The sequence below is a fragment of the Sulfitobacter geojensis genome (genome assembly GCF_000622325.1).
Classification (GTDB): domain Bacteria; phylum Pseudomonadota; class Alphaproteobacteria; order Rhodobacterales; family Rhodobacteraceae; genus Sulfitobacter; species Sulfitobacter geojensis.
The window spans coordinates 2,177,114-2,234,784 of sequence record NZ_JASE01000005.1 but is presented as its reverse complement, the minus strand read 5'-3'; the positions used below and the strand labels follow the sequence as shown (position 1 = coordinate 2,234,784).

At 58.4% G+C, this 57,671-nt stretch carries 54 protein-coding genes and 1 pseudogene (2 of these 55 running past the window's edge); 28 read left to right on the top strand and 27 right to left on the bottom strand.

Annotated elements, in window-relative coordinates:
* Nucleotides 1–831, top strand: partial view of a radical SAM protein gene (locus tag Z947_RS0112860; RefSeq protein ID WP_025044706.1) — the 3' portion only. Its footprint begins 129 nt before the window's first position; only the last 831 of its 960 coding nucleotides appear in the window; its start codon lies off the left edge, out of view; its stop codon occupies nt 829–831.
* Between the two features lie 4 nt (nt 832–835).
* On the opposite strand, the gene Z947_RS0112855 is transcribed toward Z947_RS0112860, so the two are convergent.
* On the bottom strand, nt 836–1,903 hold the full coding sequence (locus Z947_RS0112855; protein WP_025044705.1) for a DUF2855 family protein: 1,068 nt from the start codon (nt 1,901–1,903) through the stop codon (nt 836–838).
* 83 nt (nt 1,904–1,986) lie between these two features.
* Nucleotides 1,987–2,256, bottom strand: coding sequence for an usg protein (locus tag Z947_RS0112850; RefSeq protein WP_025044704.1), 270 nt, complete (start codon nt 2,254–2,256; stop codon nt 1,987–1,989).
* A gap of 190 nt (nt 2,257–2,446) precedes the next feature.
* Between Z947_RS0112850 and gyrA the strand changes: the two genes are divergently transcribed.
* Nucleotides 2,447–5,197 (top strand): DNA gyrase subunit A, encoded by a 2,751-nt coding sequence (gyrA, locus tag Z947_RS0112845; RefSeq protein ID WP_025044703.1) that lies wholly within the window; start codon nt 2,447–2,449, stop codon nt 5,195–5,197.
* A 217-nt stretch (nt 5,198–5,414) separates the two neighbouring features.
* On the opposite strand, the gene Z947_RS0112840 is transcribed toward gyrA, so the two are convergent.
* The 4 genes from Z947_RS0112840 to Z947_RS0112825 form a co-directional block, all read right to left on the bottom strand.
* Nucleotides 5,415–5,762 (bottom strand): hypothetical protein, encoded by a 348-nt coding sequence (locus Z947_RS0112840; RefSeq protein ID WP_025044702.1) that lies wholly within the window; start codon nt 5,760–5,762, stop codon nt 5,415–5,417.
* A gap of 134 nt (nt 5,763–5,896) precedes the next feature.
* The gene (locus tag Z947_RS0112835) at nt 5,897–7,372 is read right to left on the bottom strand and encodes a carboxypeptidase M32 (protein WP_025044701.1); all 1,476 of its coding nucleotides are present in this window, start codon (nt 7,370–7,372) and stop codon (nt 5,897–5,899) included.
* A 1-nt stretch (nt 7,373) separates the two neighbouring features.
* Nucleotides 7,374–8,522, bottom strand: coding sequence for a heme A synthase (gene ctaA, locus Z947_RS0112830; protein WP_025044700.1), 1,149 nt, complete (start codon nt 8,520–8,522; stop codon nt 7,374–7,376).
* Nucleotides 8,523–8,771: 249 nt separating this feature from the next.
* On the bottom strand, nt 8,772–9,524 hold the full coding sequence (locus Z947_RS0112825; protein ID WP_025044699.1) for an RNA methyltransferase: 753 nt from the start codon (nt 9,522–9,524) through the stop codon (nt 8,772–8,774).
* 120 nt (nt 9,525–9,644) lie between these two features.
* Here Z947_RS0112825 and Z947_RS0112820 point away from each other — a divergent pair, with 120 nt between their 5' ends.
* Nucleotides 9,645–10,265 carry a thiamine phosphate synthase gene (locus Z947_RS0112820; RefSeq protein WP_025044698.1) on the top strand — a complete coding sequence of 207 codons (621 nt, stop codon included), beginning with the start codon at nt 9,645–9,647 and terminating at the stop codon, nt 10,263–10,265.
* Nucleotides 10,266–10,304: 39 nt separating this feature from the next.
* Here Z947_RS0112820 and Z947_RS0112815 read toward each other — a convergent pair whose 3' ends face one another.
* Nucleotides 10,305–11,495, bottom strand: a complete 1,191-nt coding sequence (locus Z947_RS0112815; RefSeq protein ID WP_025044697.1) for a HupE/UreJ family protein — start codon at nt 11,493–11,495, stop codon at nt 10,305–10,307.
* On the opposite strand from Z947_RS0112815, the gene Z947_RS0112810 reads away from it, so the two are divergent.
* The 4 genes from Z947_RS0112810 (at nt 11,479) to Z947_RS0112795 (ending at nt 15,043) form a co-directional block, all read left to right on the top strand.
* Nucleotides 11,479–12,306, top strand: coding sequence for a DUF4198 domain-containing protein (locus tag Z947_RS0112810; RefSeq protein WP_338057824.1), 828 nt, complete (start codon nt 11,479–11,481; stop codon nt 12,304–12,306). The genes Z947_RS0112815 and Z947_RS0112810 overlap by 17 nt on opposite strands.
* A 51-nt stretch (nt 12,307–12,357) precedes the next feature.
* Nucleotides 12,358–13,242 carry a PfkB family carbohydrate kinase gene (locus Z947_RS0112805; protein WP_025044695.1) on the top strand — a complete coding sequence of 295 codons (885 nt, stop codon included), beginning with the start codon at nt 12,358–12,360 and terminating at the stop codon, nt 13,240–13,242.
* Entirely contained in the window at nt 13,239–14,180 is a 942-nt protein-coding gene (locus tag Z947_RS0112800) for a pseudouridine-5'-phosphate glycosidase (RefSeq protein ID WP_025044694.1), read from the top strand. Before Z947_RS0112805 ends, Z947_RS0112800 begins: the two co-directional genes overlap by 4 nt.
* 86 nt (nt 14,181–14,266) lie before the next feature.
* On the top strand, nt 14,267–15,043 hold the full coding sequence (locus Z947_RS0112795; RefSeq protein ID WP_025044693.1) for a DUF502 domain-containing protein: 777 nt from the start codon (nt 14,267–14,269) through the stop codon (nt 15,041–15,043).
* A gap of 53 nt (nt 15,044–15,096) precedes the next feature.
* On the opposite strand, the gene Z947_RS0112790 is transcribed toward Z947_RS0112795, so the two are convergent.
* Nucleotides 15,097–16,140 carry a patatin-like phospholipase family protein gene (locus Z947_RS0112790; RefSeq protein WP_037938913.1) on the bottom strand — a complete coding sequence of 348 codons (1,044 nt, stop codon included), beginning with the start codon at nt 16,138–16,140 and terminating at the stop codon, nt 15,097–15,099.
* A 6-nt stretch (nt 16,141–16,146) separates the two neighbouring features.
* On the bottom strand, nt 16,147–16,932 hold the full coding sequence (locus tag Z947_RS0112785; protein WP_037938911.1) for a 3-hydroxybutyrate dehydrogenase: 786 nt from the start codon (nt 16,930–16,932) through the stop codon (nt 16,147–16,149).
* 330 nt (nt 16,933–17,262) lie between these two features.
* Here Z947_RS0112785 and Z947_RS0112775 point away from each other — a divergent pair, with 330 nt between their 5' ends.
* Nucleotides 17,263–19,077: an extracellular solute-binding protein gene (locus tag Z947_RS0112775; RefSeq protein WP_025044689.1), complete on the top strand. Its 1,815-nt coding sequence runs from the start codon at nt 17,263–17,265 to the stop codon at nt 19,075–19,077.
* Between the two features lie 133 nt (nt 19,078–19,210).
* Here Z947_RS0112775 and Z947_RS0112770 read toward each other — a convergent pair whose 3' ends face one another.
* Nucleotides 19,211–19,834, bottom strand: coding sequence for a helix-turn-helix domain-containing protein (locus tag Z947_RS0112770; RefSeq protein ID WP_025044688.1), 624 nt, complete (start codon nt 19,832–19,834; stop codon nt 19,211–19,213).
* Nucleotides 19,835–19,898: 64 nt separating this feature from the next.
* Here Z947_RS0112770 and Z947_RS0112765 point away from each other — a divergent pair, with 64 nt between their 5' ends.
* The 5 genes from Z947_RS0112765 (at nt 19,899) to Z947_RS0112745 (ending at nt 24,125) form a co-directional block, all read left to right on the top strand.
* Entirely contained in the window at nt 19,899–21,398 is a 1,500-nt protein-coding gene (locus Z947_RS0112765; RefSeq protein WP_025044687.1) for a class I adenylate-forming enzyme family protein, read from the top strand.
* Nucleotides 21,395–22,036 carry a DsbA family oxidoreductase gene (locus tag Z947_RS0112760; protein WP_025044686.1) on the top strand — a complete coding sequence of 214 codons (642 nt, stop codon included), beginning with the start codon at nt 21,395–21,397 and terminating at the stop codon, nt 22,034–22,036. Before Z947_RS0112765 ends, Z947_RS0112760 begins: the two co-directional genes overlap by 4 nt.
* Before the next feature lie 136 nt (nt 22,037–22,172).
* The gene (locus Z947_RS0112755) at nt 22,173–22,367 is read left to right on the top strand and encodes a hypothetical protein (protein WP_025044685.1); all 195 of its coding nucleotides are present in this window, start codon (nt 22,173–22,175) and stop codon (nt 22,365–22,367) included.
* Nucleotides 22,364–22,759, top strand: coding sequence for an FAD synthase family protein (locus Z947_RS0112750; protein WP_037938904.1), 396 nt, complete (start codon nt 22,364–22,366; stop codon nt 22,757–22,759). Before Z947_RS0112755 ends, Z947_RS0112750 begins: the two co-directional genes overlap by 4 nt.
* A gap of 145 nt (nt 22,760–22,904) precedes the next feature.
* The gene (locus tag Z947_RS0112745; RefSeq protein ID WP_025044683.1) at nt 22,905–24,125 is read left to right on the top strand and encodes a multidrug effflux MFS transporter; all 1,221 of its coding nucleotides are present in this window, start codon (nt 22,905–22,907) and stop codon (nt 24,123–24,125) included.
* 6 nt (nt 24,126–24,131) lie between these two features.
* On the opposite strand, the gene mfd is transcribed toward Z947_RS0112745, so the two are convergent.
* Together mfd and Z947_RS0112735 are read right to left on the bottom strand one after the other, a co-directional pair.
* Nucleotides 24,132–27,614, bottom strand: coding sequence for a transcription-repair coupling factor (gene mfd / locus Z947_RS0112740; protein ID WP_025044682.1), 3,483 nt, complete (start codon nt 27,612–27,614; stop codon nt 24,132–24,134).
* Nucleotides 27,615–27,645: 31 nt separating this feature from the next.
* A complete protein-coding gene (locus tag Z947_RS0112735; RefSeq protein WP_025044681.1) occupies nt 27,646–28,173 on the bottom strand; it encodes a hypothetical protein in 528 nt (175 codons plus the stop codon).
* Nucleotides 28,174–28,293: 120 nt separating this feature from the next.
* Here Z947_RS0112735 and hemB point away from each other — a divergent pair, with 120 nt between their 5' ends.
* The 4 genes from hemB to Z947_RS0112715 all read left to right on the top strand — a co-directional run bounded on the left by hemB (nt 28,294) and on the right by Z947_RS0112715 (nt 33,313).
* Complete coding sequence (gene hemB / locus Z947_RS0112730) at nt 28,294–29,292, top strand: porphobilinogen synthase (RefSeq protein ID WP_025044680.1); 999 nt, start codon at nt 28,294–28,296, stop codon at nt 29,290–29,292.
* A 151-nt stretch (nt 29,293–29,443) separates the two neighbouring features.
* A complete protein-coding gene (locus Z947_RS0112725; RefSeq protein ID WP_025044679.1) occupies nt 29,444–30,010 on the top strand; it encodes a lipid-binding SYLF domain-containing protein in 567 nt (188 codons plus the stop codon).
* A 274-nt stretch (nt 30,011–30,284) separates the two neighbouring features.
* Complete coding sequence (locus tag Z947_RS0112720) at nt 30,285–32,753, top strand: penicillin acylase family protein (RefSeq protein ID WP_025044678.1); 2,469 nt, start codon at nt 30,285–30,287, stop codon at nt 32,751–32,753.
* Entirely contained in the window at nt 32,750–33,313 is a 564-nt protein-coding gene (locus tag Z947_RS0112715; protein ID WP_025044677.1) for a pseudouridine synthase, read from the top strand. Before Z947_RS0112720 ends, Z947_RS0112715 begins: the two co-directional genes overlap by 4 nt.
* Here Z947_RS0112715 and Z947_RS0112710 read toward each other — a convergent pair.
* The 5 genes from Z947_RS0112710 to trkA all read right to left on the bottom strand — a co-directional run bounded on the left by Z947_RS0112710 (nt 33,310) and on the right by trkA (nt 38,429).
* On the bottom strand, nt 33,310–33,711 hold the full coding sequence (locus tag Z947_RS0112710; protein WP_025044676.1) for a DUF2177 family protein: 402 nt from the start codon (nt 33,709–33,711) through the stop codon (nt 33,310–33,312). The two genes, Z947_RS0112715 and Z947_RS0112710, sit on opposite strands and share 4 nt — an antisense overlap.
* A gap of 90 nt (nt 33,712–33,801) precedes the next feature.
* On the bottom strand, nt 33,802–35,100 hold the full coding sequence (gene hflX / locus Z947_RS0112705; RefSeq protein ID WP_037938899.1) for a GTPase HflX: 1,299 nt from the start codon (nt 35,098–35,100) through the stop codon (nt 33,802–33,804).
* Nucleotides 35,097–35,336, bottom strand: coding sequence for an RNA chaperone Hfq (hfq, locus tag Z947_RS0112700; RefSeq protein ID WP_007119530.1), 240 nt, complete (start codon nt 35,334–35,336; stop codon nt 35,097–35,099). Before hfq ends, hflX begins: the two co-directional genes overlap by 4 nt.
* 168 nt (nt 35,337–35,504) lie before the next feature.
* A complete protein-coding gene (locus tag Z947_RS0112695; RefSeq protein WP_025044674.1) occupies nt 35,505–37,043 on the bottom strand; it encodes a TrkH family potassium uptake protein in 1,539 nt (512 codons plus the stop codon).
* Between the two features lie 9 nt (nt 37,044–37,052).
* Nucleotides 37,053–38,429 carry a Trk system potassium transporter TrkA gene (gene trkA / locus Z947_RS0112690; protein ID WP_025044673.1) on the bottom strand — a complete coding sequence of 459 codons (1,377 nt, stop codon included), beginning with the start codon at nt 38,427–38,429 and terminating at the stop codon, nt 37,053–37,055.
* 159 nt (nt 38,430–38,588) lie between these two features.
* Between trkA and Z947_RS0112685 the strand changes: the two genes are divergently transcribed.
* Nucleotides 38,589–39,062: a hypothetical protein gene (locus tag Z947_RS0112685; protein WP_025044672.1), complete on the top strand. Its 474-nt coding sequence runs from the start codon at nt 38,589–38,591 to the stop codon at nt 39,060–39,062.
* Between the two features lie 90 nt (nt 39,063–39,152).
* The gene (locus Z947_RS0112680) at nt 39,153–40,157 is read left to right on the top strand and encodes a nuclear transport factor 2 family protein (protein WP_025044671.1); all 1,005 of its coding nucleotides are present in this window, start codon (nt 39,153–39,155) and stop codon (nt 40,155–40,157) included.
* A 12-nt stretch (nt 40,158–40,169) separates the two neighbouring features.
* On the opposite strand, the gene Z947_RS0112675 is transcribed toward Z947_RS0112680, so the two are convergent.
* From Z947_RS0112675 to dusB, 6 genes are all read right to left on the bottom strand, one after another.
* On the bottom strand, nt 40,170–40,865 hold the full coding sequence (locus tag Z947_RS0112675; RefSeq protein WP_025044670.1) for a YoaK family protein: 696 nt from the start codon (nt 40,863–40,865) through the stop codon (nt 40,170–40,172).
* A gap of 45 nt (nt 40,866–40,910) precedes the next feature.
* The gene (gene ntrX, locus Z947_RS0112670) at nt 40,911–42,320 is read right to left on the bottom strand and encodes a nitrogen assimilation response regulator NtrX (RefSeq protein WP_025044669.1); all 1,410 of its coding nucleotides are present in this window, start codon (nt 42,318–42,320) and stop codon (nt 40,911–40,913) included.
* A complete protein-coding gene (locus Z947_RS0112665; protein WP_025044668.1) occupies nt 42,313–44,562 on the bottom strand; it encodes a sensor histidine kinase NtrY-like in 2,250 nt (749 codons plus the stop codon). Before Z947_RS0112665 ends, ntrX begins: the two co-directional genes overlap by 8 nt.
* Before the next feature lie 112 nt (nt 44,563–44,674).
* Complete coding sequence (locus Z947_RS0112660; RefSeq protein ID WP_025044667.1) at nt 44,675–46,042, bottom strand: response regulator; 1,368 nt, start codon at nt 46,040–46,042, stop codon at nt 44,675–44,677.
* Entirely contained in the window at nt 46,043–47,131 is a 1,089-nt protein-coding gene (locus Z947_RS0112655) for a two-component system sensor histidine kinase NtrB (RefSeq protein ID WP_025044666.1), read from the bottom strand.
* A complete protein-coding gene (gene dusB, locus Z947_RS0112650; protein WP_052880666.1) occupies nt 47,128–48,060 on the bottom strand; it encodes a tRNA dihydrouridine synthase DusB in 933 nt (310 codons plus the stop codon). Before dusB ends, Z947_RS0112655 begins: the two co-directional genes overlap by 4 nt.
* Nucleotides 48,061–48,299: 239 nt before the next feature.
* Here dusB and ispF point away from each other — a divergent pair.
* The 4 genes and pseudogenes from ispF to Z947_RS0112630 all read left to right on the top strand — a co-directional run.
* Nucleotides 48,300–48,785: pseudogene (ispF, locus tag Z947_RS0112645) on the top strand (2-C-methyl-D-erythritol 2,4-cyclodiphosphate synthase); the annotation flags it as partial.
* Entirely contained in the window at nt 48,782–49,273 is a 492-nt protein-coding gene (locus Z947_RS0112640) for a phosphatidylglycerophosphatase A family protein (protein WP_025044663.1), read from the top strand. The pseudogene ispF and the gene Z947_RS0112640, both read left to right, overlap by 4 nt.
* On the top strand, nt 49,274–49,750 hold the full coding sequence (locus Z947_RS0112635; protein WP_025044662.1) for a CinA family protein: 477 nt from the start codon (nt 49,274–49,276) through the stop codon (nt 49,748–49,750).
* A gap of 141 nt (nt 49,751–49,891) precedes the next feature.
* A complete protein-coding gene (locus tag Z947_RS0112630) occupies nt 49,892–51,073 on the top strand; it encodes an ammonium transporter (protein WP_025044661.1) in 1,182 nt (393 codons plus the stop codon).
* On the opposite strand, the gene Z947_RS0112625 is transcribed toward Z947_RS0112630, so the two are convergent.
* Both Z947_RS0112625 and Z947_RS0112620 read right to left on the bottom strand, forming a co-directional pair.
* The gene (locus Z947_RS0112625) at nt 51,055–52,332 is read right to left on the bottom strand and encodes an MmgE/PrpD family protein (RefSeq protein ID WP_025044660.1); all 1,278 of its coding nucleotides are present in this window, start codon (nt 52,330–52,332) and stop codon (nt 51,055–51,057) included. The two genes, Z947_RS0112630 and Z947_RS0112625, sit on opposite strands and share 19 nt — an antisense overlap.
* A complete protein-coding gene (locus Z947_RS0112620; RefSeq protein ID WP_025044659.1) occupies nt 52,329–52,781 on the bottom strand; it encodes a type II toxin-antitoxin system RatA family toxin in 453 nt (150 codons plus the stop codon). Before Z947_RS0112620 ends, Z947_RS0112625 begins: the two co-directional genes overlap by 4 nt.
* A gap of 80 nt (nt 52,782–52,861) precedes the next feature.
* Between Z947_RS0112620 and hpt the strand changes: the two genes are divergently transcribed.
* The 4 genes from hpt (at nt 52,862) to Z947_RS0112600 (ending at nt 55,048) form a co-directional block, all read left to right on the top strand.
* A complete protein-coding gene (gene hpt, locus Z947_RS0112615) occupies nt 52,862–53,398 on the top strand; it encodes a hypoxanthine phosphoribosyltransferase (protein ID WP_025044658.1) in 537 nt (178 codons plus the stop codon).
* Nucleotides 53,395–53,568 carry a hypothetical protein gene (locus tag Z947_RS22230; protein ID WP_037938897.1) on the top strand — a complete coding sequence of 58 codons (174 nt, stop codon included), beginning with the start codon at nt 53,395–53,397 and terminating at the stop codon, nt 53,566–53,568. The genes hpt and Z947_RS22230 overlap by 4 nt, the downstream gene beginning before the upstream one ends.
* Nucleotides 53,569–53,680: 112 nt before the next feature.
* Nucleotides 53,681–54,157 carry a c-type cytochrome gene (locus tag Z947_RS0112605; RefSeq protein WP_025044657.1) on the top strand — a complete coding sequence of 159 codons (477 nt, stop codon included), beginning with the start codon at nt 53,681–53,683 and terminating at the stop codon, nt 54,155–54,157.
* A 3-nt stretch (nt 54,158–54,160) separates the two neighbouring features.
* Nucleotides 54,161–55,048, top strand: coding sequence for a cytochrome c (locus Z947_RS0112600; RefSeq protein ID WP_025044656.1), 888 nt, complete (start codon nt 54,161–54,163; stop codon nt 55,046–55,048).
* Here Z947_RS0112600 and lipA read toward each other — a convergent pair.
* Nucleotides 55,045–55,998, bottom strand: a complete 954-nt coding sequence (gene lipA / locus Z947_RS0112595; RefSeq protein ID WP_025044655.1) for a lipoyl synthase — start codon at nt 55,996–55,998, stop codon at nt 55,045–55,047. The genes Z947_RS0112600 and lipA overlap by 4 nt on opposite strands.
* Before the next feature lie 105 nt (nt 55,999–56,103).
* A complete protein-coding gene (locus tag Z947_RS0112590; protein WP_025044654.1) occupies nt 56,104–57,243 on the bottom strand; it encodes a DUF6456 domain-containing protein in 1,140 nt (379 codons plus the stop codon).
* Nucleotides 57,244–57,501: 258 nt separating this feature from the next.
* Here Z947_RS0112590 and Z947_RS0112585 point away from each other — a divergent pair, with 258 nt between their 5' ends.
* Nucleotides 57,502–57,671: the 5' portion of a DUF6477 family protein gene (locus tag Z947_RS0112585; protein ID WP_025044653.1), read on the top strand. Its footprint extends 160 nt past the window's final position; the window shows 170 of its 330 coding nt (coding positions 1–170); it begins with the start codon at nt 57,502–57,504; its stop codon lies off the right edge, out of view.

Genomic DNA, 57,671 nt, shown 5'->3' with positions numbered 1-57,671 from the left:
GGCACCCTGTGCAATATCGAATGTGTGAACTGCTATATCGCGTCCAGCCCCAGCAATGATGCGCTTGTCTATATTACGGCTGACGAGGTGCGCGACTATCTTGACCAGATCGAAACGCGGAGCTGGCCCGTCCGCGAAATCGCGTTCACCGGCGGCGAGCCCTTTATGAATCCGCAGATGATCGACATCACCGAAGCGTCGCTGGCACGTGGTTATGACGTGTTGATCCTGACAAACGCCATGCGCCCGATGATGCGAAAATCCATGCAGGCCGGGCTGTTGCGGCTGAATGCGGCCTATCCGGGCAAGTTAACGTTGCGTATTTCTGTCGATCACCATCGCGCCGATCTGCATGATGCGGAACGTGGTGAGGGGGCGTTTGACAAGACCCTGACCGGCATGAAATGGCTGCGCGATAACGGGTTTACGATGGCTGTGGCGGGGCGATCTGTCTTTGGCGACAGTGACGCCGAAAGCCGCGCCGGCTACGCCGCTTTTTACGGCGAACACGGGTTGGATATTGACGCGAATGACCCGGCGATGACGGTACTTTTCCCCGAAATGGACGAATCCGTCGAAGTGCCCGAAATTACCACCGCGTGTTGGGGCATTCTGGATAAATCCCCCGATGCAGTGATGTGTGCGTCTTCGCGTATGGTCGTGAAACGCAAAGGCGCGGAGAAACCGGCGGTTCTGGCCTGCACGCTGTTGCCCTATTCGGCGGAATTCGAACTGGGCAACAGCTTGCAAGAGGCGGAACAGGACGTCGCGCTGAACCACCCCCATTGCGCCAAGTTCTGCGTTTTGGGCGGCGCGAGCTGTTCGGCCTGACCGCTTAAAGCAATCGGATCACATGCCCCTCGCGCGGATCGGCTTTGCCTGTCGCGAGGGCCGTGTACACCTCCGGGGCGGCGTCCATCCCGTTGTGCACCTTGACGCTTAGCCAGTCAGAGGCCTCATTGGCCAAGCGCAGGAATGCCTCCGTGATGCGGCGGTCGATTTCACCGGCGCCCCATTCCTTGCGACGTTTGGCGATCTGGGCGGGGGCGAAAAAGAACTCCGGTTTCACGCCCTCCAGCGCGACTGTCGGATTAAACGCATCCCAGTGGCTGATCCCGACGGCCGCTGAATGCTTTAATTCCGCCGCCAGATGTTTGTGCAACGCGGCCTTAACCGCGGCATTGCCCGACATATCAACATAGACCGACGGTTGATGCGCCAGTTGGTCGATTTCATCATAGCTCAACACCTGATCACAGGCACCCAGTCCTTGAACAAAGCTGCGATTACGCGCGGAGGTCAGCCCCACGATGGTGAAATCACGATCCTTATGCTCGGCCAGATATTTGCACAGTCCCAGACCGGTTTTGGAGGAGGCGCTGCCCACAATCACTTGTTTTGCGCCGAAATATGCGTTGTCCTCCAGCCAATCGGACAACAAGTACGATGTCGCCAGCAAGGGTTGCAGCAGGGCGCGGATATGGTCCTGATCTGGGGTTGTCTCGCCCACAGGGACATAGTTGTTGTAGACGGCAGGCAGGTCAACGCGATGCGCGGCGACATCGGTAACATTGCCGCGCGCTGACACTTCAGGGGTGATCACCAGCGATTCAGCCATGGGATAGAAACCGTAAAGCCGCGTGCCTTCTGCCAACATCTCGTTGCGGCTTTCGACGACCTTTCCGATGCCCCAAACCGGCACGATCCCCTGCCCCGGCACGCCACTGGGGAAGAACTGCCAATATCCAATCGCGAAACCGGACGCCGCATAGGTGACGTTATTGGCCGTCAGCGCATAGCTTTCCAGCGCGATGCGCACTTCGTTCGGTTGCAGGTCGGCGGGTGCGCTTTCGTCCTGCGTGACGGCGGTGATCTTTTGTTGGTCGACCAGTATACGCTGCATGTTTTTTCCTCCCATGGATTTGGCATCAGCCTAACCAACGGAATTTCCAAACGCTTGCGTAAAAACATTCGACGTTGCGGCATTTAGTGCAGGGTGAATTCGCCAACCTGATTTTGCCACTCCCCCGCGCCAATCAGTTTGCGATGGGTAAAACGCACCGAATGCAACGGTCCGTCCAGTTTGCTTTGCCAGAATTCGACAAATTCAAACAGTTTCGGATGGTCCGGTGCCAGATCATAGTCCTGCCAGATATAGCTGTTCAGCACATGGGTATAATCGGGCATGTGATAAAAAAACTCTGCCGTGGTCAGCCCGTAGCCCTTAAGCATCAACTCGGTTTCTGATGGGGTCATTTTGACCTCCCTTTCTTGCTGCTGCACGATCAGCCTTGCACAAAAGATTTACTTTTCAATGAAAACAATCCCTTGCGGCTGCGGCGCGGGATAAACCGGTGCAGCGGGGCCACAGGGATTGCACCTTATCTGCGCTCTCTGCTATATCTGAACGCTATATGTAGACCTGATCAAAAGTCGAGCTTTCAACGTGAACGACACGCCAGAAACACCTGATAACAATGATGAAAACCTGCCTGCTCCCTACGTCTATGACGGGCCGCAGGTTACCATCGAGCACGAGATGCGTACGTCCTATCTGGATTATGCCATGTCGGTCATTGTGAGCCGTGCCATTCCCGACCTGCGCGACGGTCTGAAACCGGTTCACCGGCGCATTCTGTATGCCATGTACGAAACCGGAAACACCCACGACAAAAGCTATCGCAAGTCGGCGCGTCCCGTCGGAGATGTGATGGGTCAGTATCACCCGCATGGTGACAGCGCGATCTATGACGCACTTGTGCGTATGGCGCAGGATTTCTCGATGTCTCTGCCGTTGCTCGACGGGCAAGGCAACTTTGGCTCCATGGACGGCGATAACGCGGCCGCCATGCGCTATACCGAAGTGCGTATGGACAAGCCTGCGTCATACTTGCTGGCCGATATCGACAAAGATACAGTCGATTTTCAGGACAACTACGACGGCAAGCAGCAGGAACCGACGGTCCTCCCTGCCCGTTTCCCGAACATGCTGGTCAACGGTGCTGGCGGTATCGCGGTTGGTATGGCGACGAACATTCCGCCGCATAACCTTGGCGAAGTCATTGACGCCTGCCTTGCGCTGATCGAAGAGCCTGATCTGACTTCCGAGCAGTTGATCGACTATATTCCCGGCCCCGATTTCCCCACCGGCGGCATCATGCTGGGCCGTTCCGGTGCGCGCAAAGCCTACCTTGAAGGACGCGGCAGCGTCGTCATCCGCTCCAAAACGCGGGTCGAGGAAATTCGCAAGGACCGCTGGGCGATTGTCATCGACGAGATCCCCTATCAGGTGAACAAAGCCACAATGATCGAACGCATTGCCGAAGCGGCACGCGACAAGAAGATCGAAGGCATCGCGCATGTTCAGGATGAATCCGACCGTAGCGGCGTGCGGGTCGTCGTTGAGCTGAAGCGCGACGCGACTGCCGAAGTCGTGATGAACCAGCTGTTCAGGTTCACACCGATGCAAACCTATTTCGGCTGTAACATGCTGGCGTTGAATGGTGGCCGCCCCGAGACGCTGACACTGCGCCGTTTCCTGACCTGTTTCCTCGACTTCCGCGAAGAAGTTGTTGCGCGCCGCACTGCATATCTGTTGCGCAAAGCACGCGATCGCAGCCACATCCTGTGTGGTCTTGCTGTGGCGGTCACGAATATCGACGAAGTTGTCGCGACCATCCGCTCCTCTGCTGATGCGGCTGAGGCGCGTGAAAAGTTGATGACCCGACGCTGGCCCGCACAGGACATCCTGCCCTATATCGCGCTGATCGACGATCCGACCCATACCGCGAATGAAGACGGCACCTATAACCTGTCCGAAATTCAGGCCCGCGCCATTCTGGAACTGCGCTTGCAGCGCTTGACACAGATCGGCGTCAAGGAAGTCACCGACGAGCTGGAAGAACTGGCCGGTAAGATCAAGGAATACCTTGAGATTTTGGGCAGCCGCGAGCGGATCATGGGGATCATCTCGGACGAGTTGCAGGAATGCAAAGACCTTTTCGCCGTGCCGCGCCGTACCGAGATCGTCGACTGGTCCGGCGACATGGACGACGAAGACCTGATTGCCCGCGAGGACATGGTCGTGACCGTGACTTCAGGTGGGTACATCAAACGCACGCCGCTCATCGACTTCCGCAGCCAGCGTCGTGGCGGCAAAGGTGTGTCCGGCATGGCGACAAAAGAAGAGGATGTCGTCACGACCCTTTTCGTGGCGAACACCCACACGCAGCTGTTGTTCTTCACCACCGATGGCATGGTCTACAAGCTCAAGACGTGGCGTTTGCCTGCGGGGGGGCGCACGTCCAAAGGTAAGGCGATTGTGAATATCCTTCCGATTCCGACAGGTGTTTCGATTGCCGCCATCATGCCGGTGGACCGCGACGAAAAAGAATGGGACGACCTGCAAGTGGTATTCGCCACCTCGGCAGGCACGGTACGTCGCAACAAACTGTCCGATTTCACCAACGTTATGCGCAACGGCAAGATCGCGATGAAGTTTGAGGACGAGCATGCCGAGACAACGCTGATTAACGCACGCATCGCCTCGAATGAGGATGATGTGATGCTGGTCACCGATTCAGGTCGTGCAATCCGCTTCCCTGCAACCGATGTGCGCGTGTTCAACAGCCGCGCCTCTGTCGGGGTGCGCGGGATCAAGTTGAACGGGGACGACAAGGTTGTGTCCATGTCAATCATCCGCCACTTCGACGCCACAAGCGACGAACGTGCAGCATATCTCAAAATGCGCCGCGCGATGGCGGGCATTGCTGATGATGCGGACACCGGCACTGACGAAGAAGTTGATCCAAATGCGACCATTGATCAGGCGCGCTATGCGGAAATGTCAGCGGCGGAAAACCTGTTGCTGACGATCACCGCGCAAGGGTCGGGCAAGTTGAGTTCAAGCCACGACTACCCTGTGCGGGGACGTGGTGGTTTGGGTGTCACCGCCATGGACAAGGCGATGCGCGGCGGGCAGATCGTTGCGAGCTTCCCTGTAGAACTGGATGACCAGATCATGCTGGCCACGTCCAAAGGCCAATCCATCCGCGTGCCGATCGAGGGGATTTCCTTCCGTTCGCGCAGCGCCGGCGGGGTCAAGGTGTTTGATACGGGCAAGGGCGAAGTTGTGGTCAGCGTCGCGTGGATCGCAGATCAGGGTGACGAAGAGGGCACAGCCACCGACGCAGAGTAATCTGTGTCGGGCCCCCCTCTTGCGGGGCATTCAGACATTCCATGCCGCTCACCTAGAAATTTGAAAATGCGCAAAATCCGGCCGGTCACGGCCGGATTTTTTTACGCTCTTCGACATCTGTCGCTCTGGTATGACGCCGGATCTCTCAGCATGGATGACACAAAAAAGGCCCCCGAAACCGGAGGCCTTTTCCATCAATCGCCAATTGGCGAAATGTTTAGTTGGTGCCGTTTGTAGAGTTGCCGCCGCCGCTGCTGGCGATGGCTGCAACTGCACCGGCTGCAAGAACAACCAGGAATACGGAGCCTGCACCCAGACCACCCGCGAACAGGCTGCTGCCGGCAGGGATATCATTGGCTGCAACACAACGGCGTACTTCGGTGCCGTTCTTTGCTACGATATCAATGCTGCAGTTGTATGTGTTGCCATCGGCACCAATCACTTCAACAGGGAAGTCGGCGTTGCCGGTCGCGTTACCAGTCGCCTGACCTTCTACTTTTACTTGAGCAAAAGCAGTTGTGGAAACCAATGCGAGTGTCGCGGCGAGTGTCAGAACGGATTTCATGGGGCTACCCTTTAAGCAAAAAATTCTTCGTCACAATTGCATAATTCGTCGGCCTTAGGAACCAAAGAAACACCGATCGCGTGAGATATCTCGTGTATTTGCGGGGAATTGCGGCATTTAGACCGCATATTGCCTTATAATCCGTAAAGATCGCCAAATTTCTGTGAAAGGTATCGAATCAACGGGGCTTCATTCGGGGGCATCCCGCTCGCCTTTTCGATCACCTCGCGTGGTTCGAATAGCCCGCCGTGTTGCTGTACCGATTGTTGCAACCACCCTGTCGCCACGGCGGTATTGCCCTGCGCAAGATCTGCATCCAGCTCTGGCAGGTCAGCGCGCATCGCCTCGTTCAGGCACCCGGCATAGACATTGCCCAGCGTATAGGTCGGGAAATACCCGATCAGGCCGACGGACCAATGCACGTCCTGCAACACGCCGTTGGATGCCTTATCAACTGCATAGCCGAAATCCGCCTCGAAACGGTCATTCCAAGCGGCTTCAAGATCGGCGACCTGCAAATCATGGCTGATCAACGCCCGCTCCAGATCAAAGCGCATCAACACATGTAGATTGTACTGTAATTCGTCCGCTTCGGTGCGGATAAACCCGTCAGAAACGCGGTTGACGATCTTATAAAAGGTCTCCGCATCTGCCACGCCGAAATCGCCAAAGGCTTCCTTCATCTGTGCAAAAAGAAAGCCGGTGAAGGCGCGGCTGCGGCCAATCTGGTTTTCGTAAATCCGGCTCTGGCTTTCATGCACCCCCATCGAGGCACCCTGCCCCAAAGGCGTCAGCAAATAATCACGGCTGATGTTCTGCTCATACGCGCCGTGGCCGACTTCATGTATGGTGGAATAAAAGCAGTTAAACGGATCCGTCGGGTTGGTGCGTGTGGTGACACGCACATCCAGCCCCGAACCGGAAGAAAACGGATGCACCGCCTTGTCGACACGTCCGTGGCTCATGTCATAGCCAAAGGTACGCGCCAGTTGACGCGTCAGCTTCATCTGCGCGCCTTCATCAAAGGTGCCGGTCAGCTGTGGTGGCGCTTTGGCCTCACGCACCGCAGCGCGCAGTTTGCTCAACTCCGGGCGCAAAGCCCCGAACATCGCCTCAAGCTCGGCGCCGGTCGTGCCCGGTTCGTAATCCTGCAACATCGCATCATAAACGTTGCCGCTGGCGGCCAGCGCCTGCCCTTCCTCGCGCTTCAACGCCAAAACTTCGGTCAACGTTGGTGCAAAGGCGGCAAAGTCATCTTCTGCCCGCGCCTCTGCCCATGTGCCTTGAGCCTCTGAGGTGACACGCGCAATCCGCGCGGCCAATGCAGCGGGCACTTTGCTGGCGCGTTCGTAGGCACGGCGAATATGGCGGATCTGCGCACGGCCGACCTCGTCCAGCCCGGCCGCATCTATGCTCTCGAGCCATTCTGCAACCTTCGGATCGGTCCGCCGGCTGTGCAACACCCCTTCAAGGGCGGCCATTTCCTCGGCCCGCTGCGCCGCGGCCCCACGCGGCATCATGGTTTCCTGATCCCAACCCAACCGGCCCATGACCTGTGAAAGGGCCTGCGTCTCGCGCTGGTGCGCCATTAAATCGGCATAGGCTGTCATGTCAGTTTCCTTGAATACGAGAAGCAATGGGATAGGCGCTGAGATAACGTGCGCGCAGGATCAACACCCAAAGAACCACGGCAAGCGCCTGATGAACAAGGGCAATATGGACAGGTGCTGCATAAAGAACGGTGGTAATGCCCCAGAGGATCTGCAAAGCCAGCACCGCCATCACCGCGTTGAAAGCAAAGCGTGTCGTGGCGTGGGCCGATTTGCGTCCGCGCAGCCAGACGACAATACCAAAGACCGCCGAAAGATAACCGCTGATCCGGTGCATAAACTGTACAAGACCGGGGTTCTCGAAGAAATTGCGCCACGCCGGTGTCTCGCTAAAGGCATCCGGCGGGAAAAACTGGCCCTGCATCAACGGCCAGTCGATAAAGTACCGACCCGCATCAATGCCCGCGACCAGAGCCCCCAGCAGGATTTGCAGAAATGTAAAATGCATCAACCCTGTGGCCAATGAAAACTGCTTCGCCTCTTTGGCCCGCCGCGCTTGCATCAGATCACGCTCGGACCTGCCCAGCAGCAGCACATACCATGTGATAAAGCCGAGGATCACAAAAGCCAGCCCCAGATGGGTCGCCAACCGATAGCTTTTGACATCCAGAACGCCCTCGCCCGTGGTCACGCCAGAGGCAACCATCCACCATCCAATCGCCCCCTGCGCGCCGCCCAGAACGCCCAGCAATAACAACCGGCCGGTCCAACCGGCAGGGATCTGGCGGCGCAACAGGAACCAGAAAAACCCGATCGCCCAGACCAGCCCGATCACACGTCCCAACTGGCGATGGCCCCATTCCCACCAATAGATCAGCTTGAAATCTGCCAACGTCATCCAGGCATTCTGTAGCTGGAACTCGTCAATTTGCTGGTATTTTTCAAATTCCGATGCCCAATCCGCCGCATTCAACGGCGGCACGGCACCTGTAAAAGGGCGCCATTCAGTGATCGACAAACCGGAATCCGTCAGCCGGGTCATCCCACCCACGGCAATCATCAAAAAGACCAGCGCAAACAGCACCATCAACCACACCCGCATGGCTTTGCGCCCCGCGCCGCGTCCGCGATCAATCACACCCGTTTGCACCACTGGCTCGTGCCCTTGGGCACTATCGACATCTTCAAATAGCTTGCGTTTTCCAGCCATGTTCCGCCTCTAAATCGCTGTTGAAAGAGTGGTATTGCAACTGACGGCCAAGGTCTAGGGCCACACCCCGCCGCGAACAATTTGCCGCAACTTCGCTGTGACAGCGCGCCGCCCGCCCATCAGCCCCCCCTCTTTTTGGCTTTAAATCCTGCAGAGCGCGAGACAGCGTCTCGCCCTGATTTTCCTTGGAAAATTAATAAAATCGCGTGCGGACCTGCCCGCACCTTTGCACCGCTTCAACCGAATGCCTCAGTCGCGTTCTTTCCAACGCACCATCTGCCGCATCATACCGTGCAACATCTGCACATCCGCCCGCGTCAGGGGCATGCGCGACCACATGTTGCGCAGGTTTACCTTCATCGAGGTTTCCTTATGCGCTGGATAAAAGAATCCCGCATCCTCCATCCGCTCCTCGTAATGGGTGGCCAGATGCTCGACTTCCTGACCGCTTGCCCATTGCGTGCCGGCCAAACCGTCTTCATGTGCGACGACGCCATCGCCGCCGCGCATCCATTCATAGCCCATCAGCAAAACACATTGCGCAAGGTTCAGCGATGCAAACGCCGGATTTACCGGCACCGAAACAATCGCATTGGCGCGGGCTATGTCGTCGTTCTCCAGCCCTGCGCGTTCGGGTCCGAACAGCACTGCCACGCGCTGGCCCGACGCAATGCGTTTGCGCGCCTCGTTCATGGCGGCTTCGGGGCTGTAGACCGGTTTGGTCAAATCCCGGTCCCGCGCCGTGGTGGCAAAAACGAAATCGCAATCCGCCAGCGCATCGGGCAGATCCGCGCAAAGCTTGGCCTCGTCCAGCAACCGCCCCGCGCCCGAGGCCATGGCGACCGCCGCCGGATTTGGCCAGCCGTCACGCGGTGCGACGATGCGCATGTGATCAAGGCCGAAGTTCCACATCGCACGGGACGCAGCCCCGATGTTTTCACCCATCTGCGGGCGGACCAGAACAAAAGCAGGAATGGCGGGAGGGATCACTATATCTGACATAAACCGCGTCATACGCGCGGGTGTATGCGCCTGCAAGGCCACCCGCCGCATGCAAACCCCCGTTTTCTTTTCCGCAGCCTTGGGCTAGTGCTGCATGAGTTACCGCAAAAGGACGCCCCGATGGACACGCCCGACCAGCCGCAAATCTACCTGATCACCCCGACCGAGATCGACCTCGCCGTATTTACACCGCAACTGGCAAGCGTTCTGGATGCGCATCCAGTCGCCTGCGTGCGTCTCGCCCTGTCCACCAAGGATGAAGTCGACCTGTCACGCGCCGCCGATGCGCTGCGCGAGGTGACCCATGCACGCGATGTGGCTTTGGTGGTCACAGATCATTTGCTGATGGTCGAACGTCTTGGCCTTGACGGTGTGCACCTTTCTGATGCGGCGCGCTCCGTGCGGTATGCGCGCAAGGAGCTGGGCGAAGATGCAATCGTTGGCAGCTTTTGTGGCCCGTCCAAACATGACGGCATGGCCGCTGGTGAAGCGGGTGCGGATTACATCAGCTTTGGACCGGTGCAGGCCAGCGCTTTGGGCGACGGATCCTTTGCAGAGCGCGAGATCTTTGAATGGTGGTCAGAAGTGATTGAAGTGCCAGTCGTTGCAGAGGGCGGCGTAAGCGAAGACATGGTCCGCGCGCTGGCCCCTTACACCGATTTCTTCGGCATCGGCGATGAAATCTGGTCGCAGGATGCCCCTGCTGCAGCGCTTGGCTCCCTGATCAAAGCCATGGGTTAGGGTGGGCGCAAACCCACCCTAATTGTTTGCGACGCGCGTTTACAGGAACACCCGTTCGATCACCCACCACGCTCCGATGATCGCGATCAGCAAGGATCCGGTCACGGAAACGGCGCGGAACATCACCGGATAGCTGCGCACGGCCCCCTCTTCGCCGTCGATCTTGGCGGCTTCAGCGGCACGCACGCTCAGCCATATCAACAAGGCGACCAGGGCAATCACGGTCAACTGTCCCAGTTCCACGCCGACGTTAAAGCCGATCAGCGCCGGAATAAACTGACCATCCGGCAATCCGAATTCGCCCAGCACAGAGGCAAAGCCAAGCCCGTGCAACAATCCGAAACCAAAGACAATCAACGGGCGCCACTTGCTGAGCCCGCGCATAAAGATGTTTTCAACCGCGACATAGACAATTGATGCGGCAATCAGCGGTTCGACGATGGATCCGGGAATACTGACCCAGCCCGTCGCACCCAATGCCAGCGTGACGGTATGCGCCAGCGTAAAGGCGGTGACCTGCCACAGCAGCGGCCCCCAACGGGTGGACAGCAGGAACAGCCCCAAAACAAACAGGATATGGTCCAACCCCTGAGGCAGGATATGGTCAAAGCCGACCGGAATATAGCTGATCAGCGCTTGTGAGGCCGACATGGCATCGCCACCGGCGAGTGAGATTTCGCTGCTGGTTTCGCCGCCTGCGAGATATCCGGTAAAGGGTGCCTCCACCCCTTGTTGGCGCAGCACCATCGCGCCGCCGCCGTCGGGCCATGAGACAGTGACGTTCTGTGCGTCCTGTGCAACCGCGCCGCTCAGGACCCATTCGGACACCCGTGACAATTCGATGTCCACATCATCGGGTACGCGGATCGACTGGCTTTCGAGTTCAACCGGCTCCCCGTCAACCGAGACGAGCGGCAGATCATTCCACATGTCCAGCAGCGCCGGTGTACGTGCGCGAATGTCCTCACCCGACATGGCCCGCAGGGCATCATAGCCCGCCGCGTTTTCCGCGTCATTGGTGTCGCTCACCGCATCCAGATCAATGCCCGCGATAAAGGCTTCCAGATTGATCCGCAGGACCAGTTCGGCCTGCCCCTGCGCGACAGTTAGATCGCCAATGGTCGGTTCAACCTCATGGGCACGCGCGTCTGCTGAAAACAGAAAGCCAAGCATTGACAAACCTGTCAGTACCACCAGCTTGTACGCTGTCTTAATGAAAGTTGTTGTCATGTTTCCTCACCGCCTCTTTTCCCTTTTGCTTTGTGCTCTACCACTTGGTGCGCAAGCGCATGAATACTGGATAGAGCCCTTGTCTTATCAACTAGATGCAGGTGATCGAATTCAAGCGCATTTTAAGAATGGCGAAGATTTCAAAGGCAATTCACAGTCATTCTTTGACCGCAGCTCGACCCGTTTCGACATCCTGATTGATGGCACGCCCTTTCCCGTCACCCCCAGATCCGGTGATTCTCCGGCGCTGGATATTGCCCTGCCTGTCGAGGACAAGTTGCTTAGTGTGGTGCATGAAACAACCACTTCAACAGTGACGTATCGGGAATGGGCAAAGTTTCAAAAATTTGCAGCGCACAAGGATTTTCCCAATGCCGAAGCAGATCACATCGCCGCAGGCTGGTCACAGGTAAAGTTCCGCGAAATCTATTCGCGCCATATCAAAGCGTTGATTGCCGTGGGCAACGGGGCGGGAAACGACAGCGGTGCTGGCCTGAAAACCGAGTTTGTCGCGTTGAGTAACCCATACGCAGACGGTTTTGACGGAACCATGGAAGTGATGCTGTACCTCAACGGCGCCCCCCGCCCGGATGCGCAGGTCGAAGTTTTCGCACGCGCGCCTGACGACAGCGTCGACATCACCCTGCACCGCACCGATGCCGATGGCAAAGCGGTGATCCCCGTGTCCGCAGGCCACGAATACCTTTTCGATGCAGTTGTTTTGCACCCTGCGGCGGATGCCAATGCTGAGGAAAACGCCATCGTCTGGCAGACCTACTGGGCTGCGCTGACCTTTGCGGTACCGGAGTAAATCGCAGTATCCTGCTTGCGTCCGGCGGCCCCGCGCGGGTAAACCGCAGCTATGAATGCAACACCTGATATATTGTGCATCGGTTCCGTCCTTTGGGATGTGATTGGCCGGTCGGAAAACACCATGCGCCAAGGGTCTGACATGCCCGGGCGCATCACGCAATTGCCGGGCGGTGTGGCCCTGAACATCGGCATGGCGCTGGCCCGTTTCGGGTTACGTCCGGCCCTGTTAAGTGCCGTCGGGCGCGACACCGACGGTGATGCCCTGATCGAGGCGTGCAAGGTGCGCGGCCTGTTGACCGAATTCATCTACCGCTCGGACGATTTGCCAACAGATAAGTACATGGCCGTCGAAGGAGCAAACGGGTTGATTGCGGCCATTGCAGACGCCCATTCGCTAGAATCCGCGGGCGATAAAATACTGCGCCCCCTGACCGACGGCAGCCTGCCCGCGCCATATACCGGTGCCATCGCTCTGGATGGCAACCTGACCGTCGATCTGCTTGGCCAAATGGCGCAAAGCCCGCTGCTCGCCGCGGCTGATCTGCGCGTCGCACCTGCCTCTCCTGGCAAGGCACTGCGCCTCAGCCCCTTTATTCAGGCGAAACGCGGCACGCTTTACGTGAATCTCGAAGAGGCGGGGCTGTTGTGCCAGACCGCCTTTGCCAATTCGTCCGAAGCCGCCCGCGCCCTGCTGGCGCGCGGCGCGGTGCGTGCGGTCGTCACGGACGGCAGCAATCCGGCCACTGTCGGCGGTGCCGCAGGCATCGTGACCCAAGAACCGCCACAGGTTCATGTGACCCGTGTGACAGGGGCCGGTGACACCTTTATGGCAGCACATATCGCAGCCGAACTAAACGGGCATGATGCCCCCAAAGCATTGGCCCAAGCCCTTGAAGCGGCGGCCCTTTATGTCTCAGGAGAGACCACCATATGACAGATTTCCCCCTGACCTTCAGCACCGAAGTGGCCACGGCCCGTGACGGTAGACGCCCGATTGTGGCGCTTGAAAGCACGATCATCACGCACGGCATGCCCTATCCGCAAAACCTTGAGGTTGCTCGACAGGTCGAAGCGGATGTGCGCGCCGCCGGTGCCACGCCCGCCACCATCGCGGTGATTGACGGGCAGTTGCACATCGGCCTTGAGGCGGAGCAGTTGATTGCACTGGCGCAGGCCAAGAACGTGTCGAAACTCAGCCGTGCGGATATGGCGGTTTGTATCGCCACAGGTGGCACCGGTGCTACGACTGTCGCCGCCACGATGATTGCGGCACATTTGGCGGGCATCGCGGTTTTTGCAACCGGCGGCATTGGCGGCGTGCATAAAGGTGCGGAAGAGACATTTGACATTTCGGCCGATCTTCTGGAGCTGGCGCAGACGCCGGTCACGGTTGTTGCCGCGGGTGCAAAGGCTATTTTGGATGTACCCAAGACCCTTGAAGTGCTTGAAACCCAAGGGGTTCCTGTCATTGCGTACGGACAGGACAGCTTTCCGGCGTTCTGGTCGGCGACCTCTGATTTGGCTGCGCCCTTGCGACTGGATTCAGCGGCAGAGATCGCAGCGGCGCATCTGACACGCGCGGCCATGGGCCTGCCGGGAGGACAATTGATCGGCAACCCGATCCCAGCTGAGGATGAGATTCCCGCCGCGACACTGGCCCCGGTGATTGCCCAGGCCCAGCAGGACGCGGAAACCCATAACATCACCGGCAAGGGCGTCACCCCCTACCTGTTGCAGCGAATTTTTGAACTGACCGAAGGGCGCTCGCTCACCGCGAATATCGCACTAGTGCGCAATAATGCGCGGCTGGCGGCAGAGATCGCGGCAGTCCTGATCCCTGCGGATGCCCGAATACGCAGCACCACACGATGAAATTAGGCGTATGCGCTGTGCAACCCATTGTAGCAGCCGCATAAAGCACTTAACTGAAACGGGTCTAGACCGGATCAGAAACAAACATGAACACGCCTTTTGACCTAGAAACACCCCCCAGAAAACGGGGCAGTATCGTTGGATCGCTGCGCGCATCGTTTTTGACGGGGCTTGTGGTGATCGCCCCTGTCGGGCTGACGATCTGGCTGATCTGGTCGGTTGTCGGCTGGATCGACGGGTTTGTGCTGCCCTTGGTCCCGTCGTCCTATCACCCGGACCGGATGTTGCAGGACATGCTGGGGCTGGACCCTTCCGTGCAGATCAATGTGCGCGGACTTGGCGTTGTCATCTTTCTGATTTTCACGATTTTTGTCGGGTGGTTGGCCAAGGGTTATATTGGCCGCTCGATGATCCGATTTGCCGAAAGCCTTGTCCAGCGCACACCCGTGGTGCGCACAATCTATTCGGGTATCAAGCAGATCTCGGAAACGATTTTCGCCCAATCCGAACGCAGTTTCGAAAAGGCGTGTCTAATCGAATATCCCCGCCGTGGCATTTGGGCCTTGGGGTTCATTTCGACCGCCGCAAAAGGTGAAGTCGCCCTGAAAACCGGTGAGAAAGACGAAGCGATGGTTTCCGTCTTTTTGCCTACAACGCCCAACCCCACATCGGGGTTCTTGTTGATCTTCCCCAAATCCGATGTGATCGAACTGGACATGACTGTAGAAGATGCCGCCAAGCTGGTGATTTCGGCCGGGCTGGCATATCCGCCGGATCGTCCACAGGTCGCAGACGGTAAGGATGTGCTTGATCTGGCGGACAAAATTGCCGAAGTCGAAGCCGCGCGCACCGATAAGACCTGAGCTAGGCTATCGGCCCCACGCTGTTCAATCCGCCGACCGATCGCAACAACAGGTCATGCAAACATCTCGCGTAGATTGACACTGCTTTCCTTGCCGATCTTGGCCTTGTGATCCACCAGAAACTGCTGTGCAGCCTGCTGCCCTGCTAGCTTCAGCTTGGCGATCACGGCCGCATTGGGTACGGTTTTTGTCGCCACCGACAATTGCTCCATTAGGGCGTCATCCGCGATCATGTGCACGCGCACACGGTGCATGCGTTCTTCGGGGATCGTGCCCTCGTCAAGCAGGCGTTGCACAAAATCAATCGCCCTTAGTTCACGCAACAGGCTGGAATTAAAGCTGATTTCGTTGATCCGGTTCTGGATCTGCTTTGGGGTCAAAGGCAGGTCTTCGCGTTCAAGCGGGTTGATGTTGATGATAACGATATCCGCCGGCAGCGCGTCATCAAACAAGGGAAACAGCGCCGGATTACCGGTATAACCGCCGTCCCAGAACCCTTCGACCCGGTCGGTTTGAGGATCGAAAATCTCCACCGCCTGAAACAGGGTTGGCAAACAGGCCGACGCCATGATTGCATCCGCACTGATTTCATCGCCCGAGAACACTTTGATTTTGCCATTGCGCACCCGCGTGGCGCAGATGTGCAAAAGCGGCAACACATCGTTGCAGACCTTGTCATAATCGAACTTCGCGACGATATCGGTCAGCGGATTACGGTAGAACGGCCCGTAGCTGTAAGGCGAGGTTACATTGTTGATCGCATCTGCCATCGCCACCGGCCAGCTATACTCGAGCGCTGTGCTAAGCGCGCCGACGCCAAGCGGTGCCATCCAGCCGGTTTTCTCAAGATCATCAACACCGGCCACTTGCATCCACAGCCAGTCCAGATTGTCGCGGGCACCCTGTGCGCCGTTCTTGACCCACCCTGCCTTGAGTGCTGCGCCATTCAGCGCCCCCGCAGAGGTGCCGGAAATGGCACCGATTTCGATGTCGTCTTCCTGAAGCAGCCGGTCCAGCACGCCCCAGGTGAATGCCCCATGGGCACCGCCCCCCTGAAGCGCCAGATTAATCCGCAGTTTACCCGATGTCTTTGCCATGATCTTTTACAGCGCCGTCCAGCCGCCATCGACGCTAATGGTCGTGCCGGTGATCTGCGCCGCTGCATCCGAACACAGGAAGGTTGCGGTGCCGCCCAATTGCTCGACCGTTGCGAACTCCTTGGAGGGTTGGCGGGTTAACATGACATTTTCGATGACCTCATCGCGGGTCATGTCGTATTCTTTCATAGTATCGGGGATCTGTTTTTCCACAATCGGTGTCAGCACATAGCCCGGACAGATGGCGTTGCAGGTGATCGCTTCCTTGGCGGTCTCAAGGGCGGTAACTTTGGTCAATCCCACAACCCCGTGTTTCGCGGTGACATAGGCCGATTTAAACGGTGACGCTGTCAGGCCGTGCGCCGAGGCGACATTGATCACCCTGCCCCAACCGAACTGGCGCATCTTGGGCAAGGCTGCCGCGGTGGTGTGAAAGGCCGACGACATATTGATGGCGATGATCGCGTCCCATTTGTCCTCCGGAAAGTCAGGGATCGGCGCGACATGCTGAATGCCTGCGTTATTCACCAGAATATCACAACGTCCTGCTTGCGTAATGAGGTTGCGGCACTGCGCGCCTTTGGACATGTCCGCCTGAATATAACGGGCGGTTACGCCGGTTTCATCCGCGATCTTTTGCGCCAGCGCATGGTCGTCCTCGTCATCCGTGTACGAGTTCAACACCACATCCGCCCCTGCACGGGCAAATTCCCACGCAATACCCAGACCGATGCCAGAGTTTGATCCGGTGATGACGGCAGTTTTGCCGGACAAGTCGATGGTGAAAGCCATGGGGTGCTCCTTAAGAGTGAATGCTGCATGCGCACAATGACCTGCGCAGGTCGGGAAGGAAACGCACAATTGCGCGAAAGGTTGCATGAACCGCAGCAACGGGCCGAAAATCGCGGCTGTTGAAAAAAGGGGCAGCGCCAAAAAAAAACGCCAGCACGAAGCTGGCGTTAAGTTATTGAGGCAGGTTTCATACAGGCAAGAAACCTATCGAGCAGTGACCCCTTTATACGAGAAGTCGGGCTTTGCGCCAAGGATAAAGTTTGAGCTGGACGCAGGGCCGTATTAACCATAGGCCCAACAAAACAAGGGCGGTGGGAGATTGTTGCCAAAATGGAGATCGATATTTTCCAGAAGCTGCGGGGCGTTGCGGCGATTTCTTCACTGATTCTCTGGGGGGTTTCAGCCCATGCAGAATCGGCTCACGGGCTTGCTATGTATGGCGATCCGGCCCTGCCTGCTGATTTCACTTCCCTGCCCTATGCGAACCCGAATGCGCCCAAGGGCGGAAAGATCACATTGGGCAATACGGGCGGTTTTGATAGCCTCAATCCCTTTGTGCGCAAGGGCAATGTGCCATGGCAGCTGCACCAGTTTACTCACGAAAGTTTGATGGGCCGGTCGTGGGATGAACCTTTCAGTCTTTATGGTTTGTTGGCCGAATCGATCGAAGTGCCCGATTCTCGCGCATGGGTTGAATTCACCCTGCGCCCGGAGGCCGCTTTTTCCGATGGCACCCCTGTCACCGTGGACGACGTGATCTTTTCTTACGAATTGTTGGGGACGAACGGGCATCCGCGCTATCATGGGCTGTACCGCCAGATCGACACCATCGCGGCAACCGGCCCGCGGTCCGTCCGGTTCACCTTCAAAGGGGACAACCGCGAGCTGGCGCTTTTGGCCGGCATGCGCCCGATTCTCTCCAAAGCGCAATGGGAAGGCCGTGATTTCGCGAATGCCCCCTTGGCGGACATTCCCCTGGGCACCGGTCCTTATACTGTGTCGGATTATGATGCCGGTCGACAGGTTACCCTGACGCGCAACCCCGCTTATTGGGGCGCGGATGTGCCGTTTCGGCAAGGAACCCATAATTTCGACCAGATCAAAATCGACTTTTACGGCGATGCCAATGTGCTGCAAGAGGCGTTCAAGGCAGGTGAGATTTCGGCTGTGCGCGAATTCAATGCCGAAACATGGGCGACGCAGTATGACTTTCCCGCGATCACCCGTGGCGACGTGGTGAAATCCACCTTTCCCCATCAAAAGCCCTCAGGCATGACGGGGTTTGTGATGAACACGCGGCGGGCGCCGTTTGATGACTGGCGGGTGCGCGATGCCCTGATACAGGCGTTCAACTTTGAATTCATCAACGAGACCCTGACCGGCGGCGCGCTGCCGCGCATCACTTCTTATTTTTCCGGCTCGACACTTGCGATGCAGTCAGGCGCGGCCCCCGACGCGGTTGCACAATTGCTTGCGCCGTTCAAAGACACTCTGCCTCAAGACACCATCGAAGGCTACGCCCTGCCCGTCTCGGACGGATCGGTGCGCAACCGTGCTGGCATTCGTGCCGCGATGAAGCAATTGCAGGCGGCCGGCTATTCGGCAGAAGGCGGCACGATGCGCGGCCCCGACGGGGCGGCGCTTGAATTTGAAATCCTGCTGTCCAAAGGCAATGCGGAACATTCAAAAATTGCCGAGCTTTATGTTCAGGCCTTAACCCGTCTGGGCATCAAAGCGGTGGTAGAATCCGTAGATGCCGCACAGTTGACCCAGCGCAGCAACGCCTTTGATTTCGACATGGTCCATTTTCGCCGCGCCCTTTCCCTGTCTCCGGGTAACGAGCAGCGGTTTTATTGGGGGTCAACCGCAGCGACCCAAGAAGGATCACGCAATCTGATGGGGGTACAGGATCCGGCCGTCGATGCGATGATTGATACGATGCTGGCGGCAAAGACATCTGACGCCTTTACCAATGCCACGCGTGCCTTGGACCGCGTGTTGACGGCGGGCCGTTATGTCATTCCGTTCTGGCAGTTTGACGAAGGGCTGATCGCGCATCGCGCCGAAATGAAATACCCGGACGTGATCCCGATTTACGGCGATGGCCCCAATTACATGCCCGAAGTTTGGTGGTGGCAGGATTAAAACCAAGAAACACCAAGGGGCCTAATCGCGCAAATATCGTGCAGAGCAGAAACCTCAAGAAATATCGGACACGCTACCAAACCTCAGTCTGATCCATAATCGTGCGACCCGCTTGGGCAGAGAGGTAGCCGCGTTAGATCAGCGAAGTGACCCAAAGAATTGTCGCATCCTCGGCACTGGTGGACACCACGTTGTGCCCCATCGTCCCGTCGTAATAGGCGCTGTCGCCGCGACGCAATTCAACCGGCTCGTAAAACTCTGTGAACAGCTGAACCACACCGGTCAACACATAGAGAAATTCCTCGCCGTCGTGGCGCACCCACCCGTCAAATTCCTCCATCGAGCGGGCTCTGATCCGCGCGCGATAGGGCAACATCTGCTTTTTGCGCAGCGTGTCGGCCAGAAGTTCGTGTTCATACGTGACAGTCGCCTTGGCGGCCCCTTCGCCTGATTTGGTCACCGCCATCCTGCCGTTAATTTTTTCGGCAGCGGGCGGGGTAAACAACTGTGGGACAGAGATTTCCAAACCCACAGCGAGCTTTTTCAAGGCGTCGTAAGTGGGCGACATCTGACCGTTTTCGATCTTGCTCAGAGTGGAACGCGCCAGACCGGCCTGCCCTGCGGCCTGCTCCAGTGTCCAGCCGCGCGCTTTGCGTAATTCACGCACGCGGACGCCTAAATCGACGGGTGGTGCGGTATCGCTTTCGCCGCTTTCGCGGGCAATGCGGATCAGGGAGGGCGTGGTGTCTTCACTCATCCCCTCCCTATATCGTGCGGCCCTGTGCCTTGCAACGGATCGCGTGTTGGGCTAGCGCGTCTTTATGACAAAAGCCGCTGATCCCGCGACCTCTTTTAACCTTGCCGCCTATGTTTTGGCAGCAGGCGCTGCCCTGCCCGACAAGGTGGCCCTGTCGCTGCTGTCTGGCGAGGCGCGCGAAGACTGGACTTATGCCCAGCTGATTGCCGCTGTGCGCGGCACCGCAACGGGTTTGCTGGACGCGGGGCTCACGGCCGGTGACATCGTGCTGATGCGCCTTGGCAATACGCCTGATTTCCCGATTGCCTATCTTGGCGCGCTTGCAGCGGGTCTGGTGCCTGTGCCGACGGCGGCGGCCCTGACCGCAGGCGAAGTGGCCAAGATCATCCCGACCCTGAAACCCGCCGCAATCCTGCACGATATTGACGTGCCCTGCCCCGATCACGCGCGGATCATCGATCTTGCGGCCCTACGTGCCATGCGTGCGTTGCCGCCCGCTGCGTTTCACATGGGCGATCCCGAGCGGCTTGGCTATATCATCTATACCTCTGGCACATCGGGCAAACCCACAGCGGTGATGCATGCCCATCGCGCCATTCTGGCCAGACGGATGATGTTTGAGGGCTGGTACGGGCTGACGCCGGATGACCGTCTGCTGCATGCGGGGGCGTTTAACTGGACCTACACGCTGGGCACAGGGTTGATGGACCCTTGGACGGTTGGGGCGACGGCGCTGATCCCTGCTGCGGGTACGTCGCCCACAGCGCTGCCGGATCTGATCGCCACACACGAGGCTACAATTTTTGCAGCCGCCCCCGGTGTTTATCGCCAGATGATGCGTGATCTGTCGCCGCTCTATCTGCCCCATCTGCGTCACGGATTAAGTGCTGGTGAAAAGATGACAGCGGCTGTGCGCGAGGCTTGGGAAGAAAACACCGATACGCCGGTTTATGAAGCCTTTGGTATGTCGGAATGTTCCACCTTTATCTCCGGCAGCCCGAGCACACCGGCCAAAGACGGGGCCATTGGCACGGCGCAACCGGGGCGGAAGGTTGCGATCCTTGGCCCGAAAGGGCCTGCGCGCACCAACACCCCGGGCACCATTGCCATTCACCGTACCGATGCGGGGCTGATGCTGGGCTATCTGAACGACAAAAAGCTGACCAAGTCCAAATTCGACGGCGACTGGTTTTTGACCGGTGATCAGGGGATGATGGATGAGGACGGTCAGATCACCTATCTGGGGCGCACCGACGACATGATGAATGCCGGCGGCTTTCGTGTATCGCCTTTGGAGGTTGAAGAAACCCTGCTTGCCATCCCCGGCGTTACGGGCATCGGTGTCACAGAGGTCGAGATCAAAAAGAACACCCGCGTGATTGCCGCCTTTTACACCGCCGCCGCGCCGATCAAGGAATACACCCTGACCGATTTTGCCACCGCAAATCTGGCGCGCTATAAACAGCCACGTCTATACGTTCATGTCGACGCCCTGCCCACCAGCGGCAACGGCAAAATCCTGCGCCGCCAGTTGCGCGACAGCTTCGAGGCCCAAAAGAAATGACCCAGACCATCAAACTCGACATCATGTCCGACCCGATTTGCCCTTGGTGTTATATCGGCAAGGCGCATCTGGATGTGGCCCTTGCAGACCATCCCAACCACCCCTTTGTCATCGAATGGCATCCATTTCAGCTGAACCCTGATATGCCAGCGCAAGGCATGGACCGTCGCGCCTATCTGGAAGGCAAATTCGGCGGCAAGGAAGGGGCCGTGCGCGCCTATGCGCCCGTGGTCGAACATGCAGAAAAAGCCGGCCTCAAGATCAACTTTGAAGCGATGCAGCGCACGCCCAACACATTGAACGCGCACCGTTTGATCCATTGGGCGGGGATCGAGGGGCGCCAGACCGCCGCGGTCGCGGCCCTGTTCCAAGCCTATTTCGTCGATGCCCGTGATATCGGGGATGCCGAAGTGCTGGCCGACATCGCTGATGGGATCGAAATGGACGCCGCTGTGGTGACCCGCCTGCTGGACACCGACGAAGACGTCCAAGCCATACGCGATCGCGATGCGCATAGCCGCAAGATGGGGATCTCGTCGGTGCCGACCTTTATCGTGGGAAATCAACACGCCGTGCCGGGCGCGCAGCCGCCAGAACTTTGGGCCAATGTCATTGCCGAACTGACAGGCGCGCAATAACCCGCCCTTTTGCCAGTATGGCAAACACGCCACAGCTTGGAGGTTATGTCGGGGTATTCCTTTGCCAAGCGGGCCGCACTGGCCTACGATTCCAATATAAGGGGCAAAAGACCCCGACAATTGGGCGAATGGGCAAATGGCAGAACAACACACGGCACCGTTTCCGGTGGCTTCTATACGGGTATCTCAAATCTCATGTGACTGGCGCTCCGGCCCGCTGCGCTGTATTGCGCAACTGGCGGTACAGGCCACAGCAGGCGGCGTAAAAGCGATCTGGCGCAACGAAGTTGGCGGTGCTTATGTCACCCCTGCCCGGAAACCGGCGCTATGAGGGGGCGACCCGCCCGCGTGATGCTGACCTATGGGCGGTTTGACATGCTCCATCAGGATCATCTGCGGTTTTTACGTCAGATCAGCGCAATGGGGCATGAATTGATTGTCGGCTGCGCCTCTGACGCGTTGGCGGCGCAAAGTGGCTATCCCTGCGCGCGCAGTTTCGAAGAGCGTCGCGCCATGTTGGAAAGCTGCCGGTTTGTGTCTCGCGTCATTGCAGAAACCGACCCCAATCAAAAACGGACAGACATTGTAAACTACAACGTGTCGGCGATTGTGTTGGGTAAATATCAATACGGACAGCTTGATCATTTGCAGGATATTGCACAAATCGTGTACTTGCCGCGCCTCGCACCCCGGAAAATTCGTGAATTTGTCAAGTTTTCGTGATTTTTTTGCCCTGAGGGGCGGTTTTTGGTCTATGGGCATTGTTAACACTTCAACCATCGGTTACCCCTGACGCCAAGTCGCGTCACCGTTGCTGTGACAGTCGCAGCGGAGCCGAGTTTTGCCACCCACATCCCAACCGTTCGCCTTGAGCCGAACAGAATTTGTAGCTTTGATCGCGATGATGTTCGCGACCATCGCATTCTCGATAGATGCGATGTTGCCGGCCCTGCCGGCCATCGGTGCAGAGCTGTCGCCGGACATGCCCCACCGCGCGGCATTGATCCTGACCTTTTTTGTTTTTGGCATGGGGGTTGGCACATTTATCGCGGGTCCCTTGTCCGACAGTTTTGGCCGAAAACGGGTGATCTACGCCGGTGCCACGCTTTATGTGGTTTCGGCTGGCGTCGCTTGGGCCAGTTCCTCGGTGGAGGTCATGTTGATCGCACGCCTGTTTCAGGGGTTTGGCGCTGCCGGACCACGGATTGTATCAGTGGCCATTGTGCGTGACCTCTATTCCGGTCGCGATATGGCCAAGATCGTTTCCATTGTAATGATGATATTCACGTTGATACCGGCCGTTGCCCCCTTGTTAGGCTCGTTCATCATCACCGGCTTTGGCTGGCGCGGAATCTTCATTGCCTTTATTCTTTTCTCATTGTTTTCAGTAAGCTGGATGGGCCTGAGGATGCCCGAAACCCTTGCCGTCGAAAACCGCCGTCCCTTGCGCGTCTCCTTGCTGACTGCCGCGCTAAAGGAGCTGTTTTCCTACCCTTCCGTACGCATTTCGATCCTTGTTCAATCGCTGGCCATGGCGATGTTGTTTTCGATGCTGATGCTGGTTCAGCCGATCTATTACGAAGTCTATGACCGCGCGGAAAGCTTTCCCTATTGGTTCTGCGTCGTTGCGTTGATTGCTGGCAGCGCAAGCCTGCTAAATGCGGTCTTGGTGGGGCGCTTCGGTATGCGCCGCTTGGTCACGGTAACACTTGCTGTCCAGATTTTATTGTCTTTGTCGATGTTGGCTTTTGGCCTCGGCGACCTGCCGGAACCCTACGGTTTTGCGGCGTTCCTTATGTTCCAGACCTGTCTGTTCTTTCAGGCGGGATTGACGCTTGGAAATCTGAACGCCATCGCGATGGAGCCTGTCGGCCATATCGCAGGGATCGCAGCCTCGGCTATCGCGGCCATTTCGACCGTGATCGGTGCGGCGCTGGCCTCTCCGGTCGGCTTGATGTTCAATGGGACGATACAGCCACTGGTTGCGTCCATGCTGGTAATGGCGACGGTCGGTTTCGTGTTGATGCGCTATCTTGATCGAGTGGAAAACCCGTCGCGCGCCGCCGAAGTGCCCAAAACCGATCCGTAATCACACTTAGGCGCCCGCGGACTTCTTGCCCTTGCTCGCTTTTTCCTTGGCAATCACATGTTCTGCCAGATCGCGGGCAATCGCGAAGGCACCTTTGATCTTGTCGGCGTCGGTTTTCCAATCCCGTTTCACCACGATCTTATTGTCGCGCACCTTGGCCAGACCGCGCTGGTCCTGAATAAACGCGACCAGCCCCTCGGGAGAGGCAAATTTGTCGTTGTGAAACTGGATCGTCGCCCCTTTCGGGCCACCATCCAACTTGGCAATGCCAGCGCGTTTGCACATGGCCTTGATCCGAACCACCAACATCAGGGTGTTCACTTCCTTGGGCAACTTCCCGAAACGGTCAATGAGCTCTGCGGCATAGCCTTCCAATTCGACCTTGGTACTCAGACCCGACAGACGCCGGTACAACCCCAATCGCACGTCGAGGTCAGGCACATAGGTTTCCGGGATTAGCACAGGCACGCCAAGATTGATTTGCGGTGCCCATTGGTCGTCCGCTTCGGACAGCCCTTCCATCTGGCCCGACCGGATCTTGGCAATCGCCTCCTCCAGCATGGATTGGTACATTTCAAAACCGACATCGCGCATCTGGCCGGACTGTTCCTCGCCCAGAAGATTGCCGGCACCGCGAATGTCCATGTCCTGTGAGGCCAGCGTAAATCCCGCGCCCAATGTGTCGAGCGACCCCAACACCCGCAGCCGTTTTTCGGCGAGTGGCGTCAGTTTCTCACGTGGTTTGGTTGTCAGATAGGCATAAGCACGGGTCTTTGAGCGGCCCACGCGACCCCTGATTTGATAAAGCTGCGCCAGCCCGAACATATCGGCGCGGTGCACGATCATGGTGTTGGCTGTGGGAATATCCAGACCGGATTCAACAATCGTTGTCGCCAGCAGAATATCGAACTTCCCGTCATAAAAGGCGTTCATCCGGTCATCGAGCTCGCCAGCGGCCATTTGGCCGTGGGCCACAACATATGTCAGCTCCGGCAACTGGTCTTTCAGGAATGCTTCGATTTCGGGCAGGTCACTGATGCGCGGCACAACATAAAAGCTCTGCCCGCCACGATAGTGTTCCCGCAGCAAGGCTTCGCGCAGGGTGACGGCGTCGAATTCGCTGACGTAGGTCCGGATCGCCAGGCGGTCGACCGGCGGCGTCCCGATGATGCTGAGGTCACGCACACCGGTCAACGACAGCTGCAAGGTCCGGGGGATCGGTGTGGCGGTCAGGGTGAGCACATGGATATCTGTACGCAGGGATTTCAACCGCTCCTTATGCTGTACGCCGAAATGCTGTTCCTCGTCGATCACCAGCAGACCAAGGTTCATAAACTTGATGCCCTTGGCCAGCAGCGCATGGGTGCCGATGACAATATCAACGGTACCTTTAGCCATGCCCTCTTTCGTTGCCGCGGCCTCTTTCGCGGGGACGAACCGGCTTAGCTGGCGGACTTCGATCGGGAACCCGCGAAAGCGCTCGGCAAAGCTTTTGAAATGTTGGCGCGCCAGCAATGTCGTAGGCGCAATTACCGCGACCTGCACACCCGACATCGCCGCAACAAAGGCGGCGCGCATCGCCACTTCGGTTTTGCCGAAACCCACGTCACCGCACACCAGCCGGTCCATCGGATTCCCGCTGGTCAGATCCTCAATCACATCGGAAATGGCGCGCAGCTGGTCGTCGGTCTCCTGATACGGAAAACGCGCCGAAAACGCGTCCCACATGCCCGGAGGAGGATCGAGCACCGGCGCACGGCGCAGCGCGCGCTCGGCGGCGATGCGGATCAACTTGTCCGCCATCTCGCGAATGCGCTCTTTCAGTTTGGCCTTTTTCGACTGCCACGCGCCGCCGCCGAGTTTGTCCAGCAGCCCCTCTTCGTGACCGTATTTTGACAGCAGCTCGATGTTTTCTACCGGCAGATACAGCTTTGAATTCTCGGCATATTCCAGCAGCAGACATTCATGCGCGGCACCTGCTGCTGTGATCACCTCCATGCCCAGATAGCGGCCAATACCATGATCGACATGCACTACCAGATCGCCCGGTGTCAGGCTTTGGGTTTCGGTCAGGAAATTCGCCGCACGTTTCTTGCGTTTGGGCGCACGGATCAACCGGTCGCCCAGCACGTCCTGTTCGGAAATGACCGTCAGTGTGCCGTCTTCCCAAGGGGCCTCGAACCCGTGTTCAAGCGCCCAGACGGCAAGATGCAGCCCGCGTTTGCCCAGCCTCTTGGCGGAAGGGATCGGAATTGCTTCGGCCAGTCCTTCATCTTCGATCAAGCCGGTCAAGCGTTCGCGCGCACCTTCAGAGTAGCTGGCGATCAACACCGGACCCTCTTGAAGCTTTGCTTTAAGGTGGTCTGCCAAAGCCCCGAAAAGGCTGATAGATTCCTGTTGACGTTCAGGCGCAAAATCACGCCCTATCCGTGCACCCGCATCCAATACATTTGGACCCGTTGGTTGCGGCAACGGGTTCATCTGCACCAAGCGGTGGTCTGCCGTTGCCAGCAACCATGCCTCGTCGGTCAGATACAGCCCCTGGGGCGGCGCAGGCTTGTAAACGCTGTCCATCTTGGAACGGTTCGCCATCGCGATTTTGCGGGTTTCATATTGATCTTCAATGCTTTCCCAACGCGCCAGTCGGCTGGCTGTGACCTGATCATCCAGCGTGATCGTCGCGTCGGGCAGATAGTCGAAAAGGGTTTCCATTTCAGCATGGAAAAACGCGAGCCAATGTTCGGCCCCCTGATGTTTGCGTCCCGCCGAGATCGCCTCGTAGAGCGGATCATCAGTGCCTGCCGCGCCAAATTCGATCCGGTAGTTCTGGCGAAACCGCGTGATGGCGGCCTCGTCAAGGATCACTTCGGACACAGGGGCCAGTTCGACCAGTTCAAGTTTTTCGGTGGTGCGTTGGGTCGCCGGATCAAACCGGCGCGCCCCGTCCAGCACATCGCCGAACAGATCAAGACGTACGGGCCCCAGATCGCCGGGGGGGTAGATGTCGATGATCCCGCCGCGCACCGCATAATCGCCGGGCTCCATCACGGTCGGGCTTTGCACAAACCCCATGCGTACCAGAAATTCGCGCAGCGCCTTTTCGTCAATCCGCGCCCCGACCTGCGCTGAAAACGCGGCATCGCGCAGAACGGACCGTGCGGGCACGCGCTGGGTTGCGGCGTTAAGCGTGGTCAGCAGAACAAATTTGGGCGGCATCCCGTGAACAAGCCCCGCCAGTGTCGCCATGCGCTGCGCGGAAATATCCGCGTTGGGCGACACGCGGTCATAGGGCAGACAGTCCCACCCCGGAAAGGTGACAACCGGCACATCGGGGGCAAAGAACCCCAATGCCGCCTGCATCGCCGCCATGCGTTTGTCGTCGCGCGCGACGTGAACCACCACTTGGCTGCGGTCCACTTCGTTAAGGATTGCGCGGGCGTCAAAGCCTTCGGGCACGCCGGACAGGGTGATTTTGCTTGGACTGGTCATGGGGTCTCAATTGGTGTTTGAAACCGCAGTGTCAACCGCCCAAAGGTCCAAGGTTCATATTCTGATACATCCCCCAAAGGGCGGTCACGAAAATCGCCACCATCCCGATGATCTGGGTGTAAAGCCGGTGCCGGTTCATCCGCTTGAACAAGATGTCGCCGGTCGAATTCTCGGCCTCGATGATGCGCGCGGTGGACAGGCTCAGCATGCCGACCATCGACAGGGGCAATGCGAGCAAAAACACGGCCTGCGCGAATTCATTCTGATAAACGAACCCCAAAAGCACCAGCATGGTCAGAAAAAAGCAGGCCAATCCCGCCAGCCAAAGCCCCGACACACGCCCGATATATAGCAAACGGTTCACATTGATGCGCACCATGTCTTCAAGGTCTACCTGCGCGTCTTCGCCATAACGTTTCGCCCGCAGCACCATGTCATAAGGCACGCCCAGCACCCAGTGGCTGGCCGTGGACCAGACAACGGCCAGCACGATCCAGAACCACAGGTTCGAGAACGAGCGCATGTCGATGATTTCGAAAAGCGTCTGGTACCAGTCCAACGTCGCGCCTCAGCAGGTTAAAGTCATCGGGTGATACCCAAGGTCGCGGGCAATTCCTACCCTTGAGTGCACAGATTTTTCGTGGAAAGACTGCGAAGCGCATTTGTGAGGTATTTTTGCATGACCCCTGTCCAAGCCCCCTTTCCCGCCACCCGCCTGCGGCGCACCCGCGCAACGCCTGCTTTGCGTGCTTTGGTGCGGGAAAACGCGCTGGAGGTCGGGGATCTGATCTGGCCGGTATTTGTCCGTGCAGGCGAAGGCATCGAGGAACCGGTCCCTTCAATGCCCGGTGTCATGCGCCGATCCGTCGACAAGATCGTGGAGGCAGCCGCAGAGGCCGACGCGCTTGGCATTGGGGCGATGTGCATTTTTCCCTATACTGGGATTGAAGAGCGCACCGAAGATTGCGCCGGCGCATGGGATCCGCAGAACCACGCCAACCGCGCGATCGCCGCGATCAAGGCGCGTTTTCCAAACATGGCCGTGATGAGTGACGTCGCGCTTGATACCTATAACATCAATGGCCACGACGGCTTTGTCGAAGACGGCATTATCGTAAATGATCGCACGGTCGAGGCATTGGTCAAAATGTCCCTCGCCCAAGCCGAAGCAGGCGTTGATATCATCGGCCCCTCCGACATGATGGATGGCCGCATCGCCGCCATTCGCACGGCGCTTGAAGAGACCGGTCATCAGGACGTCACCATTCTGAGCTACGCCGCCAAATACGCCAGTGCCTTTTACGGCCCGTTTCGCGATGCGGTCGGTGCTTCGGGTGCTTTGACGGGGGACAAGAAAACCTATCAGATGGATCCTGCCAATTCCGACGAAGCCTTGCGTCTGGTCGCGCGCGATCTCGCTGAAGGCGCGGATATGGTGATGGTGAAACCGGGTCTGCCCTATCTCGACATTTGCCGCCGTGTAAAAGACGCCTTTGGTGCGCCGACCTTTGCCTATCAGGTGTCCGGTGAATACAGCATGATCAAAGCCGCGGCGCAAAACGGCTGGATCGACGAGGAACGTGTGATGATGGAAAGCTTGATGGCCTTCAAGCGGGCGGGCTGTGACGGGGTGCTGAGTTATTTCGCACCGGCGGCGGCGCGGCTCTTGAACGGGTGATCTCATCGGGCATTCCGGGCACCGCGCGGACCCCTGTCACAGCACCAATCCGCCCAAACCACCTTCCCCCATGACAAGCCGCAAAAAACCGCCTATAGTTATGCTCAAGCCGGAACAAACCGGCATCAGGCAACAATTACAGGCAAACAAGATGAGCAATCCGATTTATGCGCGGCGCGCCTTTACCTTTGGCGCATTGGCGGCTGGTGCTGCACTGGCTGCATGCGGCAACGGTGTGGGCGGATATGGTTCGCAAACCATCGACGCACGTGTCAGCGCCACGCTGGACGAAATGTACCGCAGCTACCCCAACACTTTGCAACTGGCGCAGAAAGCCAACGGCATGCTGGTTATGCCATTGGTCACCGAAGCGGGCCTTGGTCTGGGCGGTGCTTACGGGCGCGGTGCCTTGCTGATCAATGACACAACGGTAGATTACTATTCCGTCGCCAAAGCCTCCGGTGGTTTGCAAATCGGCGCACAGCAATATGCCCATGTGCTGTTCTTCATGACCGAGGACGCGCTGATGGGCTTTCGCCGTTCGCCGGGTTGGGCGGCAGGCGCCGACCTTGAATATGTGATCTCCGATCGCGGTGACTCGGTCGAGGCGGCGACAACAACCGCACTCGCCCCCGTGCTCGCCGCGGTCTTCGGGCGCGCCGGCCTGCGGGTTGGCGCGACGCTGGAAGGCACAAAATACACCCGCATCATCCCCTGAACGCACGAAAAGACGCGCCGTGCATCCGCAATCTGCGGCGCGTCCCTCTCTACCCCAATAATCTCGGCACCGCACTCACGACCAGACCGGCGCCCCCTCCTCTTTTTGGCCTTATATACTGTCCGCACTCTCGCCAAACGCCCCCCGTTTGCGCGTGCACAGCGGCGTTAGATCCTTCGAAATTCCCCGCTGTCCGCGCGTCCCTCAAGGGATGTACTTTTACATGCCCCCAAGTTGCGGTATCGACAGGCGACCAAAACACCCGGAGCGCCCTATGGCCCTGATCTTTCGCTGGCTTATCCGCCTTGCCGCCACCCTCGTGGTGCTTTGCGTGCTGACCATCGCTACGGTCTACTGGCTCGCTTCGCGATCCCTGCCAGATTACACCGATGATGTGACGGTGCGCGGTTTGGAGGCACCTGTCGAAATCGTGCGCGACAACGCCAATGTGCCCCATATCTTTGGCGAGTCGGATGCGGATGTGTTCTTTGGTCTTGGCTTTGCCCATGCGCAGGACCGCATGTGGCAGATGATCATGCTGCGCCGCACGGCGCAGGGGCGGCTAAGCGAAGTTTTCGGATCCTCCACGCTGGACATCGACAAGCTGATGCGCCGCTTGGACCTTTATCCGCTGTCAGTGCAATCCGCCGCCACGCTGGACGCGAAAACCCGCGCCGCCCTCGAAGCTTATTCTGCAGGTGTGAACGCGCGCCTGAACCAGATCAACTCCGAAGCCTTGGGGCGCGGTGCCCCTGAAATGCTGCTGTTTAATGCGCCGATGGCCCCCTGGCGTCCGGCAGATTCGGTTGCGATCACAAAACTGCTAGGGGTGCAGCTGTCGGGCCACCTTCAGGCCGAAGTCATCCGTGCCCGCACCTCTTTGGCCCTGCCGGATGAAAAGCGGGTGCGCGACATTCTGCCCGACTTTCCCGGATCGGGTGTGGCCGCCTTGCCCGAATACGCCAGCCTGTTTCCTGATGTGAGCCGGCATGCAGCCAATATGCCGCTCGATCCCCACCCGTTGTCCCCGTTCAAGGATTTGGCCTTTGCCGGTGCGTCCAATGCTTGGGCGGCCGCACCTTCGCGTTCCGCGTCCGGTGGCACCTTGCTGGCCAATGATCCGCATCTGGGCTTTACCGCCCCGTCGGTTTGGTATCTGGCGCGGCTTGAGTTGCAATCCGGTGGTGTGATTGGGGGCACAATTCCGGGCATGCCGGTTGTCTTGACAGGGCGCAGTGGCGCTTTGGGCTGGGGGCTGACCTCCGCTTATCTTGATGATCAGGATGTTTATATCGAAGAAATAAACCCCGATAATCGCGAACAATACCGCACACCGGAGGGGTTCAAGGAGTTTACCACCCGCGCATCGATCATCACCATTAAAGACGAAGATCCTGTAACGCTGACGCTGCGCTGGACGGAAAACGGGCCGGTGCTGCCCGGAACGCACTACAACCTCGCCAGCATCACCCCGCCGGGTCACGTTACATCTGTCAACTGGACGGTACTAACCCCGCGCGACACGTCGCTGGCAGCGGCAATGGCCCTGATGGATGCGAAATCCGTAGAAGACGGGATCAAGGCCGCGCAAACCTATATCGCACCGGCGCAGAACCTGACGCTGGTGGACCGCGAAAATATCGCAATGAAGATGATCGGTGCGATGCCGCGACGCGACGCAGGTCACCAAAGTCAGGGGCGCATGCCCTCGCAAGGTTGGGTCGCGGCGAACCGCTGGCAGGGCACCCTGCCCTATACGGCCAATCCGGAATTTATCGCACCAGTCGGCGGCATTCTGGGCAATACCAACAACAAAACCGTGGATCGCCCGTTTCCCAACCATGTCTCGTTTGTTTGGGGCGACACGCAGCGGGTGCAGCGCTGGCAACGGTTGATGCAAACGCGGCAGGTCCACACCCGCGACAGCTTTATCGAAGCACAGCTTGATACGGTCAGCTTTACCGCACGCTCGCTCCTGCCTCTGATTGGCGCAGAATTGTGGTTCACCGGTGAAGCCGCCGCTGACGGTACAGCCGAACGCCAGCGTCAGCGGGCCTTGATCCTGCTGGCGGGCTGGTCGGGTGAGATGAACGAACATATGCCCGAACCGCTGATCTATGCCGCGTGGCTGCGCAGCCTTCAGGAACGGTTGATACAGGACGAACTTGGCCCGCTGGCCGCTGAATTCGATCATGTGCAACCGCTGTTCATCGAACGTGTATTTCGCGATGTGAACGGCGCGAGCGTCTGGTGTGACGTATTGCAATCGGCCCGCGTCGAAGATTGCGCTGAGATGGCGCGGCTGGCGCTCGATGATGCGCTGCTTTGGATCAACGAGACGTGGGGCCCGGAACTGGAAAGCCTGCGCTGGGGAGATGCGCATCAGGCGACCCATGACCATCAGGTTTTGGGAACAGTGCCGGTGCTGCGCTATTTTGTGAACATCCGCCAATCGACATCGGGTGGGGATCATACTTTGCAACGCGGGTTGACCAAAGGCAGCGATCCTGACCCTTTCAACAACGTTCACGGCGCAGGCTACCGTGGAGTTTACGATTTTGCCGATCCGGATTCGTCGGTTTTTGTCAGCTCAACCGGCCAATCCGGCCATTTTCTGTCGCGCCATTATGATGATCTGGCGCAACTGTGGCGGCGCGGCGAATATATCCCGATGTCGCTGGATGCGGACCTTGCACGGGCAGCATCGGTGGGGGTGACAACACTGACCCCCGTATCACCATGAACCGCGTCATCCTGTTGAATAAACCCTTCGGCGTCCTGTCACAATTCACCGACAAGGGCACCGAAGGATCAAAGCGCCCGACCCTGTCCGCCTATATCAACGAGCCCGGATTTTACCCCGCAGGCCGGCTGGACCGCGACAGTGAAGGGTTGATGGTATTGACGGACAACGGGGCCTTGCAGGCACGTATTGCCCATCCGAAATACAAACGTCCGAAAACCTATCTGGTTCAGGTCGAGGGCACGCCGGATGCGGCTGGTCTGGACGCGCTACGAAAGGGGGTGATCCTGAAAGATGGCAAAACCGCCCCTGCAGAGATCACCCAGATTGATACACCCGAAGGCTTGTGGCAACGGGACCCGCCTGTGCGGTTTCGAAAAACTGTGCCGGATGCATGGTTGCGCATCACGATCCGCGAAGGGCGCAACCGGCAGGTGCGACGGATGACCGCCCATGTCGGCCTGCCGACCCTGCGATTGATCCGCTGGCAAATCGGCGATTGGGCCTTGAACGATCTGCAACCGGGCGCTTGGCGATGGGCGTCGGAAACGGGTGCCTAAAGCAAGGCGCGTGTTATATAGACGCCGCCGGTTGCAGACACTGCGGTCAGCGCTGTGCCCCAGGTCAAATCCGTTACCACCATGTCCCACGTCCAGTCTTTCATCACCGCCAGATTGGTGAATTCATAGGTGCCATACCCCATCGCACCGATCAACGCAGCATTGCCCAGCACCCAAAACAGCGACTTATCCTGTGTCACGGCGGGCCACGACACGAACCACAACAAGACCCCAACATAAAAGGCGTAGAAAGCGAACGCCGGCATGATGCGGAAGTTTTCCAACAATAACGCGCTGATATGGCGGTCAAAAACAGGTTTTACGATATTGGTCAGGCCAAGGTAATCAAGCCCGAGGAATATCACGAAGGTTGAAATATATAGCAGGATGAGGGTCATTTGGCTGTCTCCGGTCAGGTTCAGCTACATCTGAGGCGGGGGTCGGAAAATTCAAATTTTCCGGTCAAAAGTCTTGAAAGACTTTTGGCCTCAAAGCCGTTGAAACTGTGCCTCTTGCGCGGCGGACCAGCGGACGGTGATGTCAAATCCTTCATCCGTCTGGGCTTCTTTCACCACAATATCCTGCGCAAACAGCCACGCGCGTTTCTTGCCTTCGGCAAAGCCTAGGGACAGGTCGGCCTCGCGCACCGCCCCTTGCAAGGCTTCGGCCACATAGGCCTGTAGTTCTTCCAGCCCTTCGCCTGTGATGGCTGAAATCGCCAGAACGGCCGCATCACGCTCGGCGCGTGCACGCATTGCGTCAGCGCTTTCGGGCGGCAAAAGGTCGACCTTATTCCAGATTTCAAAGGTCGGCGTATCCTTGGAAACGCCCAAAGTGGTCATGATCTCGCGCACGTCGCTGGCTTGTTCTTCGGTTTCGGCGTGACTGATATCGCGCACATGCAGGATGATATCTGCGGCGAGCACTTCCTCCAGAGTGGCACGGAAGGCTGCGACGAGTTCGGTGGGCAGATCAGAGATGAAACCAACTGTATCCGACAGGATAATTTCCGGTCCGTCGGGCAGCACAAGACTGCGCATCGTGGGGTCAAGCGTGGCAAACAACATGTCCTTGGCCATCACATCGGCACCGGTCAACCGGTTGAATAACGTCGATTTCCCCGCGTTGGTATAACCGACCAATGCAACAATCGGATAGGGTACCTTGGCGCGGGCAGCACGGTGCAAGGCACGGGTTTTCACCACCTTTTCCAGCTGTCGGCGCAGGCGCACCAGTTGGTCGTCAATGGCACGGCGGTCGGCCTCGATCTGGGTTTCGCCCGGTCCCCCGACAAACCCCAACCCGCCACGCTGGCGCTCAAGGTGGGTCCATGCCCGAACAAGGCGGGTGCGCTGATAGTTCAAGGCGGCCATTTCGACCTGCAACACCCCTTCACGGGTGGCGGCACGGTCGCTGAAAATTTCCAGGATCAGGCCGGTGCGGTCAAGCAGTTTGACGCCCCAGGCCTTTTCGAGATTGCGCTGTTGGACGGGGCTGACATGGCCGTCTACCAATACCAGCTCAACGTCGTTTTCCTCTAGCAGATCATGGACTTCCTTGATCTTGCCCTTGCCGAACAGTTTGCCTGCATCGACTTTGCGCAGCGGCACAATGTCCGCCCCTGCAACTTCAAGCGCCGGCAGCGCGCGCGCCAGCGAAACCGCTTCGGCCAAAGCGGGTACAGGGTCGCGCCTGTCGGCATTGCTGCGGATGTCAGGATGCAGGACCCATGCACGCGTTACGCGGGGACCGTCGCTGTCATCAATCTGGAAGGGCGCTTTGCTCAAGAAGCGTCTTCGCCCTCATACAGGCTGATCGGCTGGCTGGGCATGATCGTCGAGATGGCGTGTTTATACACCAGCTGTGATTGCCCATCGCGGCGCAGCAGCACACAGAAGTTGTCAAACCACGTGATGACACCTTGCAGCTTTACGCCGTTGATCAGGAAAATGGTGACCGGTACCTTGGTCTTGCGCACGTGGTTCAGGAACGCATCCTGAAGGTTCTGTCTGTCAGACGCCATTATTATTCTCGATTCATTTATTCTTGCTGGGCTCCGCATCGAGCCCTCCCCATCGTCAACCGACTATGGCCTTGCGAGAACGGAGTTTCCAGCCCAAATTTCCATGCGCTTTGTACTTTTGACGCCAATCAGTGTCAGCGCTGCAACATCGACGGGCGTTGGTACGCCTCATGCCCGCCACAGATCGGGGGTTAAAAGTGCGATAATGGCCAGCGTTTCCAGCCGTCCCAATACCATTGCCCCACATAGGATCGCTTTGGCGACAGGGGTCAATTCGATCAGCTTGATCGGCACATCCGCAGCATATTGCGTGAGCGGCCCGGTGGTGGACAGGCTGGCCACAGAAAGCACCAGCGCCTGTTCGAAATTACTGCCCGTCAAGGTCAACAGAAGCATGATCGCGGCCAGCGAAATCGCAAAAAGCATAAAGAAGATCCACGCGATGAACGCGCCATTCGATTGCAAGCGCCGACCCGCAGCCCCTGCCCCGCTGACCGAACTAGGGTGCACCAAGCGTTCCATTTCCCGCGTGCCATTCACGTAAAGCGCAAACACCCGCAGCAGCTTGACGCCGCCCGCTGTTGTCGCAACACCGCCGCCCGTCAGGGCCAGCCCCATCAGGACAAGTCCCGGTGTATTCAAACCCGACCAGTTTTGCGCATCAATCCAGTGTTCGGACACGAAACCTGTGGTGGTCAAAAAGGACATGACCGTAAATACCGCGCCCCAAAGGGCATAAGCCGCTTCCGACAGGCTTTGCATGGAGGCGACGTCATAGGCCCCCAGAAAGTGGCGCAAAAAGATCAGCAGCGGTACAGCCAGCACAATAAACACGCCGATGCGGAATTCGGGATCGGTGCGCAGACCACCTTGGGTGGCCGTGATGGTGTCTTTGGAAAAGGTCAGCCGCGACAGGGCAAACAGCATAAACAACAACATCACCGCTTCGCCGGTCACGCCGATATCGGCGTTTTCAACCCCGCCGACCGGTGAGATGCCGGACGTCGCCATAACCGACATCGCATGGCACAAAGCCGTCAGCGGCCTGTCCCCGCCGGCCAGCAGCAACAACCATAGCAACATGGTCAGCCCCGCATAGATCGGCAGCAGGGCTTTCATCGCGCGGGTCACCCGCTTGCGCGGATCGATCGGCGTCATGCGGTTCGCCTCACCGGTGTCACGCCGTCCGGGTTCGGCCTGTGCCGTGACTTCAAACCCGCCAAGGTGCAGCGGTGCCAGGATCGCGGAGGCCGCAACCCACATCAGCAACCCGCCCATCCAGCCCACCTGCGCGCGCCACAGATGCAGCGTGCCGCTCAGACGTCCAGGGTCTTGAAACAGCTTGGCACCGGTGGTGGTCAGGGCACTGACCATTTCGAAATAGGCATTGATGAAACGAGTGGTTGGCAAGGCCTCGACAAAGGGAATCGCGAAATAGACCGGCAGAAAGACAAACGCAGAAAACAGTGCCAGTAAGGGGCCAAGTGCGGATTGCGGCACCCGCCGGCCGTTCAGCACCACGGCAAGCATCATAAACAGGATCAATCCCAACAGGGCCGCATAAAAGAACGCGCGCGATCCGTCGTGGTCACGGATCACAAGACCGTAAACCGCGGGCACCAGCATCGATGCGGCACAGATCCCGAACAGCTGCAAAAATAGCGGCAGATGGTGCAATTCGCGGCGTATGTTCCTTTGACGGTTCACATGCGCGGCCTAGAAAAAGTCGATGGAGACTTGCAGCAGCAGTTCGACCTGCGGCACGTCCTCGGCCAGCGCAAAAACCGCGATCACGTCACCTTCGTCGATCCGTGTCTTGCCCAAGGGCCGCACCACCTTGCCGCCCTTGCGCAGCATCCCGATCAGCACACCTTCGGGGAAATCAATCTCTGCCACCATCTTGCCCGCGATGGGCGAGGTCGAAAGCACTTCGGCCTCGATCACCTCTGCCTCGGCATCGCCGATAGAATAGACCGCGCGCACTCGGCCATGGCGGATGTGGCGCAGGATCGAGGACACGGTGGTGGCGCGCGGGTTAATGTACGCATCAATGCCCAAGGGGGTCATCAGCGGGACCAAAGTCGGATCATTGATCAGCGCGATCACATAGGGGCAACCCTCGGCCTTGGCACGTACACAGGCCAGCATGTTGGTTTTGTCATCATCGGTAATCGCAAGCATCGCATCGGCCCGCGCAATCCCTGCTTCGGCCAGCAGCGCGGCATCCAGACCGTCGCCGTTTAACACAATCGTCCGCTCCAGCCCTTCGGCTGCGCGCTCCGCGCATTTGCGGTTCTTCTCGATCACTTTGGTGCGTATGCGGCGCGGATCATTTTCCAATGCTTGCGCCACGGTCAAACCGACATTGCCACCGCCCACCAGCACCACACGTTCCTGTTTCGACGTCTTCTTGCCGAAAATCTCCATCGTGCGGGCGATGTCGTCGCGATGGGTGAAGATATAGCAATCATCGCCCACAAACAGCTGGTCCTTGGCTTCGGGGGCAAACAAAGTACCGTCACGGCGCACGCCTACGACAACAGCCCGCAGCGTGGAAAACAGATCCGTCAGCTGGCGCAGCGGCGTGTGGATGATCGGGCAGTCTTCCTCGATTGTGATGCCCAACAGATGGGCCATGCCGTCCATAAAAACTTCGGTATCAAAAGACGCCGGTGCCGACAGACGCTGCAAGGCGGCGGCGGCGACTTCTTTTTCGGGGCTGATCACCACGTCAATCGGCATGTGGTCGCGGCGGTAGAGATCGGAATAGATTGCGTCCAGATAGGACTGGCTGCGCAGCCGCGCGATCTTGCGGTTGATGCCGAAAACCGAATGCGCGACCTGACAGGTGACCATGTTCACCTCGTCCGAATGGGTCGCGGCGATGATCATCTCGGCGTCGCGCGCCCCTGCCCGGTCCAGCACATCGGGGTAGCTCGCAAAACCTGCAATCCCCTGAACGTCCAGCGTATCCGTAGCGCGGCGCACCAGATCGGCGTTGCTGTCGACCACGGTGACATCGTTGCGTTCGCCACTCAAATGGCGGGCAATCTGCCAGCCGACCTGTCCTGCGCCACAAATAATTACTTTCATGCGCGGTCCCTTACGTTGTTTGGCACGCTGTTTTACGGCGGTACGCAGCGGTGTGATCCTGCCGGTCCTGCGTGAATTTCATTCTAGAGGGTATGTAGGCCCGCGAGGCAAGGGTCAACTGCGTTGCCTTATCACAGGTTCGCGGGCACAATCACCGCTATGAAACAGCGAACTTTCAGCCTTGTCCTTTGTGGTGCTGCCCTGCTGGCCTGCGCACCCCTTGAAACCTATTACAAACCCGGTGCCAGTGTGACGGATCTGAACCGGGATACGACCGCCTGCGAAGTGGCGGCCCTGCGTGATGTGCCTGTATCGTTCCAGATCAGGCGCAACCCCCCGGTCTTTATCCCCGGCAACCGCAGCTGTGACGCCGAAGGCAACTGCACCGGTCATCGCGGATATTACATCGACGGTGGCGTCGAAAGTTATGATCCGAACGTGGACCTGCGCGGTCAGGTCGAGCTGCAATGTATGGCCGACAAGGGCTATACGCCGGTGTCCATTCCCCCCTGTCCCGACAGGATCGCCAAAGCAACACCGGCGGCAGCCACAACTCGCCTGCCCGCATTGACAGAAAACTCCTGCGTCATCCGCAACAAAAGCGGCAGCTTCCAGATCGTGAATAGAGGCTAGAAAAAACCGCGGGAAAGGCATTGGTTTTGACTGGTGCACACGTGTGCAGGCGCATAACGTAAGGCCAAATCCCTGTTGCAGAGTTTGCCGATGACCGAACCGATCCAGACCGCCAAAGCCGTCACACAAGCACATTTCACCGCCCTTGCCGGTGCCACCGCCGATACGGTTGCCGATGTGCTTGGCGCAGGTATGTCGCCTGACGCGATCTGGCGTGGTGTGCATCCCTTCAACGTTCAAACCGGACCGCAGGGGGCGGCCCGTGCGTTTTGGCAACCGCTTTTGACGGCCTTCTCTGGCTTGCAACGGCGCGAGGACATCTTTTTCGGCGCGACAAACAGTATTGCGGATCAATCCGGCGTCTGGACCTGTTCCATGGGCCATCTCATGGGGTTATTCGACGCGCCGTTTCTTAACATCCCGCCGACCCGCAAAATCGCCATGCTGCGCTACGCCGAATTCAACCGTGTCGCGGACGGTAAAATCGTGGAAACCGCCCTGTTTTGCGACCTGTTACACCTGATGACGCAGGCCGGTGTCGGACGTTTTCCCCAGCAAACCGCCGCCCATCTGGTGCAACCGGGACCGCGTGGGAATGACGGTCTGCTTTACAGTCCGCAAGACGCTGGTGAAGGCGCGAAAACGCTGGCCTTGATCAACCGGATGATCGGCGCAATTGATGCCGCCAATGCAGACCCACGGGCCCTGACCCCGCGCGAGGAACTGCAGCGCGACTGGCACGACGATATGATCTGGTGGGGACCGGAGGGCATCGGCGCAACCTATACGATTGACCGCTATATCGAACAGCACCAAGGACCGTTTCGCCGCCACCTGTCCGACCGCAGCTTCAACGGTCATCTGGCGCGGTTTAGCGAGGGCAACTACGGCGGCTTTTTCGGTTGGCCCAACCTGTCGCTGACCAATTCAAACGGGTTTATGGGAATCGCCGCAAACGACACCCGCGCCGATATGCGGGTGGTCGATATCTACCGGCGTGACGGCGACAAACTGGCCGAGAACTGGGTATTCATCGACATGCTGCATTTTCTCAAAATGCAGGGGGTGGATGTCTTGGCCGAGTTGTCGGGATAACGCGCGTACGGATCAGCGTCGCCGCCCGCGCCGCGCTTCTGGTACCGCAATCAGCAGCAGAATAAGACCCGCAAGGACAAACAACCAGCTTCCGATGGTCTGGAACAACAAGGCCCCGCCAACACCGCCAATGGCAAAACACGCAAGCGTCAGGATGTGAAGTTTCAATTTGGGCAGTGCGGTGCTGCGCGTTGAGCTGTCGCCGGTCAGTGCCGCCAGTTCGATGCCGATGTCTGTCGCCATGCCCGAGACATGGGTGGTGCGGACCCTGGCGCGCGAGATCATAGTGGTGACCGCGTTTTGCAGCCCCATCACAAAGCTAAGAACGATGACCAGAAAGGTCTCCGGTAGGATTTGCGAAGAGTAAATCAGCCCCAGACCCAGCGCCAGAAGCACCACCGCCTCACCAACAATCGCGAGGGCGTATACTGACCGGACGCCCCTTGCTTCGCCAGTCTGGATGGCAAAAGCTGCTACGGCTGCTCCTGTAACAAAGGCGATCACCAACCCGATAAATGACAGCGACATCACAACCGCACCATTCGCCAGATGATCCGCAGAAGCCGAGATATTGCCCGTCATATTTGCCGTAAACGTCCCGGCAATCAAAAAACCGACGGCGTTCAGCGCGCCCGCCATGGAGGACAACAAACCGGCCAAGACCAAATCAACGCTCGTGCTCCGGTCATCGCCTACTTTGATCAGCATATCAGCCCCGCTCTAGTGCGCCCGCCGGATGTCGGCGGCGCGGCATCATCCTGCGTCGCTTTCCTCGTCCACATGCGCGACCCTTACGCCGGCCTTCGCACTTGTGACCACGCCCAGTGATTTCAACTTGCGGTGCAGCGCCGACCGCTCCATCCCGACAAAATTCGCCGTACGCGAGATGTTGCCGCCGAACCGGTTGATCTGGGTCAGCAGGTATTCGCGTTCAAAGGCTTCGCGCGCCTCGCGCAGCGGCAGGGTCGCCAAGGCGGACGACAACACCACGCGGCCCTCTTCCTCGCCACTTGGCTCCTCGCCGGGCAATTCGCGTGCCTCGATCGGGCCGGTACCATCGCCCAGGATCAACACCCGTTCCACCAGGTTCTTCAACTGACGCACGTTGCCTGGCCAGACCATCGTTTGCATCAATGCAACCGAATCCTCGCTCAACGAACGCTGGGGCAAGCCCTGCGACTTATTGAATTCGCTGATGAAATGCTCGGCCAGCAAAGGGATATCCTCGCGCCGTTCTTCCAACGATGGCACCGCAATAGGCACCACGTTCAACCGATGAAACAGCTCTTGGCGAAAGGTGTCAGCTGCAATCGCGGCCTCAAGATCCCGGTTTGTGGACGATATCACGCGCAAATCGACACGCACCTTGTCATTGCCGCCCACGCGGGTGAATTGTTGATCCACCAAAACCCGCAGGATCTTGGACTGGGTGCCCAGCGGCATATCTGCCACTTCGTCAAAAAACACGACACCGCCGTGGGCCTGTTCCAGCAAGCCGGGCTCGACACCGCGGTCGGCGGTTTCGCGGCCAAACAACATTTCTTCCATATTTTCAGGTTCTACGCCCGCGCAATTCACGGTCACAAAGGGCGCATCCGCACGGCCCGAATTGGCGTGAATGTAACGCGCGGCGACTTCTTTACCTGCTCCCGCCGGACCGGTCAGCATGACGCGGCCATTGGATTTGGTGACCTTATCCAATTGGCTGATCAAGGCGCGGAAGGCCGCCGATTGCCCGATCATTTCCGAAGATGACGTGTCGCGCCGCTTGAGGCTCTGGTTCTCGCGGCGCAGGCGCGAAGTTTCCATCGCGCGCCGGATCACCACCATCAACTGGTCGATATTAAACGGCTTTTCGATAAAATCATACGCCCCCTGTCGGATCGCCGCGACCGCAATCTCGATATTGCCATGGCCAGAAATAATCACCACCGGCACGTCGGGGTTGTCGCGTTTGACTGATTTGAGGATATCGATCCCGTCCATCCGGCTGTCCTTGAGCCAGATATCAAGGATCATCAGCGCCGGTGGTTCAGTGTTGATCGCGGCCATCGCATCGTCGGAATTTCCGGCCAGACGGGTCGCGAACCCCTCGTCCTCCAGAATGTCGGAAATCAATTCGCGAATATCGCGCTCATCATCGACAATTAGAATATCACTCATCTGCTGTCTCCACTCGGTTTGCCGGTTGGGGGGACGGTACAAGGGGCAATGAAATCACCGCCATCGCACCGAAATGGTCTTGGCCCTCAAAGACGGGCGCATTGTCGAGGGTCAGCGTGCCGCCGTGTTCCTCGATGATCTTTTTCACGATAGGCAGGCCAAGGCCAGTGCCTTCGCTGCGGGTCGTAACATATGGTTCAAACAGACGCGCGCGGTCTTCGGGCAAGCCGATGCCGTTGTCTGCGATGGTTAATGTGGCGCTGGCGGCGCTATGTTGCAGCGTGACCCGGATCTGTGGTTTCAGGTTTTCAGGTGTGCCATTTTTTCGCAAAGATTCAATCGCTTCTCCGGCGTTCTTAATCAGATTGTTCAAGGCCTGAGAAATCATTGTCGCATCGATATCGGCCATTACGACGCCCTCGCCAAGGTCGGATATGATTTTGACTTCGGGCTGTCCTGATTGCTGCAAGAACACCGCGTCCTTGACCAGTTGCGTCAGATTGTGTTCAGAAGTTTCGGGTTCCGGCATCCGCGCAAATTTGGAGAATTCATCAACGATCCGGCGCAAATCACCGGTCTGTCGGATGATCACACCGGTCATCTGTTCAAGGCTGTCACTGTCGTCGCCCAGTTTCGGGGCGAACTTGCGTCTGATCCGCTCGGCAGAAAGCTGGATCGGCGTGAGCGGGTTCTTGATTTCATGAGCAATCCGCTGGGCCACATCACCCCATGCGGCCATCCGCTGTGCGCTGACCAGATCGGTCACATCGTCAAAGGCGACAACGTACCCTTCAAGCCGTCCGTCGCCCGTGCGCCGTGTGGCCATGCGCACCAGCAAGTTTTCCATCGCGCCTTGACGCGACACTTTGATCTCTTCCTGTGCAGTATCGCCCTGCTTGGCCGATATCGTTTCAAACAGCGGACCGAATTCCGGCACTGCCACACTAAGAGCGACAGATTGCTGTTCCTCGTCCCAATCCAACAGGCGCATCGCGGAGCGGTTCACAAAGGTCACCCGCCCCTCGGGATCAAGTCCAACCACGCCGGATGTGACCGAACTGAGCACGGAATCAAACAGGCGGCGGCGGCGCTCAATCTGGCGGGTGTTATCAAGCAGTGTCTCGCGCTGGCCCTGCAATTGCTTGGTCATCTGGTTAAAGTAGCGGCCCAGCATCGCGATTTCATCGTCGCCGTCCTCTTCACGCACCTGCACATTCAGATTGCCCGCCCCCACCTGCTGCGCCGCACCGGTCAACCGCCCGACCGGACCGGACAGGCGTTCAGCAAACCACAGGCCCAGCCATACGGCAGCAAGGATCAGGATCACCGCAAAACCAAGGTACAGCAGGCCGAATTCAAACAGCAAACGACCGCGATCTGATTCCAACTGTTGATATAACCGCACGGTTTCGGTTGTTTCATCCAGCAAGGACAGAATTTTGCCATCCACATCGCGGCTGACATAAAGATAGCGGTCAAGAAAGGACTGCATCGGCACCAAGGCGCGGAACTCGTTATTGGGCCAGTCCTCGATCACCAACAATCCCTGATCAGTGGCCGCCGCTAACTGAGCACCAGTCGGTTTTTCATAATCAAACAGATAGGAGCGGTCGCCGCGTGCGCGAATTTCCGCTGTGCTGTCAATCAGATAGGCCTCGCGCAGACCGCGCTGGATTTGCCGCTGCCCTTCGCCCAACAGCTGGCTGTCGCTCAGGTTAATGCCCTGATTTCGGGCGTTGTCGATGTTGCGTGCAAGGGCGCGGGCGTCTTCGATGAGATCCTGACGCTGTTCTGCCTCATACGCTTGCGCGGCCGCCAGTGATGACCCGACAACCCCGCGCACACGATCCGAAAACCAACCCTCAAGCCCCACATTCACCGTCAGCCCGGCGAAAACGGCAACCGTCACTGTCGGGATCAGGGCCATCAGCGCGAACACCCCCGTCAGTCGCAAATGCAGACGGGAACCGGCGGATTTCGCGCGCCGCGCAGCAATCAGGCGGGCCACTTGCGACAACACAAGGGCCGCCACCAACAGGACGTAAACCAGATCCGTCAGCAAGACCAACCGCAGCGAAAGCGTATTGGCACCCTGCCCCAATGGACCCAAGGCAAGGTAGGTCGCCATGGCCAGCACCGGCCCCAGCACGACAAGCCCCAACGTTGACAAGTTGCGCACACGTTTCAGGCGCCGCAAACGGCCTAAACGCTCCAAGCTGAATTTATGTGACCGGGTTGCCACCCGCTCTCCTCACCGATGTAGTGATGCCCGCACGCATCAGCCGCCATATTCAGTGGTCCTAACCAGTCTCAGCGCTTGGCTGATACCGGATGGCCACGGTTATGTGGCGCTTTTACATCATCTTGCGACCCCTTGTCACCTCTATATCAAGATCGGTGATCTTTTTGCGCAAGGTATTGCGGTTAATGCCTAACAGATCAGCACATTTAGCCTGATTCCCGGAGGTCGCCGCGAGGGCAATTTCAATCAGAGGGGCCTCAATCTCGCGCAGGATCCGCGCATAAAGCCCCGGTGGCGGCAGCATCGCGCCGTGCTGGTCAAAGTAACGGCGCAAGTGACGCTCCACGCTTGCCCCCAGCCGTTCGGTGTTGACCTGCGCATAGACCGGTTCCGTGGTCGGTTGCGCGCCCAATACCTGACGCGCCTCTTCCAGAGAGATTTCAGGCGCATGGCTGGTCAGTGCCAGCTGGCGCATCGCGTGCTCCAACTGGCGCACATTTCCCGGCCAGGAATAATTCGCAAAAACCTTCATCGCTCCTTCGGACAGGGTGCGCCCTGCGCTGTTGCCAGGATCAGCGCGTTCGAGGAAATGCGCGGCCAAAAGATCGATATCCTCCACACGGTCGCGCAGCGCAGGCACATGAACGGTAGCGCCGGACAGGCGATAATACAGATCGCGGCGCAGGCTGCCCTGTTTCATTGCTTCGGCAAGGTCGGATTGGCTGGTCGCCAGAAACCGCGGGCTGTAATCGCCGGGCACATCCATCATCCGCGCAATGCGGGCTTGGGATTCAAGCGAGATGTCCGCGATTTCGTCAATCAACAAGGTGCCACCGCGCACACGGGCCAACACACGCGCCGGCCCTTCGATGTCCTGCAAATCGGCAGCGGTGACCGTAACGAAGGGCAAGGTGCGCCGGTCCGAAAAGTCGTGGATTGCCTTGCCGATAAGGGATTTCCCCGACCCGCTTTCCCCCCAGATCAGCACGGGCAAATCGGTGTTCATCACCCGCGCGACCAGACGGTAAAGCGCTTGCATCACCGGCGTGCGCCCGACCAGCGGCAAATCATCTCGATCGCCGTCGGTTGGCGCCTCAACAGGTTTGCTAATGCTGCTTTTGCGATCAAGTGCCCGCGCGGTGCGTTTCATCAGGTCCGGCAGGTCGAATGGTTTAGGCAGGTAATCAAAGGCTTCGGCCTCGGCTGCCTTGATTGCCGTCATGATCGTATTTTGCGCCGAGATCACGATCACCGGCAAATCGGGGCGGTCCGCCGAAATCTTGGGCAGCATTTCCAATCCATTACCGTCCGGCATTGCCACATCGGTGATCACCGCATCGCCGCGCCCTTCGGCCACCCAGCGCATCAGCGTCGTCAGGCTTGAGGTCGCATGAACCTTGCAACCGGCACGGGTCAGTGCCTGCGTCAGGACAGTGCGGATTGTGCGGTCGTCATCTGCGACCAGAACGGTGCCATCCATTTAGGAGCTCTCCTCTGGGGGGGTAAAATCTGTAGCATGGGCGCGGGGCAGCGATATGCGAAACACTGTCTGGCCGGGCACAGAGTCGACCGAGATCCAGCCGCCATGTTCCGACACAATCTTGCTGACAAGCGCGAGTCCGAGGCCCGTGCCGTTTTCGCGCCCCGATACAAACGGATCAAAGATGTCGCCCTTGATGTGTTCAGGCAGGCCCGGCCCGTCGTCGATCACTTCGATCTGCAAGGGCAGCAAATGGCCGGTCCCATCGGCGCGGCGCATCCGAAAGGAATGTTCGAAATAACTGTGCAGCCGGATGGTCCCGCCCGCCTCTCCAGCCGCTTCGGAGGCATTTTTCAGCAGGTTCAGCACCACCTGCACCAGTTGATCCTTGTCACCAAGGGCCATCGGCAGTGAAGGATCGTAATCCTCGATGATCTTCATCTGCGACCCAAATCCCAACAGCGCCGACCGTCGCGCACGGTCCAGCACATCATGCAGGTTCACAGGTTTGCGCACGGGCGCTGTCAAATTGCCGAATTGCTCGACCTGTCCCAACAACTTCACAATCCGGCGCGATTCCGCGACGATCAGGTCGGTCAACTCAAGCTCGTCAGCGTCAAGGTTCATCGACAGCAATTGTGCCGCGCCGGTGATCCCTGCAAGCGGGTTCTTTATCTCATGGGCGAGCATTTCTGCCATGCCAATCGCCGATTTGGCCGCCGATTTCACCGAATGGTTCTGGGTCATCCGACCCGAAAGCTCACGCGGCGAGATCATCATCAGCATATGCCCCGACAGCCCTTGCAACGGTGCCACTTGCAGCGCGGATTTTTGCGGCGCACGCTGTCCGCTGCCCACATCCACGTCGTTGACAAACAAGGCGGTGCTGCTGGCGCGGGCCCGCTCAAAGGCGTCTTCCAACGGATAATCCACTGCCACCAGATCCCAAACCGGCACGCCAATGACGGCCTTGGCAGAGGCGTTAAAGAAACCTTCTGCCGCAGGATTGATGTCTGCGATCATATCATCGGGCGCAATCAGCAGCGCCGGTATCGGCAGGGAGGCCCAGATTTGCATGTCCATACTCATGCTGCCACCTGCGCAGGTGTATAAAACATCGCCTGAGCGATCAGATTGCGAACTTCCGCAGGGTCTGAACAGGTCAGCAGGGCGCGGCGCAGATCGGGTGGGGTTTCACAGGTGTCCATGTACCAGCCCAGATGTTTGCGCGCGACCCGTGGCCCCAGTTTCGGATCATAGAACCGCTGAATCTCGTCATAGTGATCTTGCACCATAGCGCCAAAGGCTGCGCCTTGGGGAATGACCGGTGCGGGTGTGCCGTAAAGGGCATGGGCGACCTCGGCCAGCAACCACGGTTTGCCCTGCGCACCACGCCCGATCATCACGCCATCAGCCTTCGAGTGCGCAAGCGCCATCCGCGCCGCTGCGGTCGATGTAATGTCACCATTGGCGATCACCGGAACATGCACCGCCTCTTTGACCCGCGCGATGGCCCGCCAGTTGGCGTGTCCTTTGTAAAACTGGCAGCGGGTGCGGCCATGGATCGTGATCATCTGAATGCCGGCGGCTTCGGCGCGTTTGGCAATGATCGGCGCATTCAACATCTCGTCGTCCCATCCCAGTCGGGTTTTCAGCGTTACCGGCACGTCGACGGCATTCACCACCGCTTCGATCAGGCGCAGCGCGTGATCGGGCGTTTTCATCAGCGCCGAACCGGACAATCCCTGCGTTACCTTTTTAGCGGGGCACCCCATATTGATATCGATGATCCGCGCGCCCTGATCCGCAATCATCCGCGCCGCTTCGGCCATCGGGGCGGCTTCACGCCCCGCGATCTGGACCGAGGTGCCTTCAACTCCGATGCCAAGTTCGGCCTTTTCACGGGTGCCCGGGCTTTTACTCAGCAGTTCGTGACTGGCGATCATTTCCGACACCACCAACCCTGCCCCGAACCGCGCCACCAATGTGCGCGTCGGCAGGTCGGTGATTCCGGCCATCGGGGCAAGCAATACCGGGGGTGTCAGACCTAGGGGCAGAGCCAATGTGCTCACGTGCTTAATCCTTGTGCAGTTGGGTTTGGTGTAGTCATATCGTGGGGAAGTCACAATAATTTCGCGTTGATTTATCCCCGAGTGACGCGAGGTTGCTTAAAAAATAGGCAGAGCGCACCGGTGATTGCGCGCCCCTGCCCCTTTGCATAGACAGAGGACAGGAAATGCAATTGTCAGATCAAGGAACGCCCATGGATATCCGAACCGGCAACGGGTTTGACGTACATGCGTTTGATGCGGGCGACCATGTCGTTCTGTGCGGCGTGAAGATTCCACATGAACAAGGGCTTAAGGGGCACTCGGATGCGGACGTGGGAATGCATGCGGTGACTGACGCGATTTATGGCGGTTTGGCGCGCGGCGATATCGGCCAGCACTTCCCACCCTCCGACCCGCAGTGGAAAGGTGCCGAGAGCCACATCTTTTTACGTCACGCCGTTCAACTGGCCACCGAAACGGGTTTCACCATTACCCACGTCGATTGCACATTGATCTGCGAACACCCCAAGATCGGTCCACATGCGCTGGCAATGCGCGAAACGATGGCGCAAATTATGGGGATGGATCTGGACCGTGTGTCGGTCAAGGCGACGACCTCGGAGCGGCTGGGCTTTACCGGACGGGGCGAAGGGATTGCCGCCCTGGCGACAGCAACATTGGTGAAGTTATGAAACTTGCGCAGATGATCGGTACCATTATGGGGGTGGGATATATCCGCCCTGCACCGGGCACTTGGGGATCGCTGGTCGCCCTGCCCTGGGCGTGGTTGTTGCATGTGATTGGCGGGCTGCCCTTGTTGGTGCTGGCGATTGTTGTCGGATTTTTCAAAGGCTGGTGGGCCACGGCCCGAATGACCGCCGGTCAGGACGATCACGACCCGTCAGAGATTGTCGTGGATGAGGTCATCGGCCAGTGGATCGCACTTTTGCCGCTGAGCTACGCGGCATGGTCGATGGAGATTTCCATCCTCGCCATGTGGCCGGGCTGGATTGCTGCGTTTGCGCTGTTCCGCTTGTTTGACATCACCAAATTGGGACCCATCGGGTGGGCTGACCGGATGAATACGCCACTTGGCGTGATGCTGGATGATGTAATCGCCGGCCTGTTCGCAGCACTTGGCGTGTTGGCGCTGGCGGCGCTGTACCACGGGGTGTTGTAGGTGTCTCTTGCCGCCCGCATTCTTGAGGCCTGCCGCGCCAAAGGCGTGATGGTCACCTGCGCCGAAAGCTGCACCGGCGGGATGGTTGCGGCTGCACTCACGGATGTGGCGGGATCATCAGCGGCGCTGGAGCGCGGTTTCGTTACCTATTCCAACGCGGCCAAGGTTGAAATGCTGGGGGTCTCCCCCGAAACGCTGACGGCAGTTGGCGCCGTTTCCGAAGAGGTTGCCGTTGAAATGGCCGCAGGTGCGCTGGCGCATTCGCATGCGCAGGTGGCTGTGTCGATCACGGGCATTGCCGGCCCTGGCGGGTCGGATCATAAACCTGAAGGGCGCGTGTGCTTTGCCACTGCCGCCGGTGACGATGTCACTGTCGAAACACAAGAGTTCGGTGCCCTCGGGCGCGACAATGTCCGTCTTGCGGCGCGCGATCACGCATTGCAGCTGCTGCTGACCGCGCTTGACAAAACGCCGTGAAAGCGGGCTTTGCGCCGAAATACTGCCTAAATTATTAGCTCTTTCAGAAATGCCTAATTCTTATGGCCGGTTGTCCTTTGCTCTGCCTGAACATTAGGCAATCAAGCGACACCAATTTCTAATCCTGAATGGAGCCACCCGATGAACGCCGCTGATACAGCATGGATCATGACCGCCACTGCGCTGGTTTTATTGATGACTTTACCGGGGCTTGCCCTGTTTTATGGCGGGCTGGTCCGGTCGCGCAACGTATTGAGCGTGTTCATGCATTGTTATGCAATCGCCTGTTTGATGTCCGTTTTGTGGTTTCTGGCTGGGTATTCTATTGCCTTTGGTCCCGGTGAAAGCGGTTTTTGGGGCGGTTTGGACAAGATCGGGTTGAACGGGGTTACTGTCGACAGTCTCAGCGGCACCTTGCCGGAAATCCTGTTCTTTGCCTTTCAGATGACATTCGCCATCATCACACCGGCGCTGATCGTGGGGTGTTATGTGGAACGGATCAGCTTTGGTTTCATGTTGTTGTTCTCCGGCCTGTGGATGCTGCTGTGTTACGCGCCTGTCGTGCATTGGGTCTGGGGCGGCGGCATGCTGGCCGACGGCGGGATCTTTGGCGAGGTCGGCGTGCGAGATTTCGCGGGCGGCATCGTGGTGCATGAAACTGCCGGTCTGGCCGCGATTGTCCTGGCTGTGATGCTGGGTGCGCGCAAGGATCACAGTAAACCTCCCCATAACCCCGGTCTGGTGATGATTGGTGCAGCGCTGTTGTGGGTCGGTTGGTTCGGCTTTAACGGCGGCTCGCAACTGGCCGCGGACGGCGGCGCAGCGATGGCGATTACCGTCACACATATTTCAGCCGCGACTGCATCGTTGACATGGGCGTTGTGGGAACGGGTCAAGTTCGGGAAATCCTCGCTTGTCGGCATCGTGACCGGCACGATTGCGGGGCTGGCGTCCATCACACCGGCATCGGGTTTTGTCGGCCCATGGGCCGCCCTGCTGATCGGTGCTGTCGCCGGCATCCTGTGTCAGGAAGCGGTGGTCATCATGCGCAACAAACTCAAAGTCGACGATACGCTTGATGTGTTTGCGGTGCACGGCGTTGGCGGCATTTTCGGCACAATCATGATCGCAGCCCTTGGCGCCGGTTCATGGGCCGCACAGCTAGGATCGCTAGCCATCGTGGGTGTATTCACTGTCGTGGTCACGGTTGCGCTGGTGCTGATTTGCCGCGCGGTCCTGCCGATCCGTGTGGATCACGAAACAGAGGTGAACGGTCTGGACCTATCCGTGCATGGTGAACGGGCTTACGACATCACCAGCTGATCAAGAAGGCCGCGCAGGGTCTGACCTTGCGCGGCACCCCAAAGGGTTTCTGCGCGCTCCGCGCCCAGTAATGCCGCCCCTTTGCCCCGCAGCTTTTGCGCCCGCGTCTCCAGTGGCATCGGTGTCATCAAATCGTGACGCAGCCTTTCGGTGCTGCCATCCGCCAACGTGATCGACACCTCGCTCTGGGTCTCGTTTAGACGCGCATCTTCGGTGACATGCACGCGGTCGCGCAGGGCCACAACATGCCCGTCATTTGCCAACGCATCTGTAAAATTTCCGATCGCTCCGGTATCATGCCCCAGCAAAGACATTGCTGCCGTCTGGCGATAGCTGAACTTAGCCGCCAACCCCGTCTGCGGTGCAGTGATGTTGCAGACCGACATCCAGCGCGGATGGGTGCGAATATGGATCGCGGTGATCTGGTCAGGTGGTGCCTGAACGTCGCGCAGCGCCTCCAACATCGCGTGAAGCCCGTGACAACAGGCGTGAAACTTGTGGCTGATGCTATTGATGCGCCAATCGGACAGGGGCAGCATGACATCCGCCCCCTGCCCGTGATGGGTCGGCCCGAACCCCAATGACCCCGCCAAACCATCCTGTGCTGCCGTCATACCCGTCTGCGACCAAAGTGCGGCTTCGACGCCGGTGCGCGCGGCCAGACCGGCGTTCAAAGGTTTCGCCATGGTCCCGAATTGCGCTTTGATGCCAGAGGCCATGCTGGCACACAGACCAAGCGCATGACGGGTTTGCGCGGGAGGCAGCGCCAGCAAGCGACAAGCCGCAAGAGCCGCCCCGAAAGCACCGGCAGTTGCAGTCTGATGATACCCGACCTGATAGTGATCGCGCCCTAACCACAAGCCCACCGCGATGGAGGCTTCGACACCGATCGTTGCAGCTTGTGTCAAAACCTCGAGGTCGACGTTTTCCTGTTCGGCAAGGGCCAGAACAGCCGGCAACACCGCAACCGAAGGGTGGCCGATATGGGCGAAATGCGTATCGTCATAATCAAGCGCATGGGACAAGGTGCCATTGATCAACGCAGCCGTCGGGGCGGATGTGGTGGCCCCGCCGAATGTCAGGTGGGACCCGTGATGCAGCGCCAGTTGCGCTTTCACAAAGGCGTCGAATTCGGTCTCCCGCGCGCCAGCAATGCCGCAAGCGGCCCAGTCAAACAGCGACAACCGCATCATCGCCGTCGCATCGCGCGGCACTGATATGCGTGTAAATTCAATCAGCTGTTCGGTGATGCCACTCACGCTGCCGGACCGTACAGGGCTTTGGCGCGGGCCTCAAAGGCGCGCACAACCCGCTGCATCGCCTCATTGAACACAATACCTATGATGCCCTGCAAAATAGCATTCTTGAATTCGAAATCGACGTGGAAATGCACTTTGCACCCGCCCGCCGCGTCCTCGAACGCCCAGTTGCTTTTCATGTATTTGAAAGGACCGTCCAGATATTCGGTGTCGATTTTATGCGCGTCGGGCCACAGCACAACGCGGCTGGTGAACCTTTCGCGGAACACCTTGAAGCTGATCACCAGATCAGCGTCCATGACGCGGTGGTCGCCCTTGTCCTCGTCGCTGCGGATCCGCGCAGCGGCTGTCCATGGCAGAAACTCGGGGTAGGATTTCACGTCCGCCACAAGGTCGTACATCTGCTGCGCCGTATAGGGCAGTTCTTTGGTCTCGGTATGGGTTGGCATTGCGTTCCGCGCTCGCTCGGGTTAGCTCTGTTTCACCGTTTATGCGGGCAATTTCAAGGGCCAAGGTAAGGGCGGGTAGAATGACTGATCGTCGATATGTGATTGATGAAATGATCTCGGCAAAGTCGATTGCCGCACGTATCGAGGAGTTGAGCCGACAGATCCACGGTGAATTCGACGGCACAGACAAACTGGTTGTTGTTGGCCTCTTGCGCGGTAGTTTCGTTTTTATTGCCGATCTTGTGCGCGAACTGGATTTGCCGATCGAGGTCGATTTTCTTGAGGCGTCAAGCTATGGCGATGGCATGGAAAGCAGCCGCGAGGTGCGGATCCTCAAGGATTTGCGCGGTGCCATTGAAGGGCGTGATGTGCTGTTGGTCGAGGATATCGTCGACACCGGCCACACCCTGCATCACGTGACGAACCTGTTGAAATCGCGGGAACCTGCGCGGCTGAAAACCATTGCCTTGCTTGATAAACCAACGCGGCGCGAAGTCGATATGAAGGCGGATTGGACCGGTTTCGAAATCCCTGACGAATTTGTTGTCGGCTATGGCATTGACTATGCGCAGCGCGACCGCAACCTGCCCTTTATCGGCAAGGTCCGATTTACATGAACCCCGTGTGGCTCATGCGCATGTCCCAATGGGCGCGCAATCCACCGTCGGCCAAGCGCGTCAAGCTGGTGTTTGGCATCATCGCCATCGCGGCCGTGATCTGGGGCATTGAATGGCTGGGCTATTGGCCGGAATGGGCCAAAACCGAGCGGATTCCGCGCAAATTCTAGCCGCCGGACTGACCGATCACGAAATTGTTTTCCCGCTGTTGCAAAGCTGTTGTAGAGTTTTGAGCAATATTGACGTGCAATTTCAACGGAACATTAAACCGAGGGGAAGACCATGCAGAGTTTCACAAAATCGAAACTGGCCATTGCCGTTTGCACCGCGCTTGTCGCGACCGCAAGCATCGCGGACAGCCATGCCACAAAATCAACCAATGCGGATGTCGCCGCACGCCACGCGATGATGGGGCTTGTCGGGCAGAACATCGGCATTCTTGGCGACACGGCCAAGGGCGAAATCGCCTTTAATGCTGGTCTGGTCCAAGCCGCCGCAACCAACCTGAACATGCTGGCCAAGATTGATCCGACGACGCTTTGGACCGCTGGAACCGAACAGGGTGCCGCCGACCTGTCGCGGGCAAAGCCCGAAATCTGGAGCGATGCGGCCGGTTTTGCGCAAAAATTCGACGATATGGCAGATGCGTCTGCCGCGTTGATGGATGTCGCTGATCTGGAGGGGTTGCGGGCCGGTATGGGTGCTTTGGGCGGCACCTGCAAAGCGTGCCACGAATCCTATCGCGGCCCCAAGAACTGATCCTTGAAACGGGCGCTTAAAGGTGCGGCAGCACTTGGCCTGATCGCTGCAGCGGGTGCATGGTGGCTAAGCGCCCCTGCGCCGCTGGTTGCGGATTTTGCATCAGGTCATCAACCGGATGTTGCACGCGGTGCGCAGGTTTTTGTCGCATCGGGCTGCGCTTCCTGTCATGCCGCGCCAAAGGCTGCAGAAGCAGACAAGCTTTTGCTCAGCGGTGGTCACGCGTTTGCCAGCGATTTTGGCACGTTTTATGCCCCCAATATTTCGCCCGCGTCCACAGGAATCGGCGATTGGACGCTGCCCGAATTCGCCCGCGCGGTCACCCGTGGCGTTTCACCGACGGGGCAGCATTATTATCCCGCTTTTCCCTATGCCGCCTATCAGCATATGACAGAACCGGACGTGGCTGATTTGTTCGCCTACATACAGACCCTGCCCGTTTCAGATGCGCCAAACAGGCCGCATGATGTCACGTTTCCCTTTAATGTCCGGCGCGCCTTGGGGCTGTGGAAGACGTTGTTCGTTAAAGATGATTTCATTCTGACAGTGGCAGCGACGCCCGAAATTGAGCGGGGGCGCTATCTGGTTGAGGGGCTGGCCCATTGCGGCGAATGCCACACGCCGCGCAACGCTTTGGGCGGATTGGAGCGCGGGGCATGGCTTAGCGGTGCGCCGAACCCTTCTGGCAAAGGCATGATTCCCGACATCACACCGTCAGCGTTGCAATGGTCGCAAACGGACCTGGTCTATTATTTCGAAAGCGGGCTAACGCCGGATTACGACAGCGTGGGCGGTGCGATGGCAGCAGTGATCGACAACCTTGCCCAGCTGCCCGAAAGCGACCGCGCAGCAATCGCGGCCTATCTTTTGGCTTTGCCTGCGGTTCCTTAAGCGATGCCGAGCTTCTTGTTCCGTGCTGCCCGCAACTGGGCAAAATCATCGCCAGCGTGATAGGATGACCGCGTCAACGGCGTTGCAGATACCATCAGGAACCCTTTGCCATAGGCGGATTTTTCGTAGGCTGCAAATTCATCGGGATGCACGAAGCGGTCCACACGATGGTGTTTCGGTGTGGGCTGCAAATACTGACCGATGGTCAGAAAATCAATATCGGCGGCGCGCATGTCTTCCATCACTTGAATGACGGACTGGCGGTCTTCGCCCAAGCCCACCATGATGCCCGATTTGGTGAACATCGACGGATCAAGTTCCTTGACCCGCTGCAAAAGACGCAAACTGTGGAAATACCGCGCGCCGGGGCGCACTTCGGGGTAAAGACCGGGCACGGTTTCAAGGTTGTGATTGAAAACGTCAGGGCGTGCTTCAACAACCTTTTCAAGGGCTTCGGGGCCACAGCGGATAAAGTCCGGTGTCAGGATTTCGATGGTGGTATCGGGGCTGCGATGACGCACAGCGCGGATCGTCTGGGCAAAATGCTCGGCCCCGCCGTCGTCTATATCATCGCGGTCAACCGACGTAATCACGACGTGATTAAGGCCGAGTTTCTGCACCGCATCAGCGACACGTCCGGGTTCAAAGGCATCCAGTGCTTCAGGTGGCTTGCCAGTGGCGATGTTGCAGAAGGTACAGGCACGGGTACATACCTCGCCCATGATCATCATCGTCGCATGACCCTGCGACCAGCATTCGCCGACATTGGGACAGCCCGCTTCCTCGCAGACCGTCACCAGCTTGTTGTCGCGCATGATTTTCGCGGTCTCGGCATAGCCCTTGCCACCCGGTGCCTTCACCCTGATCCAACTGGGTTTTTTCGGTTGGGCATTGTCAGGCTTGCGCGCTTTTTCGGGGTGGCGCTGTTCGGGAATCTTCAGATCACGCATGGCGGGGCTCCGGTTGCTTGTGCTCTATGTAACATATTAATCCGCCAACAAAAGCCCAGCCGGTCGCATTGCAGCCATGTCTCTGGACTGCAGGTTAAAGTGGGGTCAGCCGATCATCGGTCCCCCCGGCCCGACTGTATCGTCGTAGTGGCGTTTCAACCGCATCAACGCGATCCGCAACACCACCTTGCCCGACCGTGCCGACCAGCCCAGCCGTTTTTCGGCAGCCTCAAGTCCCTCAAGATAACAGCAACAGCGCAGGGCAACGTCCGACAAACCTGATCCCAGATCGTCCAGCGCTGCCTTAACCCGTGCGCGTGCTTGCGCCGCGTTGGAGCCTGTCCCCGACCCTATGCCGCTTCCCGAATGTGTGCCCGCCGTCAGAAAATCGTTCCAGTTCTGGGTAAGTGTGCTGTCCATCTGGGCCAGTTCGAAATCTTCACGCAAGCGTTCGCCGGCATGGACCAAGGCATCTGGCAAAAAGGGGGTGCCATCCTTGTCACGCCGCCGCGCAAGCGCGCTTAGCGGGCTTTCTCCGATGGGATAGCGTGGGCGGTGGTGCTCGGACCCGTCTTCAACAGGGGCGCAGGCGGCGTCTTGAAACTGAAACGGTGCGCTCTCTTCCGCAAACCCCTTGGACGGTGGCGCCTTCACACCGAAGCGTTGCAGGAATGCACCCAAGGCATTCCGCCCCGCAGCGGTGATGTGATAGCGGACAATCCGGCCTGAATTTGCAGGTGCGATCCAGTCCTTCAACGCCATAGCTTGCGCGACCGATGCGGCAACCACCGCCGTGCGGGTATTATTCCCGTGAGGGCCGTCGCGCACCACAACCGCCTTGTCCAGATCGGCGGCAACCGCCAGCACCGCGCCGGATTCACACAAGCGGCGCAACACCCGCATGGATTCGCGGGCCAATGTGGCATCATCTGGAATGGTGTGATCGGATGGGGGTGTCATAGTGGCAGACTCCTTGTTGCAAAGTGATGCGCCTTGTCGATTGACCGGCGCAGCAGCTGCGCCCAGCTTGCGCAGTGCGGCGTCAACCAAAGGGTCGTCGCGGCGCATTTCGACTTTGCGGATTTGACGTAAAACCGTTGAGGCATGGCACCCTGCAGCCCGCGCCAAGACGCGGATCGGAGCCCCGATTTCTGTATGGGCAATGTAATGGAGCGCGCCCACAGGCACCCATTGCGGAAAATCCGGGACCCCGCCCGCACCGCCTGATAGTCCAAATTGCTGCATCCCCACTCCTAACTGCGACCTGAAGGTTTCGCTTTATCCACAGGTTACCCCCCAAGTTATCAACACAACCTAAGGGTGCGAATATTACGGATTCGTTAAAATCCTTCGCAGTGATCAGCATTGTTTCTAAATCATAAACAGTTGTGAAAGGGCCGAACGCAAGCGAAGAGCACAGCGCAACACCCCAATAAGTTGTGTCATGATGCAGGTAACACAGGGCACAACAGCCCGCTCATCCACAGCTCAAGGAAAACTGCCATGCAAGACATACTTACGATGCTCAACACATTGCACCGTCCCCGTTTGATGATGCGGGCCGCACGCATCGGGGCACAGGACTATCGGCGGGCGGCACATTTGCCGCGTCTGTTGGGATACGGGGTTTTGCCCCGCCACGGTGCGGCCTTACTCAAGCTGATGGACATAGA

Bases quoted from the DNA above. Each gene is read 5' to 3' on its own strand.
- Z947_RS0112640 (WP_025044663.1), top strand. From the start codon at position 48,782: ATGAAACTTGCGCAGATGATCGGTACCATTATGGGGGTGGGATATATC.
- Z947_RS0112790 (WP_037938913.1), bottom strand. From the start codon at position 16,140: ATGGCAAAGACATCGGGTAAACTGCGGATTAATCTGGCGCTTCAGGGG.
- Z947_RS0112835 (WP_025044701.1), bottom strand. From the start codon at position 7,372: ATGACAGCCTATGCCGATTTAATGGCGCACCAGCGCGAGACGCAGGCC.
- Z947_RS0112725 (WP_025044679.1), top strand. From the start codon at position 29,444: ATGAGCAATCCGATTTATGCGCGGCGCGCCTTTACCTTTGGCGCATTG.
- Z947_RS0112760 (WP_025044686.1), top strand. From the start codon at position 21,395: ATGACCCAGACCATCAAACTCGACATCATGTCCGACCCGATTTGCCCT.
- Z947_RS0112810 (WP_338057824.1), top strand. From the start codon at position 11,479: ATGAAAGTTGTTGTCATGTTTCCTCACCGCCTCTTTTCCCTTTTGCTT.
- Z947_RS0112820 (WP_025044698.1), top strand. From the start codon at position 9,645: ATGGACACGCCCGACCAGCCGCAAATCTACCTGATCACCCCGACCGAG.
- hpt (WP_025044658.1), top strand. From the start codon at position 52,862: ATGACTGATCGTCGATATGTGATTGATGAAATGATCTCGGCAAAGTCG.
- Z947_RS0112805 (WP_025044695.1), top strand. From the start codon at position 12,358: ATGAATGCAACACCTGATATATTGTGCATCGGTTCCGTCCTTTGGGAT.
- mfd (WP_025044682.1), bottom strand. From the start codon at position 27,614: ATGACCAGTCCAAGCAAAATCACCCTGTCCGGCGTGCCCGAAGGCTTT.
- Z947_RS0112755 (WP_025044685.1), top strand. From the start codon at position 22,173: ATGGCAGAACAACACACGGCACCGTTTCCGGTGGCTTCTATACGGGTA.
- ntrX (WP_025044669.1), bottom strand. From the start codon at position 42,320: ATGAGTGATATTCTAATTGTCGATGATGAGCGCGATATTCGCGAATTG.
- Z947_RS0112750 (WP_037938904.1), top strand. From the start codon at position 22,364: ATGAGGGGGCGACCCGCCCGCGTGATGCTGACCTATGGGCGGTTTGAC.
- Z947_RS0112775 (WP_025044689.1), top strand. From the start codon at position 17,263: ATGGAGATCGATATTTTCCAGAAGCTGCGGGGCGTTGCGGCGATTTCT.
- Z947_RS0112680 (WP_025044671.1), top strand. From the start codon at position 39,153: ATGACCGAACCGATCCAGACCGCCAAAGCCGTCACACAAGCACATTTC.
- trkA (WP_025044673.1), bottom strand. From the start codon at position 38,429: ATGAAAGTAATTATTTGTGGCGCAGGACAGGTCGGCTGGCAGATTGCC.
- Z947_RS0112795 (WP_025044693.1), top strand. From the start codon at position 14,267: ATGAACACGCCTTTTGACCTAGAAACACCCCCCAGAAAACGGGGCAGT.
- Z947_RS0112855 (WP_025044705.1), bottom strand. From the start codon at position 1,903: ATGCAGCGTATACTGGTCGACCAACAAAAGATCACCGCCGTCACGCAG.
- dusB (WP_052880666.1), bottom strand. From the start codon at position 48,060: ATGGCCGGAATCACCGACCTGCCGACGCGCACATTGGTGGCGCGGTTC.
- Z947_RS0112715 (WP_025044677.1), top strand. From the start codon at position 32,750: ATGAACCGCGTCATCCTGTTGAATAAACCCTTCGGCGTCCTGTCACAA.
- Z947_RS0112800 (WP_025044694.1), top strand. From the start codon at position 13,239: ATGACAGATTTCCCCCTGACCTTCAGCACCGAAGTGGCCACGGCCCGT.
- Z947_RS0112675 (WP_025044670.1), bottom strand. From the start codon at position 40,865: ATGCTGATCAAAGTAGGCGATGACCGGAGCACGAGCGTTGATTTGGTC.
- Z947_RS22230 (WP_037938897.1), top strand. From the start codon at position 53,395: ATGAACCCCGTGTGGCTCATGCGCATGTCCCAATGGGCGCGCAATCCA.
- Z947_RS0112720 (WP_025044678.1), top strand. From the start codon at position 30,285: ATGGCCCTGATCTTTCGCTGGCTTATCCGCCTTGCCGCCACCCTCGTG.
- Z947_RS0112620 (WP_025044659.1), bottom strand. From the start codon at position 52,781: ATGCCAACCCATACCGAGACCAAAGAACTGCCCTATACGGCGCAGCAG.
- Z947_RS0112660 (WP_025044667.1), bottom strand. From the start codon at position 46,042: ATGGATGGCACCGTTCTGGTCGCAGATGACGACCGCACAATCCGCACT.
- Z947_RS0112605 (WP_025044657.1), top strand. From the start codon at position 53,681: ATGCAGAGTTTCACAAAATCGAAACTGGCCATTGCCGTTTGCACCGCG.
- Z947_RS0112710 (WP_025044676.1), bottom strand. From the start codon at position 33,711: ATGACCCTCATCCTGCTATATATTTCAACCTTCGTGATATTCCTCGGG.
- Z947_RS0112850 (WP_025044704.1), bottom strand. From the start codon at position 2,256: ATGACCCCATCAGAAACCGAGTTGATGCTTAAGGGCTACGGGCTGACC.
- Z947_RS0112685 (WP_025044672.1), top strand. From the start codon at position 38,589: ATGAAACAGCGAACTTTCAGCCTTGTCCTTTGTGGTGCTGCCCTGCTG.
- Z947_RS0112785 (WP_037938911.1), bottom strand. From the start codon at position 16,932: ATGGCTTTCACCATCGACTTGTCCGGCAAAACTGCCGTCATCACCGGA.
- Z947_RS0112815 (WP_025044697.1), bottom strand. From the start codon at position 11,495: ATGACAACAACTTTCATTAAGACAGCGTACAAGCTGGTGGTACTGACA.
- Z947_RS0112825 (WP_025044699.1), bottom strand. From the start codon at position 9,524: ATGTCAGATATAGTGATCCCTCCCGCCATTCCTGCTTTTGTTCTGGTC.
- hemB (WP_025044680.1), top strand. From the start codon at position 28,294: ATGACCCCTGTCCAAGCCCCCTTTCCCGCCACCCGCCTGCGGCGCACC.
- hfq (WP_007119530.1), bottom strand. From the start codon at position 35,336: ATGGCGTCTGACAGACAGAACCTTCAGGATGCGTTCCTGAACCACGTG.
- lipA (WP_025044655.1), bottom strand. From the start codon at position 55,998: ATGCGTGATCTGAAGATTCCCGAACAGCGCCACCCCGAAAAAGCGCGC.
- Z947_RS0112590 (WP_025044654.1), bottom strand. From the start codon at position 57,243: ATGCAGCAATTTGGACTATCAGGCGGTGCGGGCGGGGTCCCGGATTTT.
- Z947_RS0112765 (WP_025044687.1), top strand. From the start codon at position 19,899: ATGACAAAAGCCGCTGATCCCGCGACCTCTTTTAACCTTGCCGCCTAT.
- Z947_RS0112630 (WP_025044661.1), top strand. From the start codon at position 49,892: ATGAACGCCGCTGATACAGCATGGATCATGACCGCCACTGCGCTGGTT.
- Z947_RS0112655 (WP_025044666.1), bottom strand. From the start codon at position 47,131: ATGAGTATGGACATGCAAATCTGGGCCTCCCTGCCGATACCGGCGCTG.
- Z947_RS0112840 (WP_025044702.1), bottom strand. From the start codon at position 5,762: ATGAAATCCGTTCTGACACTCGCCGCGACACTCGCATTGGTTTCCACA.
- ctaA (WP_025044700.1), bottom strand. From the start codon at position 8,522: ATGGCTGGAAAACGCAAGCTATTTGAAGATGTCGATAGTGCCCAAGGG.
- Z947_RS0112770 (WP_025044688.1), bottom strand. From the start codon at position 19,834: ATGAGTGAAGACACCACGCCCTCCCTGATCCGCATTGCCCGCGAAAGC.